This is a genomic window from Nocardioides eburneus, assembly GCF_040838215.1.
Lineage (GTDB): Bacteria > Actinomycetota > Actinomycetes > Propionibacteriales > Nocardioidaceae > Nocardioides > Nocardioides eburneus.
The window spans coordinates 1-56755 of record NZ_JBFPJR010000015.1 but is presented as its reverse complement, the minus strand read 5'-3'; the positions used below and the strand labels follow the sequence as shown (position 1 = coordinate 56755).

The 56755-nt window shown below is 69.8% G+C and carries 52 protein-coding genes and 1 pseudogene (1 of these 53 cut by a window edge); 32 read left to right on the top strand and 21 right to left on the bottom strand.

What is annotated here, in order from left to right:
- Together mobF and AB3X52_RS10420 are read left to right on the top strand one after the other, a co-directional pair.
- A protein-coding gene (gene mobF / locus AB3X52_RS10425; protein ID WP_367993972.1) for a MobF family relaxase crosses the window boundary here: on the top strand, positions 1-2183 show its 3' portion. Its footprint begins 1441 nt before the window's first position; 2183 of the gene's 3624 nt are visible here — the last part of the coding sequence; its start codon lies beyond the left edge, outside the window; it ends in the stop codon at positions 2181-2183.
- Positions 2184-2302: 119 nt separating this feature from the next.
- A complete protein-coding gene (locus AB3X52_RS10420; protein WP_367993970.1) occupies positions 2303-2842 on the top strand; it encodes a DUF2637 domain-containing protein in 540 nt (179 codons plus the stop codon).
- A 523-nt stretch (positions 2843-3365) separates the two neighbouring features.
- On the opposite strand, the gene AB3X52_RS10415 is transcribed toward AB3X52_RS10420, so the two are convergent.
- From AB3X52_RS10415 to AB3X52_RS10400, 4 genes are read right to left on the bottom strand one after another with little or no spacing between them, the layout of a single operon-like run.
- Positions 3366-4958, bottom strand: a complete 1593-nt coding sequence (locus AB3X52_RS10415; RefSeq protein WP_367993968.1) for an FAD-binding oxidoreductase — start codon at positions 4956-4958, stop codon at positions 3366-3368.
- Between the two features lie 46 nt (positions 4959-5004).
- Positions 5005-6033, bottom strand: coding sequence for a dihydrodipicolinate synthase family protein (locus AB3X52_RS10410; protein WP_367993966.1), 1029 nt, complete (start codon positions 6031-6033; stop codon positions 5005-5007).
- Positions 6034-6062: 29 nt separating this feature from the next.
- Positions 6063-7559: an NAD-dependent succinate-semialdehyde dehydrogenase gene (locus AB3X52_RS10405; protein ID WP_437440546.1), complete on the bottom strand. Its 1497-nt coding sequence runs from the start codon at positions 7557-7559 to the stop codon at positions 6063-6065.
- A gap of 8 nt (positions 7560-7567) precedes the next feature.
- Complete coding sequence (locus tag AB3X52_RS10400; protein ID WP_367993964.1) at positions 7568-8548, bottom strand: ornithine cyclodeaminase family protein; 981 nt, start codon at positions 8546-8548, stop codon at positions 7568-7570.
- 144 nt (positions 8549-8692) lie between these two features.
- On the opposite strand from AB3X52_RS10400, the gene AB3X52_RS10395 reads away from it, so the two are divergent.
- From AB3X52_RS10395 to AB3X52_RS19405, 4 genes are all read left to right on the top strand, one after another.
- Entirely contained in the window at positions 8693-9400 is a 708-nt protein-coding gene (locus tag AB3X52_RS10395; protein ID WP_367993962.1) for a GntR family transcriptional regulator, read from the top strand.
- A 289-nt stretch (positions 9401-9689) separates the two neighbouring features.
- A complete protein-coding gene (locus tag AB3X52_RS10390; RefSeq protein ID WP_367993960.1) occupies positions 9690-9923 on the top strand; it encodes a PIN domain-containing protein in 234 nt (77 codons plus the stop codon).
- A 353-nt stretch (positions 9924-10276) separates the two neighbouring features.
- Complete coding sequence (locus AB3X52_RS10385; protein ID WP_367993958.1) at positions 10277-10624, top strand: helix-turn-helix domain-containing protein; 348 nt, start codon at positions 10277-10279, stop codon at positions 10622-10624.
- 325 nt (positions 10625-10949) lie between these two features.
- Positions 10950-11297: a site-specific integrase gene (locus AB3X52_RS19405; protein WP_437440545.1), complete on the top strand. Its 348-nt coding sequence runs from the start codon at positions 10950-10952 to the stop codon at positions 11295-11297.
- 47 nt (positions 11298-11344) lie between these two features.
- On the opposite strand, the gene AB3X52_RS10375 is transcribed toward AB3X52_RS19405, so the two are convergent.
- From AB3X52_RS10375 to AB3X52_RS10365, 3 genes are all read right to left on the bottom strand, one after another.
- Positions 11345-12484 (bottom strand): Rieske 2Fe-2S domain-containing protein, encoded by a 1140-nt coding sequence (locus tag AB3X52_RS10375; RefSeq protein WP_367993954.1) that lies wholly within the window; start codon positions 12482-12484, stop codon positions 11345-11347.
- A 14-nt stretch (positions 12485-12498) separates the two neighbouring features.
- The gene (locus AB3X52_RS10370) at positions 12499-13470 is read right to left on the bottom strand and encodes a PDR/VanB family oxidoreductase (protein WP_367993952.1); all 972 of its coding nucleotides are present in this window, start codon (positions 13468-13470) and stop codon (positions 12499-12501) included.
- A gap of 92 nt (positions 13471-13562) precedes the next feature.
- The gene (locus AB3X52_RS10365) at positions 13563-14267 is read right to left on the bottom strand and encodes a GntR family transcriptional regulator (protein ID WP_367993950.1); all 705 of its coding nucleotides are present in this window, start codon (positions 14265-14267) and stop codon (positions 13563-13565) included.
- Between the two features lie 179 nt (positions 14268-14446).
- Between AB3X52_RS10365 and AB3X52_RS10360 the strand changes: the two genes are divergently transcribed.
- The 16 genes from AB3X52_RS10360 to AB3X52_RS10285 all read left to right on the top strand — a co-directional run bounded on the left by AB3X52_RS10360 (position 14447) and on the right by AB3X52_RS10285 (position 30751).
- Positions 14447-15211: an ATP-binding cassette domain-containing protein gene (locus AB3X52_RS10360; RefSeq protein ID WP_367993948.1), complete on the top strand. Its 765-nt coding sequence runs from the start codon at positions 14447-14449 to the stop codon at positions 15209-15211.
- Entirely contained in the window at positions 15208-16278 is a 1071-nt protein-coding gene (locus AB3X52_RS10355; protein ID WP_367993947.1) for an ABC transporter permease, read from the top strand. The genes AB3X52_RS10360 and AB3X52_RS10355 overlap by 4 nt, the downstream gene beginning before the upstream one ends.
- 98 nt (positions 16279-16376) lie before the next feature.
- Complete coding sequence (locus AB3X52_RS10350; protein ID WP_367993945.1) at positions 16377-17387, top strand: sugar ABC transporter substrate-binding protein; 1011 nt, start codon at positions 16377-16379, stop codon at positions 17385-17387.
- Positions 17388-17533: 146 nt separating this feature from the next.
- Complete coding sequence (locus tag AB3X52_RS10345) at positions 17534-18205, top strand: GntR family transcriptional regulator (RefSeq protein WP_367993943.1); 672 nt, start codon at positions 17534-17536, stop codon at positions 18203-18205.
- 84 nt (positions 18206-18289) lie between these two features.
- A complete protein-coding gene (locus tag AB3X52_RS10340; RefSeq protein WP_367993942.1) occupies positions 18290-19528 on the top strand; it encodes an ROK family transcriptional regulator in 1239 nt (412 codons plus the stop codon).
- A gap of 165 nt (positions 19529-19693) precedes the next feature.
- The gene (locus tag AB3X52_RS10335; RefSeq protein WP_367993940.1) at positions 19694-20974 is read left to right on the top strand and encodes an MFS transporter; all 1281 of its coding nucleotides are present in this window, start codon (positions 19694-19696) and stop codon (positions 20972-20974) included.
- Positions 20975-21137: 163 nt separating this feature from the next.
- A complete protein-coding gene (locus tag AB3X52_RS10330; protein WP_367993938.1) occupies positions 21138-21608 on the top strand; it encodes a C-glycoside deglycosidase beta subunit domain-containing protein in 471 nt (156 codons plus the stop codon).
- Positions 21605-22729: a sugar phosphate isomerase/epimerase family protein gene (locus AB3X52_RS10325; protein ID WP_367993936.1), complete on the top strand. Its 1125-nt coding sequence runs from the start codon at positions 21605-21607 to the stop codon at positions 22727-22729. Before AB3X52_RS10330 ends, AB3X52_RS10325 begins: the two co-directional genes overlap by 4 nt.
- Entirely contained in the window at positions 22726-23940 is a 1215-nt protein-coding gene (locus AB3X52_RS10320) for a lactonase family protein (RefSeq protein WP_367993934.1), read from the top strand. The genes AB3X52_RS10325 and AB3X52_RS10320 overlap by 4 nt, the downstream gene beginning before the upstream one ends.
- A gap of 11 nt (positions 23941-23951) precedes the next feature.
- Complete coding sequence (locus tag AB3X52_RS10315) at positions 23952-25064, top strand: Gfo/Idh/MocA family protein (protein ID WP_367993932.1); 1113 nt, start codon at positions 23952-23954, stop codon at positions 25062-25064.
- Positions 25061-26083: a sugar phosphate isomerase/epimerase family protein gene (locus tag AB3X52_RS10310; protein WP_367993930.1), complete on the top strand. Its 1023-nt coding sequence runs from the start codon at positions 25061-25063 to the stop codon at positions 26081-26083. Before AB3X52_RS10315 ends, AB3X52_RS10310 begins: the two co-directional genes overlap by 4 nt.
- Positions 26084-26147: 64 nt before the next feature.
- Positions 26148-27818: a GMC oxidoreductase gene (locus AB3X52_RS10305; protein ID WP_367993929.1), complete on the top strand. Its 1671-nt coding sequence runs from the start codon at positions 26148-26150 to the stop codon at positions 27816-27818.
- Between the two features lie 582 nt (positions 27819-28400).
- Positions 28401-28694, top strand: a complete 294-nt coding sequence (locus AB3X52_RS10300; RefSeq protein ID WP_367993927.1) for a type II toxin-antitoxin system TacA family antitoxin — start codon at positions 28401-28403, stop codon at positions 28692-28694.
- Positions 28691-29209, top strand: a complete 519-nt coding sequence (locus AB3X52_RS10295; RefSeq protein WP_367993925.1) for a GNAT family N-acetyltransferase — start codon at positions 28691-28693, stop codon at positions 29207-29209. Before AB3X52_RS10300 ends, AB3X52_RS10295 begins: the two co-directional genes overlap by 4 nt.
- A gap of 276 nt (positions 29210-29485) precedes the next feature.
- Complete coding sequence (locus AB3X52_RS10290) at positions 29486-30001, top strand: DUF1990 domain-containing protein (RefSeq protein ID WP_367993923.1); 516 nt, start codon at positions 29486-29488, stop codon at positions 29999-30001.
- Positions 30002-30139: 138 nt separating this feature from the next.
- Positions 30140-30751: a pyridoxamine 5'-phosphate oxidase family protein gene (locus AB3X52_RS10285; RefSeq protein ID WP_367993921.1), complete on the top strand. Its 612-nt coding sequence runs from the start codon at positions 30140-30142 to the stop codon at positions 30749-30751.
- A gap of 141 nt (positions 30752-30892) precedes the next feature.
- Here the strand turns inward: AB3X52_RS10285 and AB3X52_RS10280 are convergent.
- A pseudogene (locus AB3X52_RS10280) lies at positions 30893-31772 on the bottom strand (IS110 family RNA-guided transposase); the annotation flags it as partial.
- Positions 31773-31916: 144 nt separating this feature from the next.
- On the bottom strand, positions 31917-32843 hold the full coding sequence (locus AB3X52_RS10275; protein ID WP_367993919.1) for a LysR family transcriptional regulator: 927 nt from the start codon (positions 32841-32843) through the stop codon (positions 31917-31919).
- 138 nt (positions 32844-32981) lie between these two features.
- Between AB3X52_RS10275 and AB3X52_RS10270 the strand changes: the two genes are divergently transcribed.
- Positions 32982-33416 carry a CBU_0592 family membrane protein gene (locus AB3X52_RS10270; protein ID WP_367993918.1) on the top strand — a complete coding sequence of 145 codons (435 nt, stop codon included), beginning with the start codon at positions 32982-32984 and terminating at the stop codon, positions 33414-33416.
- A gap of 150 nt (positions 33417-33566) precedes the next feature.
- Here AB3X52_RS10270 and AB3X52_RS10265 read toward each other — a convergent pair whose 3' ends face one another.
- Positions 33567-33857 carry a YiaA/YiaB family inner membrane protein gene (locus AB3X52_RS10265; protein ID WP_367993916.1) on the bottom strand — a complete coding sequence of 97 codons (291 nt, stop codon included), beginning with the start codon at positions 33855-33857 and terminating at the stop codon, positions 33567-33569.
- A gap of 94 nt (positions 33858-33951) precedes the next feature.
- On the opposite strand from AB3X52_RS10265, the gene macS reads away from it, so the two are divergent.
- On the top strand, positions 33952-35154 hold the full coding sequence (macS, locus tag AB3X52_RS10260; RefSeq protein ID WP_367993915.1) for a MacS family sensor histidine kinase: 1203 nt from the start codon (positions 33952-33954) through the stop codon (positions 35152-35154).
- On the top strand, positions 35151-35819 hold the full coding sequence (locus AB3X52_RS10255) for a response regulator (protein ID WP_367993913.1): 669 nt from the start codon (positions 35151-35153) through the stop codon (positions 35817-35819). The genes macS and AB3X52_RS10255 overlap by 4 nt, the downstream gene beginning before the upstream one ends.
- Positions 35820-35858: 39 nt before the next feature.
- On the opposite strand, the gene AB3X52_RS10250 is transcribed toward AB3X52_RS10255, so the two are convergent.
- Entirely contained in the window at positions 35859-36350 is a 492-nt protein-coding gene (locus AB3X52_RS10250; protein ID WP_367993911.1) for a MarR family winged helix-turn-helix transcriptional regulator, read from the bottom strand.
- Positions 36351-36571: 221 nt separating this feature from the next.
- On the opposite strand from AB3X52_RS10250, the gene AB3X52_RS10245 reads away from it, so the two are divergent.
- Positions 36572-36928 carry a DUF488 domain-containing protein gene (locus tag AB3X52_RS10245; RefSeq protein WP_367993909.1) on the top strand — a complete coding sequence of 119 codons (357 nt, stop codon included), beginning with the start codon at positions 36572-36574 and terminating at the stop codon, positions 36926-36928.
- 81 nt (positions 36929-37009) lie between these two features.
- On the opposite strand, the gene AB3X52_RS10240 is transcribed toward AB3X52_RS10245, so the two are convergent.
- The 3 genes from AB3X52_RS10240 to AB3X52_RS10230 are packed head-to-tail and all read right to left on the bottom strand — an operon-like array spanning position 37010 to position 39826.
- Positions 37010-37987, bottom strand: a complete 978-nt coding sequence (locus AB3X52_RS10240) for an aldo/keto reductase (RefSeq protein ID WP_367993907.1) — start codon at positions 37985-37987, stop codon at positions 37010-37012.
- Complete coding sequence (locus tag AB3X52_RS10235) at positions 37980-38150, bottom strand: hypothetical protein (protein ID WP_367993906.1); 171 nt, start codon at positions 38148-38150, stop codon at positions 37980-37982. The genes AB3X52_RS10240 and AB3X52_RS10235 overlap by 8 nt, the downstream gene beginning before the upstream one ends.
- Entirely contained in the window at positions 38147-39826 is a 1680-nt protein-coding gene (locus AB3X52_RS10230; RefSeq protein WP_367993904.1) for a nitrite/sulfite reductase, read from the bottom strand. Before AB3X52_RS10230 ends, AB3X52_RS10235 begins: the two co-directional genes overlap by 4 nt.
- Before the next feature lie 178 nt (positions 39827-40004).
- Here AB3X52_RS10230 and AB3X52_RS10225 point away from each other — a divergent pair, with 178 nt between their 5' ends.
- On the top strand, positions 40005-40538 hold the full coding sequence (locus AB3X52_RS10225; RefSeq protein WP_367993903.1) for a glutathione peroxidase: 534 nt from the start codon (positions 40005-40007) through the stop codon (positions 40536-40538).
- 30 nt (positions 40539-40568) lie between these two features.
- Here the strand turns inward: AB3X52_RS10225 and gnd are convergent, their stop codons facing one another.
- The 6 genes from gnd to AB3X52_RS10195 form a co-directional block, all read right to left on the bottom strand.
- Positions 40569-42050 (bottom strand): NADP-dependent phosphogluconate dehydrogenase, encoded by a 1482-nt coding sequence (gnd, locus tag AB3X52_RS10220; protein WP_367993901.1) that lies wholly within the window; start codon positions 42048-42050, stop codon positions 40569-40571.
- Between the two features lie 51 nt (positions 42051-42101).
- Positions 42102-43916 carry a CocE/NonD family hydrolase gene (locus AB3X52_RS10215; RefSeq protein WP_367993899.1) on the bottom strand — a complete coding sequence of 605 codons (1815 nt, stop codon included), beginning with the start codon at positions 43914-43916 and terminating at the stop codon, positions 42102-42104.
- Positions 43917-44031: 115 nt separating this feature from the next.
- The gene (gene catC, locus AB3X52_RS10210; protein ID WP_367993897.1) at positions 44032-44313 is read right to left on the bottom strand and encodes a muconolactone Delta-isomerase; all 282 of its coding nucleotides are present in this window, start codon (positions 44311-44313) and stop codon (positions 44032-44034) included.
- Positions 44314-44316: 3 nt separating this feature from the next.
- The gene (gene catA, locus AB3X52_RS10205; protein WP_367993895.1) at positions 44317-45192 is read right to left on the bottom strand and encodes a catechol 1,2-dioxygenase; all 876 of its coding nucleotides are present in this window, start codon (positions 45190-45192) and stop codon (positions 44317-44319) included.
- Between the two features lie 91 nt (positions 45193-45283).
- A complete protein-coding gene (locus AB3X52_RS10200) occupies positions 45284-46387 on the bottom strand; it encodes a mandelate racemase/muconate lactonizing enzyme family protein (RefSeq protein WP_367993893.1) in 1104 nt (367 codons plus the stop codon).
- Positions 46384-47328 (bottom strand): LysR substrate-binding domain-containing protein, encoded by a 945-nt coding sequence (locus AB3X52_RS10195; protein ID WP_367993891.1) that lies wholly within the window; start codon positions 47326-47328, stop codon positions 46384-46386. The genes AB3X52_RS10200 and AB3X52_RS10195 overlap by 4 nt, the downstream gene beginning before the upstream one ends.
- A gap of 225 nt (positions 47329-47553) precedes the next feature.
- On the opposite strand from AB3X52_RS10195, the gene benA reads away from it, so the two are divergent.
- The 5 genes from benA to AB3X52_RS10170 all read left to right on the top strand — a co-directional run bounded on the left by benA (position 47554) and on the right by AB3X52_RS10170 (position 56312).
- A complete protein-coding gene (gene benA, locus AB3X52_RS10190) occupies positions 47554-48993 on the top strand; it encodes a benzoate 1,2-dioxygenase large subunit (protein ID WP_367993889.1) in 1440 nt (479 codons plus the stop codon).
- Between the two features lies 1 nt (position 48994).
- Positions 48995-49543 carry a benzoate 1,2-dioxygenase small subunit gene (benB, locus tag AB3X52_RS10185; RefSeq protein WP_437440544.1) on the top strand — a complete coding sequence of 183 codons (549 nt, stop codon included), beginning with the start codon at positions 48995-48997 and terminating at the stop codon, positions 49541-49543.
- 9 nt (positions 49544-49552) lie between these two features.
- Positions 49553-52348: a benzoate 1,2-dioxygenase electron transfer component BenC gene (gene benC, locus AB3X52_RS10180; RefSeq protein WP_367993887.1), complete on the top strand. Its 2796-nt coding sequence runs from the start codon at positions 49553-49555 to the stop codon at positions 52346-52348.
- A gap of 68 nt (positions 52349-52416) precedes the next feature.
- Entirely contained in the window at positions 52417-55074 is a 2658-nt protein-coding gene (locus AB3X52_RS10175) for a LuxR C-terminal-related transcriptional regulator (protein WP_367993885.1), read from the top strand.
- On the top strand, positions 55074-56312 hold the full coding sequence (locus AB3X52_RS10170) for a benzoate/H(+) symporter BenE family transporter (protein ID WP_367993883.1): 1239 nt from the start codon (positions 55074-55076) through the stop codon (positions 56310-56312). The genes AB3X52_RS10175 and AB3X52_RS10170 overlap by 1 nt, the downstream gene beginning before the upstream one ends.
- A 106-nt stretch (positions 56313-56418) precedes the next feature.
- On the opposite strand, the gene AB3X52_RS10165 is transcribed toward AB3X52_RS10170, so the two are convergent.
- The coding region (locus AB3X52_RS10165; protein ID WP_367993881.1) for a CoA-transferase at positions 56419-56755 on the bottom strand (337 nt) is incomplete at its 5' end.

Sequence of the window (56755 nt, the reverse complement as noted above, 5' to 3'; positions counted from 1 at the left end):
GGCTCGCGACACAACGTGGGCTAAACGCCGACCAGGCCCAGGCCGCGGCCGCGATCGCGTCGCCAACCCCGCTGGTCATCGTCGAGGGCGCGGCGGGTGCAGGAAAAACCACCATGCTCGGCGCCGCCATCGCTGCGGCCGAGGCTCAGGGGCGACCTACGCGGATCGTGACCCCGACGAAGAAAGCCGCCGATGTCGCAGCCGAGGAACTCGGCGTACCGACCGACTCTGTGGCCGCACTGGTCCACGCCTACGGATGGCGCTGGGACAACGACGGCGTCTGGCACCGCCTCAAGCCTGGCGAATCCGACCCGGTGTCCGGTGAAGTCTTTGCCGGCCCACCCGCACCCAGAAGGCTGCGCACGATGGAGCGGATCGTCGTAGACGAAGCAGGCATGCTCGATCAGGACACCGCCACCGCCCTCCTGATTGTCGCGGCCGAGACCGGCGCTCGCATTGCCTTGATCGGTGATCGCGCCCAGCTGCCAGCGGTGGGCCGAGGCGGCGTCCTCGACATCGCGGCTGACCTCGTCACTGCATCTGGACTCGAGATCCATGACCTGACCGGCATCCACCGCTTCGCCGATCCGACCTACGCTTCCTTCACTCTCGACCTGCGCGACGGCCGGCGTGCCGAGCGGCTCTTCGACCGCCTGCAGCAGTTCGGCCTCGTGCGGCTCCACGAGTCGACGGAAGCGATGCATGCGGCGCTGGCAGAGATCGCGCGACCCGGTGACGCCATCACAGTCGGGACCATCGACGAGGCCACAGAGGTCAATGCCGCGATCCGGCAGGCGCGCATCGCCCGTGGCGAGATCCCCGAAGTCACCGCCGCCGTAGGGTCCGATGGCCTGCCGGTCGGGCCAGGCGACCTGGTCATGACCCGTCGCAACGACAACGCGCTGGGGGTCGCCAACCGGCAGACCTGGATCGTCCAGCGGGCCGACGACGACGGTGATCTGTGGGTCCTGCCAGCCAAAGCAGCTGGCCGTCGAGCGAGCAAACACCTCCCCGCCGCCTACGTCGCCGAGCACGTCCACCTTGCCTACGCCTCAACCGCCTACGGCGTCCAGGGTGCGACCAGCGAGGCTGCCCACGCCGTCCTCAACAGCCCGACCAGCGGCGCCTTCGAGAGTGCGGCTCTGGATGCTGCCGGCATCTACGTCGGCCTGACGCGCGGCCGCGAGGCCAACCTGCTCCACGTCGTCGCGGCCGACGTCGAGGATGCGCGCGAGCAGTTCGCTTGCACGATGGAACGGGACCGCGCAGATCGCGGTCTCGCGCACGCGGCCAGGACGGCGCGCGAAGCTGTTGCCGGACTCGTCGCACCTCCGACCATCGATGCCGAGTACGTCGCATCCGAACGCGCCCGACTTGCTGCCGACATCGACCGCGCCAACGCCGACGCCGCCCGCTGGGAGAACGCGCTCGCGGCGATCGCCGCCCTGGACAGCGAGCACCAGCGAAACCGGGCACCCTACGAACGCGCGGTCGCGTCAGCGAAAGCAAGCGAGGAGGCCATTCGTGCCGCGGTTCACGCCGACCTGCTGGAACAGGCTGCCCACGCGGCCGACGCCATCGCAGAGGCTGCGGACCGCATGTATGCGGCCAACGCAGCAGCCCGCAACTCAGGCAGATTCGGACGCCGCGCCGCGGAACGGGCTGCTGAACAGAGGTCGAGCGATCTTGACAGCCTGACCGCTGCGGTCGCCGCTCGCTGGGGAACCGCCTCGACCCCAGGAGCCGACCGCACCCGCTGGGCCCAGCATGCAGCCGATCTGGCCACCAACGATCATCCGAGCGTCCTCGAGGCCTGCCGCGACATGGCAAGTGCGGTCGACAGGCTGGCGCTGATTGACAGCAACCACGAGAACGTGCGAGCAGACACCCGTCGACACCTCCTCGGCAATCGCCGGGCTTCCGACGTCCGGCGCCGCACGGTGCAGCTGCGCGCGCGAGTACAGGACGCCAAGCACCTCCTTCGCAAGCTCGACACCCTGCCGCCCGCAGATGCCGCTCGTGCGCTCCGAACGATGAGCGAGCCCCCAGTGCCCGGCGGAGCCGTCCGCGCCCTGGGGACGTCGCCGGCCGCACGTAAAGGGACGCAGTCGTGCTCAGCGCCCGGCAGCGGGGAACCGCGGAGGCTCTCGGGACAAGCGCATGAGCAGAGTCTGAGCCTCTAGCGAGCGGTCCTCGACGACCCGGATGTGTCCGGGCGAGACGGGCGTGGCCGCGGATCCGGCCTCGTGCTCCTGCTGGCCGGCCGCCGTCGCCGTCGCCACCTCGGCAAGCAGCCCGTCCGGTGAGCTGGTTCGAGCGTGTAGCGTTCGCAGTCACCTGCCTGTGCCTCACAGCAGTCACCTGCGCCACGTTCGTGCTCGCCTTCGACGCGATCCGCGCCGAAGCCATCGCGACCCACGTCGTTTTCCCGGGTGCAGCCTGGAGGGTTCCGATCGCAATCGACGGCGGCGAGCTCGCCGCAGCCGCCTCCCCCTTCATCCGCATCCAGCGCGGAGACCGGCCCCGAGCCGCCGAACTCATCCTGGCCATCGGCCTCATGGCCCCCAGCGCGATCACCAACGATGCCCACGCTGGGTCGGAATGGCTCGCGAAGCTCCTGGCCAGACTCCCACCGTTCGTACAGGTCCTCTCCCTCGAGATCCTGCTCAGCGCGCTCCACGAACGCCAGCACCGCAACGTCAAGGCGCCCGCACCGGCCACCAACCCTACCCCCACCCAGCCGGACCGCCGGGCCGAGGCCATGAGTGCCACGACGGTCTCAACGTCCAAGCCGGAGCCCCGGCCGGCCGTGCCGACGGGCACCTTGCATGCGGCTTCCTGAGCACTGCCGTTGCGGCCGCACCTGGTCTGGCGACAGCGGAGGCGACGACTGCTGCCCCGGCCCCGGCCGCCATCGTCTCAAGCGAGCGGGTGAGTGCACCCCAGCGGCCTGCGGCTCGTACCGCGGACCAGGAACACCCCCAACGGCCCAGCACCGAGGGATCAGCACGTCAACGCGTCACCGACTACGTCAGCGCCCACCTTGCCAACGGTGGATCCCTGGAAGACCGCGAGCTGCGCGGAAACGTGATCAAGGATCTGGCACCGCACCGCCGACCGTCGGGAGGGCGAGCTACGCAAGGAAGCCAAGACCACCAGGGAACCGGGCCAACCGGGTCGGCAACGGTGGCCGCGGTACCCGTGACTGTCTGACCACCTAACCCCGGCCAGATAACAACCCCTGCAGCCGATCAGCGCAACCGCGACCCGGTTCCTCTCCGCGCGTCCGTGATGCAACGCCGCCGGGCACGATCCGGATGACGTCGGCGTGTTGACCGTTTGCGCCAGGGCGTCCTCCACGCCTCTCAAGGGCGCAGCGCCCGGGGCCAGATTCCTTGCTTGCCTGGCGAGAAGATCCCGGCGGGGTCGACGGCGTCCTTGATCTTCTCCACGAACCGGAGGTAGGCGTGGTCGCCGAAGGCGTACTGCTCCTGCGCCAGGTCCATGTAATGCAGGTGCGCGCGGTACTCGCCGTACCCCAGCTTGCCGGCCTCGCGGACCAGGTCCTGCAGGGTGCGGTAGGCCTTCTCGGTGGCGTCCAGGTCGTCGTAGTCGAAGGTGACGCCGGTGACGTGACAGACGCTGCGGGCGTTGCCCACGATGATGTCGGCGGTGTAGTCCAGCCCCGCCGCCTCGAAGAAGGCGCGCATCCAGCGGTGTAGCGCCAGCACCTTCTCACCCTTGAGCGGGGCGACCGGAGCGAAGCTCATGTGGCCGCCGCGGGTTCCGCCGTACCAGCCGCCCATGTCCTTCCAGTCGAGGTTGGGTACGCCGGCGTATACGCGGTGTGACGGGTTCGGCAGGTCCGGCCCTTCCGCGGGGGTGGTGCGGGTGCCGGTCACGCGCGCACCCGGGATCGCCTCGAACGCACTCTGCACCTTGGCGAAGTTGTGGTCGACGACGGGGCCGTCGCCGTACAGCGCCAGGCGTAGGTGCCAGCGACCCAGGTCGAGCTTGCGGGCGATCTCGTCGATGGCCTCGTCGGGGATCGGCTGGGACGAGTCGCCGTCGTAGAACTGCGAGCGCTGCCCCATCGTCGACGCCAGCAGCAGGGTGTTGAGGATGCATGGCACGCCGTCGACTGTCCCGTCCAGGCGCAGCCGGCGCAGGATGTCGACCATCGGCGCGAGATCGTCCTCGCGATAGACGTCGACGTCGACCATCTGGATCGTCTCGTACGCCGGGGAGAGCCAGATGCCGATCTTGGTCACGATGCCGAAGTTGGACTGCATGAACAGCTGGTCCAGTGACGGGCCGAGACTGCGGCGGTAGAGGTTCCAGGTCTCGTTGCCCTCCATCGCGCCCATGTTGGTGCGTAGCAGCGAGCCGTCGCCGGTGACGACCTCCATGCCGCACGCGGCCATGAAGTCCTTGCCGTTCGGCAGGTAGGTCATGCCGTGCTCGAGGGAGTTCCCCGCCAGACTGCCCCAGCCCAGGTCGGGCACCGAGACCATCAGCTTGAGTCCTCGCGCCTGGATCTCCTCGTAGAGCTGCTCGAAGCTCACGCCCGGTTCCAGGAGGGCGTAGCCCATCTCCTCGTCGAGCTCGAGGATCCGGTTCATCCGGCGGAAGTTGACCGTGATGCCGCCGGAGACGCGGGGTGCAGCTCCGCCGTACCCGTTGTTGCGGCCCTGGCCCTGGCTCCACAGTGGAATGCCGTGCTTCGCCGCGATCCGGACGACGTCCTGCACCTGCTCGGTGGTTGTCGGTTGGACGACCGCGCCCGGCCAGAAGGCCTGCCACTGCTCGGGCTGGAACGGATCGCGGAACTCTGACTTCTCCGCCGGCTCGGCCAGCACCGCATCGGCCCCCAGGGCATCGGCCAGCTCCGCCAAGGCGGCTGCGAAGGTGTCGGCGGGGATTTGGGCCACGTCGTCGGGCAGGAACTCAAGCGTCATCGGTCGTCTCCTACGGCTGGTGATTCGTGCGGTGTTCGTCTGGTGATTAGGCGGGGTTGCGCCCGAGGAAGAACTCGCGGAACGGGTCCGTGCTGGGCTCGAAGCCGGAGTCGAGGAGGCCCTTGCGCAGGGCGTTCATCTGCGGCTCGTGGATGCGCTGGGTCGGCATCCGCAGCGGGCCGCCGTTGTAGCCCTGCAGCCAGCCCTGGAACTTCCACAGCTGCCGGTTGATGAAGGCGCCGCCGTTGAGCTGCTGGGCGAGTGCGTTCTTGGCCTTGCGGGCCGGGTGCATTCGCCAGTAGAGGTCGGTTACCTCGTCGAACTTCCCATCTCGCAGCAGCCTCATCGCATGCGGGATCGTGGGCCCCCAGAACTCGTGGTCGCTGGTCGCGGACAGCTGGATCGGGATGAGCTGGCCGAGCGGGAGGAGCTCGCCCTCGATCGGGCAGGAGATCACTACCTCCGCGCCGAAGAGGCGGTGGCACTCGACGATGCCCATGATGCTGGGGAAGCCGCCCTCGGCCTTGATCACCGCGATGTTGGGGCAATCGTCGAGCAGGCGGCGGATCAACCGGGCGGGGATATCGGACGGGTGGATGCGGGTGCTGAAGCCCCAGAGGAACATCGGGAAGAGGATGACCGCGAGATTCGTCGCATCGCAGAGGGTCTTGGTGTAGTCGTAGACCTCCTGCTCGGACTCGGGGTAGAAGTTCGGCGGGTAGGACAGCAGCACCAGCTCCGCGCCGGCAGCCTCGGCGCCTTTGACCGCCTCGATGTTCTGTTCCAGGTTGCCCCAGCTGGCGTGGTGCACCACGACCAGGTCGCCACCGTCTGCGTCGGCCTCGTCGCGGACGATGCGCAAGAACTCGAGGTACTCCGGGATAGTGATGTTCACTTCGGAGACTCCGAGCGTGCCGAGGAAGCCGTGCTCCTTGGCCAGACGTATGTCGTGCCGGATGCCGGCCTCGTTGATGTCGCGCAGGTCGGCGGTGAAGGAAGGGATGGTGCAGTTGACGGCGCCGACGAGGTGCTCGCGGGCCCACTCGCGGGCCTCGGTACGGGTGTAGGTGGGCATGAAGACTCCTTCGAGGTGTTGAGCGGTGGTCAGCGGGCGGCCGACGTGGCGCCGGCGCCTTCCCAGGCGAGGTACTTGAGCTCGAGGTATTCGTCGATGCCGTGCACCGATCCCTCGCGGCCGAGGCCGGACTGCTTGATGCCGCCAAACGGCGCGACCTCATTCGAGATCAGACCGGTGTTGATCCCGACCATGCCCGTCTCCAGTGCGGCCGCGACCCGCCAGGTGCGCTCGGCATCCTTCGTGAAGAGGTACGCCGCCAGGCCGAACTCGGTGTCGTTGGCCCAGGCCACCACCTGGTCCTCGTGGTCGAAGCGCACCAAGGGCAGGACCGGGCCGAAGGTCTCCTCCCGGGTGATGAGCATGCCGGGGGCGACGTCGACAAGCACCGTGGGTTCGAAGAACCGTCCACCCAGCCCGTGGACGGAACCACCCGCCACGACACGCGCGCCGTTCTCTGTCGCGTCGGCAATATGCTCGGCCACCTTCTCGACGGCCGCGCTGTCGATGAGCGGACCGATCTGGACACCGTCCTGTAGTCCGGGACCGACCTTGAGCGCGCCGGTGCGCTCGGCCAACGCGGCGGCGAACTCGTCGTAGATCCGGTCCTGAACGTAGACGCGGTTGGCGCCGATGCACGACTCGCCCGTGTTGCGGAACTTGGCCGTCAGCACGCCCTCCACGGCCGTGGGGACGTCGGCGTCGTCGAACACCAGGACAGGGGCGTTGCCACCCAGCTCCATCGAGGCGTTCTTGACCGTGAGCGCCGCCTCCTGCAGGAGGCGGCGGCCGACCTCGGTGGAGCCGGTGAAGCTGATCTTGCGGACCAGCGGGTTGCCGGTCAGTTCCGGTCCGATCTCGCTGGCTCGTCCGGTCACCACGCTGAGCACGCCCGCCGGCACCCCGGCACGCTCGGCCAGCTCGGCGAGCGCGAGCGCCGTCAGCGGCGTCTGAGAGGCAGGCTTGACGACCATCGTGCACCCTGCGGCGAGGGCGGGGCCGGCCTTGCGGGTGATCATTGCGGCTGGGAAGTTCCACGGCGTGATGGCCACGCAGACGCCGACCGGCTCCTGCAGCACCACGACGCGGTTCGATGCCCTGGGAGAGTCGAAGATCTCGCCGCGGATCCGCTTGGCCTCCTCAGCGAACCACTCCAGGAACGAGGCGGCGTACACGATCTCCGCGCGCGCCTCGGTCAGCGGCTTGCCCTGCTCCAGGACGATAATTCTGGCGAGGTCCTCGGCATGCTCGCTCACCAGGTCGAACCAGCGCCGGAGCACCTGCGAACGCTCGTTGCCTGATCGTGCGCTCCACTCCGGAAGGGCGCGGTGGGCGGCCTCGACCGACGCCCTCACCTGCTCAGGGCTGAGCGAGGGCAGCTTGGCGATGACGTGGCCGGTCGCTGGATCGTCGACGGTGAACGAGCCGGAGCCGCCCTCGGTGATCCACTCGCCGGCGACGTGGGCGCCGTACCGGAGGAGATCGGGTTGGTCGAGCACGCTGAACGGGCTGGCTTCGATGGTCACGGTGTTCCTCACTTCTCGACCGGGTGGATCCCGAGGTCGAGGTCTCGACCTCGTCCTTGTTCTTCGGCACTGCGCGCGCATAGCTCGGCAACGGCAAGGTCCTGCACGGCGGCACCGACCGACTTGTACAGAAGGATCTGTTCGGGTCTCTCTCGGCCGGGTACGGAGCCTCCAATCAGATCCGAAAGGCTCATCGCCCGGGCCGTGATGTCGACCCCTGCCTGCCTGGCAGCGATCAGGTCGCCGGTCTCCTCGAGCACCTCGGGCAGCATGTCGGCGATTAGGAGGTCGGCGCGTGCGATGACCTCAGGGTCGACCTCGCGCTGCTCGGGCAGGGTCGAGCCGATCGAGATCACGGTCATCCCCGGCCGCAACCACGCCCCGAGCAGCGTTGGCGTCTCGTCACGAGAGCGGGCGGCACAGATCACAAGGTCCGCGCCGACGACCGCAGACTCGGCGGACTCCGCGGGCTCGATGGCGAGGTTGAGATCGGCGAGGTCGTCGGTGAAGCGCTGCCGACTCTGCGGGCGCGGGCTGAAGACCCGCACGCCAGCAACGTCGCGTACCGCCGCCACGGCGCGTAAGTGGTTGCGCGCCTCGAAGCCCGAGCCGATCACCGCGACCTGAAGCGGGCAATCCACGGCCAGGACGTCGGCCGCGAGGGCTGAGGTCGCGGCGGTGCGAAAGCCGGTGATCGAGTGCCCGTCGAGCAAGGCCACGAGTTCGGCGGTGCGCTGGTCGAAGAGCGGAATCAGGTAGGACACCCGGCCGTTGCGCGGCGAGGCCGCGATCACCTTGAGGCCCATGAGGTGCTCGCCCGCCGGCACACCGCTGAGCGTGCGCAGCCATCCGTGGTCGCCGCGGGCCATCCGGCGGGCGGGGAACCTCGCCTGGTCGGCATCGGCGGCGTACGCCTCTCGGAGGGCCCCAACGGCGCGGCGCCAGTCGAAGACCGCCCGCACGGCGGCGTCGTCCAGGATCAGGGTCATGGAGTCTCATCTCTGTGATCGGTGACACAACGACGCTATGGATTGGATATTGGATCCACAATGGACGTTCACGGATACCTGGCATCACGATCCGGCCAATTCCCCCTCGACCGGCGAGACGTCCCGCTCCCTAGAGTGGTGCGCATGCCCGGAATCCATCGCCGCGTGGCAGACGAGGTCTTCGACCGCCTCCACGAGCAGATCGCCACCGGCGCCGTGGCTCCCGGCGACCGCCTCGACCCCACCGAGATCGCCGCGTCGTACGGAGTCAGCCGCACCCCGGTACGCGAGGCGATCCTGCGCCTCGACGCCCAGGGTCTGGTGGAACGACTCCCATACCGCGGCGTCGTGGTAACCGGCGTCGACCTAGCCGCGGCCGAGGACGTGGCAGCGATGCGGATCCAGCTCGAGACCCTCGCCGTACAGGCGGCGCTGCCACACCTGACCGAAGAGACACTCGACCGGATGCGCGAGCTCCACGAGGAGCTCCGGTCTCGGGTGGACGGACCCGACGCCCAACAGGCCTTCTCGGGGCTCAACCGCGAGTTCCACATGACGCTCTACCGCCTCGCCGGCTCCCCCACACTGATCCGGCTGCTCACCGACCTGTCGGCGCAAGCAGAGCGGATGAGGCTGCACTTCGACGTACGTCGCGGACGTGCCGACGATGACCACGCTCGGATCCTCGCGGCCCTCGCCGCCGGCGATGCCGAGGAGGCGGTTGCCGCCACCCGGGACCATCTTTTCGGGGCGCTGGTCATGATGATGCCCGCATCCTTTGGGGTGACTCCGGGCTCAACGCTCGACGCGGCGCTGCGGACCAGCGGCTGGGTCCCGGAGACCGCTCGCTGAGTGCGGCCGTGGTCCCGGCCACCCGTTGGAGGCGTGACAACTTGTCCAGACGAGGAAGCTCGACCGATCGTTCGGCGCTACTTTTCGACTCCGGCGAGGTGATCGAAGCTAGTGTCGGCGCATCCGAGTTCCTCACTCGAACCGTGCCGGATCCCGTACCACGAAATTGTCACAGTTCACCGATCAGTGCAGCAGAGCCGGTTCAGCCCGGCGGGTGACGACTGGCGCCGCTTCAGAGGTCGAGGTGCTGTGCCGGTGAGAGGAGGTCCTGGAGGCGGTAACGCTTGCGGTGCCTGACGACCTACCCGACGCTCAAAGTCGCGTCCCGGCTGGTCCGCGCTGTCAAAGAGCAGGGCTACATTGCCTACCGGGCAGGTGCATTGGCCCGGATCGAGCGACGCGATCAGCTGACCGGCCCAGCCTCGCGACTGCGCTGGCCCTCGACCGCCCCTTTTGGACAGCGGACAACGACTTCTTCTTTGCGGGCGTGCCGACCTGGACCAGCGATCGGGTCGAGTTGTAGCCGAAGGCCAAGGTGTGACTCTCTGCCCGCGAATCCGTTCGTCCGGCCATGGCCCCCCGGTGGCCCCCGCGTCGGAGATTCGGGGTTGTCGAGCAAGCGCTGCAACGCGTGGAAGCGCTCGCAGATATGGCACGTGGAAGCAAGGTGCACCTTCGCAATGAGAAGGCCAGGGGTTCGAATCCCCTCAGCTCCACCAAACATGCAGGCCAGTGGGCCAGTCCGGAATCCTCATCGAGGAGTACGGCATGGCAACTCACCACAAACTCACCACTTCACCGTCCCGAGCGACACGCTGGAGCGTGGCCCTCGGCGCGTCTGGGACCGGCTCGGTCCGGCTCGCACACCTGGGTGGCATGGACACCACCGCACCCAGCAGCATCCCGCACCCGAGTCCGGTCGCCGGCGATGACCACGCTACCGACTGCGCCGACGGCACCGACCGGGCCGACCTGGCCAGCCAGCTGGCGGTCCTGACCATCTCCCAGCTTGCCGCTTACCTCGGCGTCAGTCTGAAGTGCTTCTACGACCTGCGCAGCGCCGGTCGCGGCCTCCGAGACTTTCGGGTGGGCCGCGAACTGCGGCTCCGCCGGACCGAGGTCGTGGCATGGCTGGCCGGCCGTGAGCAGGCCGACGCGGTGCGCCACGGCGCCAAGCCCGCCACCGTTGAGGACCCCGACCGGCTAGCCGGGCGCGCTCCGTGAGCGGCGGCCGCCCCCGTACCCCGATCGGCGCCTACGGCGCGATCGCGCTGCGCCCCAGCCGCGCCGGCGCCGGGGTCGTGGCGGAGACCCGCTACCGCGACGTCGACGGCCGCCTGCGCAAGGTCACCGCCACCGACCGCACCGCCCGGCAGGCCACCGCACTGCTCAACCAGCGCTTGGTCGACCGGCGCGGTTACGGCAGCGCCGGCCAGTTGCGGCTGGCCAGCCCGCTCGGCGACCTCGCCGAACTGTGGCTGGCCGATCTGGAGGCTCAGGACATCTCCGAGACCACCAAACAGGGCTACCGCGACACCCTCGGCTCCACGTGCGCCCGACCTTCGAGCACTACACCCTCGGCGAGCTCACCACCGGCCGGGTGGAGCGCGACCTGCGCGACCAGCGCGCCGTCTCCCACTCCCAGGCGAGCCGCGTCCGCACCGTGCTCAACCTGCTGTTCGGGTACGCGCTGCGCCACGACGCCCTCACCCGGCAACCCGGTCGAGGGACCTTTCAGCTCCGCCGACCCAAGGGCACCCCACGCGCCCTGACCCTGGAGCGGATCGCGGCCATCTGCGCGGCCGTCGGCAACTGGTGCACCGGTGACGATCGCGATCCGGATCTCCTCGCGGGTCTCCCAGGTCCTGCACAGCGACCGCGGCAGTCAGTTCCGTAGCCGGAAATTCGTCCACGCGCTCAACCGTCACGCCATGTTGGAAGGACTCAACGCTCACCTGCAACCATCGTGTGCTCGAGTGCGGAGAGCCGGTACATGATGCGGCGGGCCATCAGGCCCGGCTTGTCGGGGGCGAAGCTGAGGTCGATCTGCGGATCTGCATCGTTCTTGACGACGTCCATGATCCACTCCAAGGCCTCGACGTCCTCGGAGTACGCCTGCGAGGAGGCGTCGGTGAGGAAGGTGTCGATCTCCGGGTCGCCGGGCTTGTAGTCGCGGGAGTTGAACCACCAGTAGTGGATGGTCGTGTTCGACTCGGGCGTGAAGCAGTGCGTGATGTTGTAGCGGTAGTTCGTCGGTGCGTCCCCGTCCGGCTCGTGGTCGATGATCTCGGCGAAGGCTACGTGGAGAGCCGGCGAGACGAACCGTGCCTCCGAGGTGCGGTCCACCCGCTTGTGCATGATCCCGGCGGGTACGCCGTAGACGGCGGGCGGGGCAGAGTTGTGCAGATGACGACGGATCACCACCTGGTTGTTCTCCGTCGACGCGCTCAGCCGCGACCTGGCGTACTCCGGCGTGCCGACGGTGTCGGGGTGCAGGAAGGGGAAGTGCGTCTGGTCGATGAGGTTCTCGTGCATCGCGACGTAGTCGGTGTCGATGTGGTAGCGACCCGAGACCGTGCCCCAGCCCTCGTCCGCGAGCCAGCTCGTGTCGGGGATCAGTGCCTCGTCGGCGAGATCGGGCGAGCCCATCCAGATCCAGGTCAGCGGGCCCCGGTCGGTGACCGGGAAGGTCCGGATCGTGACGGTGGAGGGCGTCGTTGACAGGGCCGGCATGTGGGCGCAAATTCCGTCGGGCTCGAACTCCATGCCGTGGTAGCCGCAGATCAGCCGGTCGCCCTCGAGCTTGCCGCGGGCAAGCGGGAAGGAGCGGTGGGGGCAGCGGTTCCGCATTGCCACCGGCTCCCCGGACCTCGTCCGGTACAGCACGACGTCCGTGCCGAGGAGCTTACGGGCGAGCGGAACGCGGCCGATCTCGCTGGCAAGGCCCGCGACGTACCAGCAGTTGCGGATCAACGGCGTGGCGTGAGTCGCGAACTGCCCCGGGTCGTGGGGCTCCATGGCGGCGAAGACGGCGGCGTCGCCGCTCAGGTCCTCGCTGGGCGCGGACGGCAGGGTGTCGGTCATGACGGTGGTCCCTTTCATTCGAGGTCGAGGTCGAGCACGGCGCCCCTGGCGCGCGAGCAGCACAGGGCGACCTGGGTGCACGAGGCCTTCTCGTCGGCGGTGAGATAGCTGTCGCGGTGGTCGATCCCCTCGTGGGCGTCGAGCACGTCGGTCACGCAGAGTCCGCATTCCCCCCGGCGGCAGTCGGACAGCGTGTCTACGCGTGCGCCTTCGAGCGCGTCGAGCATCGTCGTGCCCGCGCCGACCCGGACCACGTGTCCCGATCGCAGACGGATGTCGAAGTCGACGTCGTCGGGCAGGTGGGCGGCGTTGAAGACCTCGAAGCGCACGTGGCGGTCGTCCCAGCCGCGTGCGCGGGCAAGGCCTCGTAGTGCGTCGATCATCGGGCCCGGGCCGCACACGTACGCCACGGTCCCGGCAGGCTGCGCGGCCAGCAGGCCATCGAGGTCGGGCATTCCGCTGTGCACCGCCTCGTGAATGCGCACGCGGTCCCCGCCGAGGCCGCGCGCCTCGGTGGCATAGGCCATCTGGCTGCGCTCGGCGCCGGCGTAGAGCATCGAGAAGGACTGCCTGCGGATGACGAGGGAGCGCAGCATCGGCAGGATCGGCGTGATGCCGATGCCGCCTGCGACGAGCAGGACGTGGGGAAGGTTGCGCGAGAGCCGGAAGGCCCCGATGGGATGCGAGACCCGCAGCGGCGTCCCCTTGCGGAAGTGATCGTGGATGTACGCCGACCCGCGTGAACGGTCCTCGCGCTGCACCGCGATGCGCCAGAACGGCTCGCGTGCGGTGGTGGTCAGGGGACCGACGACGGAGTAGTGGCGCAGGAAGCGCCCGGTGTCGCCGCCGAACCTGAGCTCGAGGTGGCTGCCTGCCTCGGCGAGGGGCAGCGGCTGGCCGTCGGCGGCACCGAGGGTGAACTCGGCGATCCGGTCGCTCAGGTTGCGTCGCTCGAGGACGACGGCGTCGAGATATCGGTCGTGCACGACTACTCCAGTTCAGAGCGCGTCAACGGGTGTGGACGCGAGAAGGTGTTTCAGGCAGGGATCCGGTCGTTCCTAGGTCTTCCAAGGTCTTCCTAGGGCGCTGCGGCCATGCCCTTCGCGGGCCCCGGCATGCCCGGAGCGCGGCTTCCGGCGGCGTCTGACTCGGCGATCGCGCGTAGGACGCTGCCGATGTGGCGGCGCATCGCGGACTCCGCGGCGGCGGGCTCGTGAGCGCAGACCGCGACGATGATGTCCAGGTGCTCAGGCAGCGAGACCCGCGGTCTCCCAGGGATCAGCGACAGCATGAACTGGTGACGCACCATCTGAGCGTTGAGTCGTTCGAGCAGCGCGGTCGCCGTCGCGTTCGCCGCGATCTCCCGCAGCGACGCATGGAGCGCGGCGTTCGATTCCGAATATCGCACGAGCTCGCCGCCCTCGACGGCGTCGGCCATCGCGCGTCCGAGCCGTTGGAGGCCGTCGATCTGCGCCGGTGAGATCCTCTCTGCGGCGCGGGCGGCGATCAATCCCTCGACCGACTGGCGCAGTTCGGTGATCTCGAGCGCCTCTGCCAAGGACAGCTCGCGTACCCGGGCGCCGCGATGGGGCTGCACCTCGACCAGCGACTCCGCCTCCAACTGATGGAGGACGTTGCGGATCACGAACCGGCTGACGGCGTACTCCTCGGCTAGTTCGGCCTCGATCAGGCGCTGTCGGGGGGCGTAGCGGCCTTGGAGGAGTGCGGCTCGTAGTCGCTGGCGAACGTCGTCGGCACGCGCCCGCGTGGATCGCTGCTTCACTCCTCCACCTCCTTCTGCGTGCGCTCCATGCTGTGTGCGTCACGTCACTCTAACCTGTTGCGCAGATCTTTGCGCAAGTCGTTGCGCAAAAATTGTTGATAATATGAGCAAGCGTTTCTTAGTGTCAGGGCTCACATCGGGCTAGTGGCCCACGTCACACGGAACGGAAGGCGCACACCATGCGCAAGGGATCAGCGATCGCGGCCGAGCACGTCGGCAAGCGTTTCGGCCACGTCGAGGCGCTGCGCGACGCCTCCATCAACGTCGACTACGGCGAGGTCGTTGCGCTCTTCGGCGACAACGGTGCCGGCAAGTCGACGTTCCTCCGGGTCCTGCAGGGCATCCATCGGCCCGACAGCGGTCAGGTCACGATCGACGGCAAGCCGGTCGAGATGTCCTCGGTGCGCGATGCCCAAGAGCACGGTGTCGACACCGTCCACCAGGATCTCTCGCTCGCGCCGGACCTCAGCGTCGTCGACAACATGTTCCTTGGCCACGAGCTGATGCGGAGCGGGCCGCTCGGCGCGCTCGGGTTCCTCGACCGCAAGCAGATGGCCGAGCGCACCGATGCCGCGCTTCGCGAGCTCTCGATCGCCCTGCCGTCCCTGAATGTGCCGGTCAGCCAGCTCTCGGGTGGCCAGCGACAGGCCATCGCCGTCGCTCGCGCGGTCATGTGGTCGTCCACCGCCGTGCTGCTGGATGAGCCCACCGCCGCCCTCGGTGCGCGACAGTCGGAGCTGGTGTGCTCCATGATGCGCCGCGTCGCAGATGCAGGCCGCGGCGTTCTGGTCGTCTCCCACGACCTGCCTCGCATCCTCGCCATGGCCGACCGCGTCGTCGTCCTGTGGCGCGGCAGAACCGCCATCGACGCCCCCGCCCGCGACCTGACCGTCCCCGACGTGGTGGCGACGATGGTCGGCTACGCCCAGGAGACCCTCGCATGAACACCGTTGCCAACACCTCGCCCGCGGCCTCGCGCGAGTCGGCAGTCGACACCCGGGCCACCCGTCCGACCCCGTGGTGGCGACAGGCGCTGCTCACCCGAGCGACCGCCATCCTCGCCCTCGACATCGCCCTGTTCGTGCTGTTCACGGCGCTGTCAGACAACGGGGTCTTCGCCTCGAGTGACAACGTGCAGGCCCTGCTGCTGGCAGGCACCGAGGCGCTGCTGCTCGCCGTCGGACTCGCGATGATGCTGGGCGCCGGGATCTTCGACCTCTCGTTGGGGGCGAACCTCGTCCTCTCCTCGGTGGTCGGTGCCCGTGTGATGCTCCACATCTCCACACCCGCCGCCGACGGCACCTACCCCCACGCCGCCGCCGCGGTCCTCGCCGGGCTGCTGGCCTGCGTGGTGACCGGGGCTGTCTTCGGGACCATCAACGGCCTGCTCGTGGCCTACCTCCGCATCAACGCCCTGATCGCGACGCTCGGCACCCTCGGCATCGGCACCGGGATCGGCTACGTCATCAGCAACGGCACCGACCTTTCCGGAGTGCCGACCCAGTTGCAGGAGAATTTCGGCCTGCGCACCATCGGCGTCCTGCCCGTGCCGGCGCTGGTCGCCCTCGTCGTGGCGACGGCGCTCTACGTCTGCATCCGCTACACCCGCTTCGGCATGCGGACGCTGGCCATCGGGTCGTCCTTCAGCGCTGCCGATCGGGTGGGGATCAAGGCGCCCCGCCACCTCCTCAAGCTCGCCATCCTCGGCGGGGCGCTGGCCGGAGTCGCCGGGTTCATCGACCTGTCCCACTTCGGCAGCACCGCGATCCAGGGCCACAGCAACGACGCGCTCAACGCCGTCACCGCGGCCGTGATCGGCGGCACGATGCTCGAGGGCGGCAAGGTCTCCATCATCGGCGCCCTGTGGGGCACCGCGCTCGCCGTGATTCTGCAATCGGGACTGGTCATCGTCGGAGTCTCGTCCTACTACCAGCTCATCGCCGTGGGCGGCGTTCTGATCCTGGCGGTCGCGCTGGACCGGCTGACCTATATCCGCCGGCGCGCGACCTGACACCCGGGCACCGCGCCACCACCACCCTCCCGCCGGCACCTGCTCCGGCGACCGCAGCCCGACGCCCAGGTCCCTGGGTATCAATGGAAGGAACACAGATGAAGCTCAACATTCGCCGTTCGGCGGGGACGCTGGCCGTCGCCTGTTTGGCCCTGGGACTGGCCGCCTGCGGAAGCTCCAGCTCAGGCACCGGCGCCGGTGCCACAGCCGGTGCCGGCAACATCACCATCGCCGGGGTCTACGGCCTCACCGGCGACCCGTTCTGGGCGTCACTTGGGTGCGGCGCGAAGGAGGAGGCGCAGAAGCTGGGCGTCACCTACAAGGACTACTCATCGACCTCGGGCGACGCGTCGGCGTACTCGCAGAGCTTCTCGGCGGCGACACTGGCGAAGCCGGCCGGCATGTTCGTCAACCCGTCGAACCCCGACCAGTTCGTCGCGCAGTACAAGTCGCTGATGACCAAGGGCGTCCCGGTCGTGACGATCAACGGCACCAACCCCGCCGCGCAGTACAAGGTCGTCGGCACCGACACCAAGAACCTCGCCTTCCTCGACCAGCTCAAGAGCCTCGTCCCGACGGGCAGCGGGAAAATCGCCGTCATCAACGGCATCCCGGGTCTCGTCCCGGTCGACTCGCGCCTGAACCCGGTCGTCTCGGCGATCACGTCCGCGAACCCGCAGCTCCAGGCATTGAAGACGACCTACACGTCCTTCGACGTCAACAAGGCGACCCAGGCGGTCTCATCGCTGCTGATCGCGAACCCCGACCTGAAGGTCATCGTGGCAGCCGACGGCCCGGACGGCCAGGCCACGGCTGCAGCCGTAAGGGCAGCCGGCAAGGCGGGCAAGGTCACGGTCATCGCTCTGGACGCCGTGCCGGCCGAGGTTGATGCGCTCAAGCAGGGCCTGATCACCGCGCTGGTCGCCCAGTCGCCCAAGCAGATCGGTGCCGACCAGCTCAAGGCTCTCGTCGACTACATCAAGTCCAACCCGAAGGGCGGCGCCGTCCCCGCCTCGGACGACTTCGTCGGTGTGCCGCAGAGGCTTCTGACCAAGGACAACGTCGGCGACGCCGCCAACGCCGACTACACCTATCAGGCGAGCTGCTGAACCCGTGCGCCTAAGCCCCGGCGCACGGCGCGCCGGGGCCCGGTCGGCGGTTGATAACGTTGGGCGATCGGGCGGCTCGCCTGAGCGTGCCGACCATCGACCTCCGAACCCCTCGACCCGTGAGCAGCGTGAGCACCGTGAGCACCGTGAGTGACGAACTCGACGCCACGCCCGCGGGCGCCGCTGGCCGCGACGTCGCCGCCCAGCATCTCCGCGAGGAGATCGCCTCTGGTCAGCTCCCGCCCGGATTCAGGCTGCTGCCGGCAGAGCTCAACGAGCGGTACGGGGTGACGCGTCACAGCGTAAGACTGGCGTTGGGCGTGCTCGAGCTCGAAGGGCTCGTCGAGCGGATCCCCAATCGCGGCGCCCGGGTGCGACGCGTCTCCGCGGCCGAGGCGATCGAGATCATGGAGTGCGAGCGTGTCCTCGACGGACTCCTGTCGGCGAAGGCCGCCGAGCGTGGCACCGAGCAGCAGGTCGCGGACATCGTCGACAACCTCCGGCGCATGGAGGAGGCCGTCGGTGCCGGGGAGCTCCCGCTTTACTCCGAGCTGATCCAGGTCCACCACGGCCTGGTCCGCGCGGCGTCCGCCCATGCGACCGCCGCCGACCTCGTCCAGCGGCTGATGGGTCAGATCGTGCGGCACCAGTTCCAGCTGTCCCTGCGAATGCGTCGCGCCGAGGAGTCACTCGTCGAGCTGCGGCGCACGGTCCGGGCGATCGAGAGCCGCAACGCGGACGAGGCCGAGATCGCGGCCCGCGACCACCTCGCCGGAGTGATCCGGGCGCTTCGCGACGAGTCCGCACCGACCGCCTGACAGTGTCGACAGTCACTGTCTACTGAAGAGACTGCGCATATGTGCATCCTTCATCGTTCAAGCATTGAAGAATAGGATGCCATCATGGCCGATCCTGACCACCATCCGGTCCCGCCTGCTCGCAGAGCGCGCCGAAACGGCAGCCATGAGCTGGTCGTCGATGCCCTTCGCGCGCACGGGCCGTCCTCCCAGGCGGCGCTGGCCCGGGCCACCGGCCTGTCGCCGGCCACCGTCAACAACGTCGTACGGGTCTTGCAGGAGGAGGGGGTCGCGACCGTCGGGGCGCGCAACGGGCGGCAGTCGGTCGTCACGCTCGCCGGGTACAACGGGGCCGTGGCCTCGGTGCAGGTCAATGTCTCCGGTGTACACGCCACGCTGTTCGACTTCGCCCGCCAGGCGAGGTACGACGAAACGGTGGTCTTCGGTGAGTCCTCCACCGATCAAGGGGGAGATCCATCGATCGTGGTCGACCTGATCGATGCGCTTGTTGGCCGCGCCGGTATCCGCGTGAAGGAGCTCGCCGGCGTCGCGGCGGCGATGCAGGGGCCGGTGTCAACGCAGAACGGCCAGCTCCTGTCCTGGGCGCGGCTGCAGATGCCGCACTGGAAGGACGTATCGGTCGCGGCCGCGCTCAAGGAACGCCTCGGCGTGCCGGTGCTCGCCGAGAACGACGCCAACCTTGCCGCACTCGCTGAGTGGACGTGGGGTGCGGGTCGAGGAAGCTCGCACTTCGTCTATGTCATGTGCTCGGCCAATGTCGGCGGCGGCATCGTGGTCGACGGCAAGCTGCAGCGTGGCGGCGACGGTATGGCCGGGGAGATCGGACACATGGTGCTCGAAAAGGATGGCCCCGTGTGCTTCTGCGGCAGCCGCGGCTGCCTGACCACGTACCTCTCCGAGCGCTCGATCTTGCTGGCGCTCGCTGGTTCGGGCTCGGCGAAGGGCTCCCTCGAGGAGGTGGTCGAGGCCGCCCGGCGGGGTGACGGGGCCTGCGCCCGGGTCCTGTTCGAGGCTGGCCACTATCTCGGCCGCGCGCTGGCGAACACCGCAAAAGTGCTAGCCCCCAACGTCATCGCCATCGGTGGCGCCTTCGGACGCGGCGGCTCGCTGGTCTTCGAGAGCCTTCGATCCTCAGTTGAGCTCAACAGCCTGATCGCGGTCTCGCCCTCGATCAGGATCCGCAACGCCGAACTGTGGGAGGACGGGGTCGTCCTCGGCGGCCTCGCCGGCGTCCTCAGCGCCGAGGGCCGCGGCTTGAGCGAACTGCCCTCTTGGGCGAAGCAGTCCGATCCCACCGCCCACCTTCCCATAAATCATTCGTAATCTGAACGGTCAACGGAACGCTTCTTGACGAATTCGACAGGAAAGGGAGAATCGACTCGTGCTCGTGTGAGCGCGGACACATCTGACTACGTCGAGGAGACCTCAATGCCGAGGACCCATGCGGCTCCTGCCCGCTCGAATCCGAACCGCGCAACGAGGCTCGAGATGACGGCGACCGAGGAGGAGCGCACCTCGGTCTCGTCGGGTCTGTTCCTGCGGCTGACCGCCATGATGCTGCTGGAGTTCGTGGTCTTCGGGTCCTGGTTCGCGACGTTCGGCCTCATCCTGGCGACCCACGGTCTCGCCGGCACCATCGGGCACGCGTACTCGCTGGCCGCGGTCGCCGCCATCGTGTCCCCGATGTTCCTCGGGTCGCTCGGCGATCGCTTCGTGCAGTCGCAGAAGGGTCTCGGTGCCGCCCACCTCGCCGGCGGCGCGACGATGCTGCTGTTGCCGGCAGCGGTCGCCCACCGAGGCGGCGGTCTCACCCTCACACTGATCTTCGTCTACATGCTGTTCTTCCAGCCCACTCTGGGGCTGACGAACCACATCGCCTTCCGACACCTCGGCACGCACCAGCGCCTCTTCCCCTACATCCGGGTCTTCGGCACGCTCGGCTGGTTCATCGCCGGCCAGGCCGTCGGATGGATGGGCCTGTCGGCCTCGCCGAGGCTGTTCTTCGTGACGGCCGGAGTCAGCCTCGCCTTCGGCCTCTACGCCTTCACTCTGCCGCGGACGCAGCCGCCGGCGAAGGGGGTGCGGTTCCAGATCGGCGACGTCGTGGGAGCCAAGGCGTTCACGCTGTTCAGGCATCGCAACTTCGCGGTGCTGATGGTCTGCGCGCTCTTCACTGCCGTCGCCCTCGGCGTCTACAACACCTACGCCTCGCCGTTCCTCGGTGCTCTGGGCGTGCACGATGTGGCCAGCGTGCTCTCGCTCGGCCAGGCCTCCGAGGTCGCGTTCATCGTCACCATCCCCTGGGTGCTGCGCTACATCGGCATCAAGTGGGCCCTGTTCTCCGGCATGGTGATGTGGTCGGTGCGGCTGGCTCTGTTCATCGTGGCCGCCGGTACGCACGACTGGGTTGCGATCCTCGCCATCGCGCTCCAGGGGATCTGCAACGACTTCTTCCTCGTGCTGGCCGCCATGTACATCGGCACGGTTGCGCCGGTGCGCCTCTCGGCACAAGCCCAGGGCATGCTCATCCTGATCACCTCGGGGATCGGCCAGTTCATCGGTGCGGAGCTCTCGGGCCGCCTGTACGACGCCACGGTGGCCAAGCACCCGGCAAGCGACCTCGGCCAGTGGACTGCGTTGTGGATCCTGCCGGTCGTCTCCGGGCTGGTCGCGGCCGTGATCTGGGCGGCCTTCTTCCGGCATGGTCGTAGCGCCGAGGTCGTGCGCTACCACGACGACGCCTCCGCTGAACTGGTGGTCGGAGGATGACCGGAGCCCTTGCCTTCTGCATCCGAGGCCGCAGCCAGCGGCTCGGCCTGCGAGAGCTGCGCGGTCCGACCGCCTGAACCGGCGCACGTCCCCGGACAGCGCCTGCGCTCAGACGCGCCCGGCACCTACCGGGCGACCGCTCAACACTTCGAAGGACAGATCTATGTTCGACAACTTCCTCATCCGACCGGACAGCCTGCGCAACGAGGTGCAAGACGGCGAGGTCATCGGCTTCACACTCGCCGTCCGACACGCCAACTACCGCGGTTGCTACCTCTCCTTGCACAACGGCTACTTCCTCGAGGTGGACGGGACGACGTACCCGCGCTCCAGCCAGACGTTCGAGGTCAACGGTCGCGAACCTCGCTCGTTCGAGGCACTCCGCACCGCCGTTTGGGAGCACTGGGACTACGACGACGAAGGTCTGCTGCACGTGGCAGCCCCAGGAGGGCTTGCCCCCGGGGAGCACATCGTCCGACTGCAGCAGTCCGTCCTGGCCGCATACGGCTATCTGCCCACCGACGAGGAGTGGGTGACGAACCCTCCGGAGCCAGGCACCGGCGCCGGCTCCGACAAGACCCCACAGATCGTGAGCTACCGGCTCACGCTGACCGAACCCGAGATGAGCCGATGACCATGAAGCGCGGAGTATCGCTCTACAGCTACCAGCAGAGCCAGTTCTTCAAGGAGCTCGATCTCGAGGCACAGATCCGCGAGGTCGGCCAGAACCTCGGCGGCGCTACAGGCATCGAGCTCATCGACGAGATGTCGTTGCACTACCCCGATCCGGGTCCGGAGTTCCTCGCCCGGTGGCACCACTGGATGGATGAGTACGGCACCCGGCCGGTGGCAATGGATGTCGGCATGGACGTCTTGCAGTTCCGGGACCACGTCATGACGCACCGCGAGTGTGCCGACCGCCTCATCCACGACATCCGGCTCGCGAAGTCGCTTGGATTCGGCATCGTTCGCACCCTCTCAGTGGTGCCGATCGACATCATGGAGATGGCTCTCCCCATCGCCGAGGAGCTCGACATCAGGCTCGGCAAGGAGATCCACCAACCGATGAGGCTGGAAGGACAGCAGGTCGCCGAGATCATCGAGCTCGCCGACCGCACGGGCAGCAGCCACCTCGGCATCGTGCCCGACCTGGGCATCTTCCAATTCAAGCTCTCCCAGGCGCAGCTCGCCTGGTTCGGGCGCCGCGGCGCCCAGCAGAGCGCCCAGGACGCCTCCGTCGAACTGGCCCTCGGCATCCGCGACGGCAGCGCACCCTTTGATCACACCGGTCTGTTCGCCCACACCGCGGGCAACCTGCGCTCCGACTTCGCCCGCTACCTCTCCTCCGGCACAGCGCCGGCCGACGAACTGAGCGCGTTCGAAGGCGTCAAGACATGGACCGACGAGCGGGTCGATGCCCCCGGAGCTATCGACTACACCGTCGTAGCCGAAGCGTTGATGTTCTCCCACACGTCCGCGGACAGGCTGCGCGAGCTGGCGCCGTACGTCACCCACGTGCACGGCAAGTTCAACCACATGTCCGAGGTGCCCGGCCGGCCGGGTCAGTACCACGACGACGCGATCGACTACCCCGCGGCGATCGGTGCACTCAAGGCCGGTGGGTTCGACGGCTACGTCAATTCCGAGTACGAGGGTCAGCGCTACTGGCAGGACCGCACTGTCGACGACCTGCAGTCCGAGGTCGAGCAGGTGCGCCGTCACCAGGAGATGTTGACGAGGTTGATCGCGGCATGACCACCTCTCAGACGGATGCAGCCGACTCCATGCGCTTGGTCGCGTACGTCGGCAGCTACGCGCACGGCCCCGGCGCGGGCCCCGGCGGCATCGACCTCGTCGACATCACCGCCGACGGCACCACAATGACGCACCGTGCGCACTGTCCGGCACCGGAGCAGGCCGGCTATCTGGTCTACTCGGCCCAGCACCACACCCTCTACGCCGTCGACGAACGCAAGACCGACGGGCGTGGTCCGGTCGGCCCCGCCGCCGCAGTGCACGCGTTCAAAGTGGACCCTGAGGACGGGGCGCTCAACCCGCTCAACAGCCTCGTCGCCCCCGGTCCCTTCCCGACGTACCTCTGCGTCGCGCAGGACGGCAGGGCGCTGGTCAGCGCCAATCACGGGAGCTTCGACCATGTCGAACGCATCGTCAAGCACGACGACGGCTGGGGCGTCGAGTACGTCTACGACGACTCCAGCCTCATCCTCTTCGACCTCGAGGCCGACGGCCGGCTGGGTCGGATCGTCGACGTGCACGTCTTCTCCGAGGGCGGCACCGACCCCAACAGCTCGCCACAGGCTGCCGGCCACGGGCAGGCCAGCGGCCACGCCCATTGTGCGGTCATCGACCCAACCGGCCGGTACGTCGTGGTGTGCGACAAAGCCGCCGACCGCATCACCGTGTTCACACTCGGCCCGACACTGCGGGAGGTCAGCCGGGTGCAGTTCCCGCCCCAGACAGGCCCCCGTCACCTGGCGTTCGACCCGACCTCGAGCAGGGCCTACGCCACCTGCGAGTTCTCCTCCACGCTCGTCTCGCTGCACTTCGATGCCGAGACCGGTTCCTTCGCTCGGATCGCCCAGGTTCCTACGATCGCGGCCGACTACGCCGGACCCAACGAGCCCGCCGACCTCCGCGTGCACCCGTCCGGACGGTGGGTCTATGTCAACAACCGCGGCGAGGACAGCCTCGCCTGGTTCCGCGTGGGTCCCGATGGCGGGCTGGCGCGGGTGGGCCACACACCGCTGGTTCACTCGCTGCACCCGGGAGTCGCGGCACGCAGCTTCACCCTCGCCCCCGACGGTCGGTTCCTGCTCATAGCTGACCGGCCGGCGAACGTCGTCCGCTCCTATGCCATCGACGAGTCCACCGGCGACCTCAGCGTGCTCGCTGCCATCAAGGTCGCCGATCCGGCGTTCGTCGCGCTCGTGGAGCTGGCCTCGTGAACGGCGCTCGCATGCCCCTGCGAGTGGCGATCATCGGATCGGGCATGATCGCGGCGGCCCATCTGCGCGCCGCGAGGGATGCGGGTGCGACCGTCGCCGGGATTCTCGGGTCCAGCGCCGAGCGCTCGGCCCAGGCAGCGGACGAGTGGGGGATCGCAACCGGCTATCCCGGTCTGGAGGCTCTTCTCGCAGACCGACCGGATGTGGTGCACATCTGCACCCCGAACTGGACGCATGCCGACTACGCCGAGGCGCTGGCCGCGGCGGGCGTCCACCTGGTCGTCGAGAAGCCGGTGGCGGCTACCGTGCCGGACGCCGAGCGCGTCGTCGCGGCCGTCGAGCGCGCCGGGGTCGTCGCGGCCGTGCCGTACGTCTACCGCTACCACCCGCTGGTGCGGGAGATTCGGGCGCGACGGCTGGCGGGGGAGTTCGGCGACATCGCACTGGTCCACGGTTCCTACCTGCAGGACTGGGTCCTCTCGCCCGACGCCTCGACCTGGCGCATCGACCCGTCATTGGGAGGCGCCTCACGCGCCTTCGCCGACATCGGATCGCACTGGTGCGACCTGGCCGAGTTCGTCTCGGGGGAGACCTTGACCAACGTCATGGCGACCACCACGATCACCTATCCCACCCGACCGGCCGGTTCCACACCGTCCTTCGGTGGCACCTCCGCGGGAGTGGACCGCGTTCCGGTACAGACCGAGGACATCGCGGTGGCGACGTTCCGCACCGCTCGAGGGATCAGCGCCAACACCGTCATCTCGCAGGTCTCCGCCGGCCGAAAGAACCGGCTCTGGCTGGAGATCGACGGCACGCTCCGATCTGCGGTCTTCGACCAGGAGCGACCGGAGTCGGTCTGGCTCGGCACTCAGGACGGCGCGATGGAGCTCCGCCGCGGCGAGGGCAGCGTCGCTCCCGACCAAGCGCGCTTGAACCGCACGCCTCCCGGCCACCCGCAGGGGTGGACCGACGCCTTCGCGGCCTTCGTCGCGGACACCTACGACGCCGTACGCGGCGCGCAGCCTGAAGGCCTTCCGACGGTTGTCGATGGACTGCGCTCGGTGCGCATCGTCGACGCCGTCCTCGAGTCCGCGCGCAGCGGAGAATGGAGGATCCTGTGACCACCACGAGTGAGTCGACCCACCCCGTCACCTTGTTCACCGGACAGTGGGCCGACCTGCCGTTCGAGGAGGTCGCGCGGCTGGCGGCTGGCTGGGGCTACGACGGGCTGGAGATCGCCGCCTCGGGCGATCACCTCGACCTCGAGCGGGCCGACGTCGACGACGCCTACGTGGCCTCGCGGTTGGAGATCCTCGATCGGCACGGCCTGCAGGTACACGCCATCTCCAACCATCTGACCGGGCAGGCGGTCTGCGACGACCCGATCGACTTCCGCCACCAAGCCATCGTGCGCCCCTCGACCTGGGGCGACGGCGACCCGGAGGGGGTGCGCCAGCGCGCCGCCGAGGACATGAAGCGCTCGGCCCGGGTGGCGCGCAGGCTCGGGGTGGATGTCGTCGTGGGGTTCACCGGCTCGAAGATCTGGCCCTACGTCGCCCAGTTCCCGCCGGTCCCGGCCTCGGTGATCGAGGCCGGCTACGAGGACTTCGCGACCCGGTGGAACCCGATCTTGGACGTCTTCGACGAGCAGGGCGTCCGCTTCGCCCACGAGGTGCACCCCAGCGAGATCGCCTACGACTACTGGTCCAGCGTGCGCACCCTCGAGGCGATCGACCGCCGCGAGGCGTTCGGCTTCAACTGGGACCCCTCCCACATGATGTGGCAGCACATCGACCCGGTCGGGTTCATCTGGGACTTCCAGGACCGGATCTACCACGTCGATTGCAAGGACACCCGGCTCCGCCCGGCCAACGGGCGGGCAGGCGTCCTCGGATCGCACCTGCCCTGGGGTGACCCGCGTCGCGGCTGGGACTTCGTCTCCACCGGACACGGCGACGTTCCGTGGGAGGACGCCTTCCGTGCCCTGGATGCGATCGGCTACAAGGGGCCCATCTCGATCGAGTGGGAGGACGCCGGCATGGACCGACTCCACGGCGCCGCCGAGGCCCTCGACCACATCCGCTCGCTGCTGTGGAAGCTGCCCCAGGCCAACTTCGACGCCGCCTTCAGCAACCAGTGAGTGCACCCATGGAGCCACTCACCTACCCCTGCCTCACCTGCGACACCACGAACGGAACACTGCAATGACCGACATCTCTCAGAAGCGGTACGACGCGCTTGTCATCGGCTCCGGCGCCACCGGCAGCATCGCCGTCAAGGAACTGACGGAACGGGGCCTGGACGTCCTGCTCCTCGAGGCCGGCCGCGACATCTCCGACGCCGACTTCGAACCGCTTCCGCCCACACCGCCGGCGGCGATGAGCATCAGCCTCGGCGGCCGGGTCCGAGCCAGCCTCAAGGGTCAGTACGTCCAGGCCCGGCGCGCGATGTACCAGGCGCAGAAGGACAAGTTCCTGGTCAACGACCTCGAACACCCTTACGCCACCGAGGGCGGCGACTTCCTCTGGATCCGAGGCCAAGTGCTCGGTGGGCGCCTGCACTCCTACGGTCGCGTTCTGTTGCGTGCCTCAGACCATGAGTTCAAGGCCGCCAGCCACGACGGCCACGGGGTCGACTGGCCCATCTCGTACGCCGACGTCGAGCCGTACTACGACCGCATCGAGCAGTTCCTCGGCATCTACGGCAACGCGGACGGCGTCGAGAACCTGCCCGACGGCAGGTATCGCGGCCCGTCGCTCCTGACCGAGGCCGAGGAGCAGTTCAAGAAGACGGTCGAGGGACGATGGGCCGACCGGCGGGTGGTGGGCTGGCGCTACGCCGCCCCGAACCTCCACCGCGTCCCGCTCGGCATCGTCGCCGCCCGCCAGACCGGTCGCCTCACGACGCGCACCGATGCCATCGTCTCGAGGGTCACGATCGATCGTGCCACCGGGCGTGCCGACGGAGCAGTCTTCATCGACCGGCACACGAAGCGCGAGGAGCGCGTGTACGCCGACGCCGTCATGGTCTGCGCCTCGCCGATCGAGTCGATCCGGCTGCTTCTCAACTCCGCCACCGACGGTCATCCCGACGGCCTGGCCAACTCGTCGGGGCTACTCGGCCGCTACTTCATGGACCAGACCCCCAGCTTGCTCTTCGGTGACGACCCGGACCACCCCGGCTTCGAGGTAGTCGACCCTGCGCCGGCGGACCCTTACTATCCGCCGGTCGGTGGCGTCTACGTGCCCCGGTTCGAGAACGTCGACGGCGTCACGAACCCCGGCTTCGCCCGCGGCTGGGCGGTACAGGGCACGATCGGCCGGCTGCCGGTGCCCGACGGGCACCCGGGCGTCGTCGGCCTGATGGGCTTCGGCGAGATGCTGCCTTACTACGACAACCGGGTGAGCCTGCACTCACGGCGCAAGGACCGCTGGGGGATCCCGATTCCGCGCATCCGCCTCTCGATCACCGACAACGAGCGCGCGTTGATGCGTGCCCAGGTCACGGGGCTGCGCGAGATGGCAGAGGCCGCCGGAACGAAGGTCAGCTTCGTCGGCTCTGCACTGGGTCTGGACTCGAAGAAGGTGTGGCCCAATGCCGATCCGATCAGCCGGGCGATCTTCATTCTCGGCTTCAAGAAGAGCATGGCCATGGGTGCCGCGATTCACGAGTGCGGCGGCGCCCGCATGGGCAGCGACCCGGCGACGTCGGTGCTCGACGAACACAACCGGGCATGGGACGTGCCAAACCTGTATGTGACTGACGCGAGTAGCTACGTCTCCAATGGTGCGGTCGGTCCGACGCTGACGATCATGGCGCTCACCGCCCGAGCGGCCGAGCACCTGGCCGAGAGCCAGGCCCGCAGTGGCGCCTGACACCTCGCGTCGATCGAATTGCCCACTTCACCCGAGCCAGGTCCCCGCCGGCGCGCCCCAGCACTCCACGGGACGCTTACCCGCACCATGATGACGCCGCGTTGCGGGCCGAGCGAGGTGCTCTGAAGGGTCAGGGCCCGGCCGTCACCATAAACTCGGCACTTCACCGTTCCCCAGACCCCTCCAGAACGGTCGAGACAGCGGTAACCTGAGGGCTGAATCTGTTCGCGGTTCTGGACATCTGCCCAGGTCGGAGCACACTTCGGTCGAGTGAGGGCCAGTCGGGTCGAGACTATCTGGCATCCCTCAAGGCCCCTGGAATTTTGAGAAGGCCAGGGGTTCGAATCCCCTCAGCTCCACCGAGTGAAGCCCCTGGGTGACTTGCGGAAACGCAACGGTCACCCGGGGGCTTCGTCGTTCTCGGCTGCGCCTCTCATTCTCGTGGCCCTCGGATCTTGAGGGCCGGCCGTCGCCGTCGGCTGGGTCGTCGGCCCTCATTGAGGTGAGCACGGTTCGCCGAGAGACACTTGGGGCGGTGGCATATCTTCCGTACAATCGCCGTACGACTTCAGGAGGTGTTGTATGGCGACGGCAACGAAGGCTCGCGCGAAGGGCAAGAGCGAGCGGATCGAGGCGCGCGCGACGGCGCACGAGGCTGCGGTGATCGCCCGTGCGGCTGAGCTGAGCAACTCGACGGTGTCGTCGTTCGTGGTCGGGGCGGCGGTGGCGAAGGCCGAGACGGTGGTGGCGCGTGCTGGGCACACGCTGATGCCGGCGGAGCAGTTCAACGCGATGATTGCGGCCCTGGACGATGCGACCCCGATCGATGAGATCGTCGCGCTGGCGAAGCGGCCGCGCCGGATCACGCGTCGGTGAGCGCCCGGGAGCCGGAGTTCCTCACCGAATTGCTCGGCCCGACCCATGAGCTCGACGCGTTCGACAGTGGCGAGGCGGAGACCGACGAGTGGCTCCGCGGCCATGCGCTGCGGACCCAGCAACAGGGAAGCGCGCGAACACGGATTCTGAGGTCCCCTGACAGCCAGCGAATCCTCGGCTTCTATGCGGTTGCGCCGCACGACACCCATCGCGAGGACCTGCCTGGGAGTGCGGCCGGTGGACTCACGACCGTGCCGGGCTATCTGCTCGCGCAGCTGGCTGTCGACCGCTCCCTGCAGGGCCAGGGCGTCGGGGCGGAGTTGCTGCTGGATGCGATGGAGACCATCGTGATCGCGGCTGAGGCGGCGGGTGGCCGGCTGATGGTCGTTGACGCCCTCCGTGGGGAGGTGCTGGCCTTCTACGAGCGGTTCGGGTTCATCCGGATCGGGACGACGCTGCGCCTATACATGAAGATCTCTCGGATCCGTGCCGCCTTGGAAGCCGCCGGCCGGTGACGGGGGGCAAGACGCGTGGCCCCCTGGTGGCCCCCGCGCCCAAGATCCGGGTCCGGCGATGCAATCGCTTCAACGCCGGTTAAGTGCACGTAAGCGTGGCGCGCGGAGCACGATGCGCCTTCGCAATGAGAAGGCCAGGGGTTCGAATCCCCTCAGCTCCACCAAAGGTTCGTTTCGAACCACCGCGGAGGCGGGCCACAACGGCCCGCCTCCGTCTGTTTCTGGGGGGCTCGCGGTTAGTGGCGCGGATCGATCGGCGACAGCCACAATGGGGCGATGGCGTCCGACCTGAACTACGACGTGGTCGGTGGCACGCAGGTTGCCTCTCCGCTCTGGTCCGCTCGTCCAGTCGGCTATCGGCGTCACGAACGGACCGTTGACGTTGGCAGCGACGACCGATGGGAGTCACTGTCGGAGGCGGTCCTCGGTTGGGCGGTGAAGACGCGTAGCGGCTTCGCTGTGAAGCCCCAGAATGGCGAATCGCCGGCGGTGCGGCCGGGGGCGGAGTTCGTATTGGTCGCGCACCTCGGCGTCGCGTCTGTCGTCGAGCCGGTGCGCGTGATCGAGGTCGTGACAACCGACGGGCGTTGTGGCTTCTCGTACGGAACTCGCAGCGGGCACCCTGTACGCGGCGAGGAGGCGTTCGTGATCCATCGCTCTGCGGGCCGGGTCTTCTTGACGCTGAGGTCGCTTACTCGCGCCGGCGACGGCTTTTGGCGCGCGGCCTATCCGGCGGCCCTGGTCGCGCAGCGGTGGTACCGCTGGCGGTACCTCCGCGCCTTGCGTAGGTAAGCGAGCGCTGCCCTTCGGTCGCGGCGCGTCACGGCACGCGAGGATTGACGCGCCGTCCTCGCTCGACGGTCCTCTGCGCCTGTATGGCCGGCCACGACGAGGTCTCCGTCTCGCGCGGCCTGGACGACGATGCACCGGATGACCGGGAGGACGCTGTCGTTGCTTGTTGTCGTTCCAGCAGACTGGCACTTCAGCTGGGAGGTGGCGCTGATGCGTTGGGTTGACTTCGAAGCGGCCGCACCGAGGCTTGCCGCTCTGGGGAGGGAGAGGCTGCTCGCACCAGGCGTGGTTCTGGTCGGCACGATCCGCCGCGACGGTAGTCCGAGGATCAGCCCGGTCGAGCCGTTCGTGCTCGACGGTGAGTTATGGCTCTCGATGCTGTGGGGCTCGCACAAGGCGGGAGACCTGGCCCGCGACCACCGGGTTCTGGTGCACAGCATCGTCACGAACCGCGACGGCAGGGCCGGGGAGTTCAAGGTGCGCGGGCAATGCCGCGCAGAAGAAGACCGCGGCGTGCAGGAACGCTACGCGGAGGCGGTGTCAGCTGCCCTTGGGTGGCAGCCAGACCTCGGGAGGGTTCACTTGTTCGCGGTCGACATCCAGTCCGTTTCCTATCTGCGCTACGACGACGCCACGGGTGACCAGTTCACCGTGCTGTGGCCGCGAGGCCGCGAGTATGTGCGAAGAGGTACCGGTGGCACCAGCCTCGGTCCACCCGAGCCGGCGGACTTGGGGCTGCTTGCGCCATAGCGCCCCGAGCGTGCAGCCGCGAAGGCGCGACCAACGGCTCCGGCCGCGGGAGCGCACGCGGACGGTCGGAGACGTGTTGTGGGCAGGTTCAAGGGGCCGGGGAACGCCGTCTGGTGAATGGGGGTGTCCCTATGGGGTTCGTCAAGCCGCGAATGGTGATCGGGTCTCGTAGAGGGTGCCGTTGCGGAGCATGGCGTGGAGTACGTCGACGCGGCGGCGCGCCAGGCAGATGAGCGCAGCGTTGTGCTTCTTCCCGGCGGCGCGTTTGCGGTCGTAGTAGGCCCGGCTGGTCGGGTCAGACAGCGCCGCGAAGGCGGCGAGGAAGAACGCTCGTTTGAGCTGTTTGTTCCCGGCCCGGCTGGGGTGCTCGCCTCGGATCGAGGACCCCGATCGACGGGTCACTGGCGCCAGCCCGGCGTAGGCGGCCAGATGGCCAGAGGTGGGGAAGGCTGACCCGTCGCCGACCTCGAGCAGGATGCGGGCTCCGGTCCTGACGCCGATACCGGGCATCGAGGTCAGGACCTTGGCAAGAGGGTGCGCATCGAGCATCTCCTCGATCTGCTGTGCGGCTTGGCGGCGTTGCGCGAGCAGGCCGCACAGTTGGGTGGCGAGCTGCGGCAGCACCAACTCGGCGGCACGGCTGCCGGGCACGTTGACCGACTGTTCGGTCAACGCCCGCGCCACGTCCTCGACGAGCCGCTCGTAGCTGCGCGGGGCTCGTGGCTTGGTGACCGCGCTCAGTTGACGCCGGCTGGCCTTCGCCAAGCCTTGAGGTCCGCCGAAGCGGGAGCAACTTGAGCACCGCCGGGTGCTGGATCCGGGGTCCCAGCACCCGCTCCAACCCTGGGTTGACCTGCGTCAACAAGCCGCGGATCCGGTTGCCGACCCGGGTGACTTCGCCGGCCAAGTCGTCGTCGAACCCGACGATCACCTCCAAGTCGGCCAGGGCCTCATCGTCGGTGTCGACCCGACGCAGCGCGTGTGGCATCGACCGGGCCGCCTCGGCGATGACGTAGGCATCGCCGGTGTGCGCCGGAGGGGCGAAGGGGCCGGGGAACGCCGTCTGGTGAATGGGAGGGCAGGTCAGTGACCATCAGGCGGGTTGGGACGGCTACGTGCGAAAGGCGGGACCGTGCGGGTGCCCTCGGGAGACGGCGCTCGCCGGTCAGCCCGTGATGGCGTCGCCGAGGAGCTCGGTGGCGGCTTCGTGGACGAGCGCCGCGACGGTCGAGACGGCTTCGGAGCCGGCCTCGCTGTGCTCCCGGTAGCGGAGCACGATCCGGCGGGTCCCGAGCCCGGGGACGTCGACCGCCTCGACCCCCTCCGGCAGCTCTCGCGGGATCGCGAGGGCGGGCAGCAGCGTGATGCCCTCGCCGGCGGCGATGAGCGCGAGCGCGGTCTGGTTGTCCTGGAACCGGTGGACGGGCGCGCCGGTGCTGCCGAGCATGCGGCGCACGCGCCTCACCGCCTGCCGGCTCGCCGACGCCGCGTCGACACCGAGCCAGCGGAGGCGATGGCGGCTGAGATCGGTGGGGTCGGAGGAGAGCAGCGTGCCCGTGGGGACGACGAGCTTCCACGGCTCGTCCAGGAGCGGCAGTTCGCGCAGCCCGCGGGGGAGCAGGCGGACCGGCTCTCCGGTGTCGAACTCGAGCACGGCGACGTCGATCTCGTCGGACCGTAGCGCTCGCACGAGGAGGTCGCGATCGTCCTCGACGAGGTCGAGGTGGAGCAGGGGATAGAGCTCGCGCCACTGGGCGAGGCGCGGCACGACCACCTTCATCAGGAAGCTCTGGAACGACCCGATGCGGACGGTTCCGGTCGGGTCCTCGTCCTCGCTGGCGAGCCGGTTCTGAGCGAGATCGAGCGCGCGCTCGATGGACTCGGCCGCCTCCACGAGCGTCCGGCCCGCCGGGGTGAGGACCGCGCCGCGGGGCGTCCGGGAGACCAGGCTCTGACCGGTCTCCACCTCGAGACGGGCAAGCTGCTGGGACACCGCGGAGGGCGTCACGGAGAGTTCGTCGGCGGCCGCCAGGACACCGCCCGTTCGCGCGATGGCCAGCAGGAAGAGAAGCCGGCGAGGGTCGATCTTCACATTCAGGGATGCTAAAGGCGGAGTAGAGCGAAGTGCAATTGATCTTAAGCGATGGGAAGCCTCACCATTGACCTCGTCGCCGGCTCGGAACGGCGCTTCTGTCTTTGTGGGCGTTTGAGTCTTGTGAGTGAGGAACCCTTGGTCGCGGCAGCTCTCGGCTGGCTCGGGACGATCGGCACGTTCGTGGCCTACTTGCTGTTGGTGCGGGGGCGCATCAACGCTGCGTCGACCTCGTACGCCGCCATGAACGTCGGCGGCAGCATGCTCGCCGGCACGGCCAGCTGCTACTACCACGCCTGGCCGAGCGTGGCCTCCAACATCGTGTGGGGCGCTGTCGGTGTCCACACCCTGCTCGTGGCGCTGAGCCGGCGGGCGTCGCTCTTGCGCGCCCGCCGCCGCGCCGCACGGGCGGCAGCGAACGGGGTGCACCGCCGTGCGATCCTGCGGGTCCGTCGCCGACCGCTGGCGGCGACGGCCCCGGGTCCGAGCTGTCCGCAGCCGCGACGCGAGCGGACCGGTCCCGGGAGCGCTGCTCGTCGGCGTACGCGCCAGGCAGCCGACCTCGTGCGCTGAAGAGACGGCCAGCCGTTCTCCCGCACGCTGCACTCGTGAGCGCGGACGGTGGCCGCCTCATGGACGACGTCAGAGCCCCTCCGATCAGGCGATCGGAGGGGCTCTGTTCGTGGGATGTCTTGGTCAGCGAGGACATCGTGGAGGCGGAGGTCAGGCCACCTCCTGCCAGGGGTTGTGCTCGGCGAGGATCCGGTCGACGCGGGCCTGGTCGAGGCGGGCCGCCAAGTACTGCGTCTCCTGGGCGTCGCGCACGCACTTGGCGAGCGTGAAGGACGACGTCGTCAAGAAGACGGTCGCGAGGGCGAGGAACGCCTTGGGCCACGGGTCGCCCGGCAGGTAGCAGATGGCGACGAGGGTCGTGAGCAGGGCGAGACCGAACGAGATGGCCGCCTGGACGAAGAATGCGGTGGTGTTCTTGGAGGTGGGCGTGTGAGATTCCATGCCGACCATCTCAGCGGTCGTGAGGCCAGCCGGGCATCGGTACGGATACTCAGTTCCGGGCCGACGTGCGCCGGAGGATGCGACACTGCGGCCTGTGATCTCGTGGATCCCGTCGACCGGGTCGGCGCAGGGGACGCCGTCGGCGGCCGCGGACGCCGTGGAGAGCCGGCTGTTCCGCGCCCTCGCCGTGCTGCGCCTCGTGGTCCTGGCGAACACGGTCGCGCTGAGCATCCATCGTGCCGACACGTTCGACCGACCGGTGGTCGGCGTGCTCGGCGTCGCCGCGATGATCGTGTGGACGGGCGTCGCCGTGTGGGCGTACGCCGAGCCGCGGCGTCGTAGGTTCCCGCTCCTCGCCGCCGACCTGGCGCTCGCCGTCGGCCTGCTGCTCCTGTCGCCGGTCGCGAAGGGTGCCGACTTCACCGCGAGCCTGCCCGGGTTCTGGATCCTCGGCGCGCTCTTCGCCTGGGCGATCCACGAACGCACGGTCGGCGGGCTGGTCGCCGGCGCCCTGCTGGCGGCCGTCGACCTCGTCCAGCGACAGCACGTCGGAGATTCCGACTATGGCAACGCCTTCCTGCTGGTGATCGGTGGGCCAATCGTCGGGTTCATGTGTGGATCGCTGCAGTCGATGGCTGCCGAACGGGACGCCGCCGAACGAGCCGCCGCGGCGGCGGCCGAGCGTGCCCGCCTGGCCCGCGTCGTTCACGACGGCGTCCTGCAGGTCCTCGCGCTGGTCGCCCGTCGCGGTCGCGAGCAGGGCGGCGAGGCCGCCGCCCTCGGTGAGCTGGCCGCCCGGCACGAGCGCGAGCTGCGAGGCCTGATCCGTGCGGACGGCGACGCCACCACGGCGCCGCAGGGCGTCACGGTCGACCTGGTCTCCGAGCTGACCGCGTTGGAGCGGGGGACCGTCACGGTCTCGACCCCAGGACGCGTGGTGAGGCTTCCGGCGCCGACCGTGCACGAGCTGGTCGCCGCCGTCCGGGCCTGCCTCGACAACGTCCGGCGCCATGTCGGCGAGGACGCTCCGGCGTTCGTGCTCCTCCAGGCGTTCCCCGACCGCGTCGAGGTATCGGTGCGCGACGACGGTCCGGGGATCCCGGCGGGTCGGCTCGCGGAGGCCGCCGCCGAGGGGAGGCTCGGCGTCGCCGAGTCGATCCGGGGACGGGTCGCGGCTCTCGGCGGCCGCGCCGAGCTGGTGACCGGCTCCTTCGGCACCGAGTGGGAGCTCGTCGTCCCGCGGACCGACCTGCGTCCGGTCGAGGGGCGGAGCGGCGGACGGAGGAGAGAGGCATGAGCCAGACGGAGCCGGCGTCGCCGGTCCGGGTCATGGTCGTCGACGACCATCCCCTGTGGCGAGACGCGGTCGAGCGTGACCTGACCGAGGCCGGGCTCGACGTGGTCGCGGTTGCCGGCAACGGCCGCGAGGCGCTGGCGCGGTTCCCGGCCGCGCGCCCGCAGGTCGTCGTCCTGGACCTGCAGATCCCGGAACCTGACGGGGTGCAGGTCACCGCGGAGGTCGTACGCCGCGACCCCTCCGCCCGGGTGCTGGTCCTCTCGGCGTCGGGTGAGCACGCCGACGTGCTGGCGGCCGTGAAGGCCGGGGCGACGGGCTACCTGGTGAAGTCCGCCTCGCGGGAGGAGCTGCTGAGCGCCGTACGACGTGTCGCGCAGGGGGAGCCGGTCTTCACGCCGGGGCTCGCCGGGCTGGTGCTGGGGGAGTTCCAGCGCAGGTCCGACTCGGAGAGGTCGCGACCGGGCGAGCCGCGGCTGACCGAGCGGGAGACCGAGATCCTGAAGATGGTCGCGAAAGGGCTGTCCTACCGTCAGATCGCGGAGCGGCTCGTGCTGTCGCACCGCACGGTGCAGAACCACGTGCAGAACACGCTGGGCAAGCTGCAGATGCACAACCGGGTCGAGCTCACCCGCTACGTGCTGGAGAACGGTCTGGATGCCGAGTAGCCCGCTCATGCGCCCGTCGCCGGGCAACGCGCCAGGCGGTCAGAGAGGCACGGGACGGTAGGGGTCGTCGGCGTACTCGCCGCCGAGCTGGCGATGGAGGCTGTGCAATCCGGCGGTCGTGGCGGCGCGCTCGTCCGGGTCGAGCCGGTCGAGGATGCGGGCGAGCTCGGCGCGCCGGCGGGTGACGACCTCGGTGACCAGGGTGCGGCCCTTGGTGGTGAGCTCGAGCGTGACGATGCTGCGGTTCGACGGATCGGTGCCGCGAGAGAGGTGGCCGGAGGCGTTGAGCCGGTCGGCGAGCCGGGTCACGGTCGAGCCCACGACGCCCAGGGCCTGCGCGCACTGGGTCGACGTCGACCGACCGTGCTCCTGGAGCGCGAGGAGTAGGCGGAACTGCGGGAGCGACATCTCGAGGCCCTCCACACTCCGGAGCGCCACGCCGACGAGGTCACGGGTGGCGACCTCGAAGGCGAGAAGCTCCGCCATGGTCGTCGAGCCGTCTGCGGTGGTGTCCTGCGGGTCCGTCGACATGCACCAAGTATTGCAGAGCGCAAGGGCTGTTCCGGCCGCGTCGCAGGTCGCGGCCGCGACTTGCTCACGGCAAGCCTTGCGATCGGCAAGCACGAGGGCGAGACTCGGGAGTGGAGCGGATCCAGGGCGGAGGCGACGCAGATGTGCCAGGTGGGTGCTGAGCTCCGTCGCGTGCGGCGCGACCCAGGTCGCCGTACGGCGCTGCCCGACGAGGAGCAACGATGACCCGCGTCGCGCGCGTCTACGACGCACCCGCCCCCGGTGACGGAACCCGCGTCCTCGTCGACCGGCTCTGGCCCCGCGGCGTCCGCAAGGACGATCCGCGGATCGACCGGTGGTGGCAGGAGCTCGCGCCGTCGACGGAGCTGCGAACCTGGTTCAATCACCGTGCGGACCGGTTCGAGGAGTTCACGGCGCGCTATGAGGAGGAGCTGGCGGCCGAGTCGATCCGGGACCTCCTGGCCGAGGCTCGCAAGATCGACCGTGGCGACGGTCTGACCCTGCTCACCGCGACCAAGGACACGACCGTCTCTCACGTGACCGTCCTGGCCGACGTCATCGACCGGTGGCACCGCTGATCGAGCGGGGGCCGTCTCGCCGGTGGAGGCGGGCGTGCCGCGAAGGGGTGTGCGGCACGCCCGCGTCTGTGGGGTCGCCGCTCAGCGGGAGCGGGGCCGGGTCGCGAAGGTCGTGTACGACGCCGCCGTGTGCGGCATCGCGGCCAGTTCGCGCAGGTCGGCGGCCGTAGGGGTCCACGCGAGTGCCGTGCTGTTGGCGACGACCTGCTCGGGGCTGCTCGCCCCGGCGATGATCGAGGCCACCTCGGGCTGCGCGGCGAGATAGCCGATCGCCAGGGTGGCGGGCGTGATCGACCGAGCGCGGGCGAACGCCTCCAGGCGCTCCAGCACCGTCCGATCCGTCTCTGCGTGGGCGTGCGCGGGGGAGGCGGCCGGGTGGCCGTCGTACGCGCTGCGGACCTGCTTCGTGCCGGCGCCGAGGCGACCGGAAGCGAGCGGGAAGTAGGGGAGCAGGCCGATGTCGCGCTGGCGGCAGGTAGGGACGAGCTCCGTCTCGGCGCTGCGGTTGTAGAGTGAGTATTCGTCCTGGACCGTCACGAAGCGCCGTGAGCCGCGCATGGCCGCGATGTCGTCGGCCGTCGCGACCTCGTCGGCCGTGAGGTTCGAGGAGCCGATCGCCCGGACCCAGCCCTCGTCGACGAGCTCCGCCATGGCGGCGATCGTCTCGGGGAGCGGCGTGACGCGGTCCGGGGTGTGCAGCTGGTAGAGATCGAGGTAGTCGGTCCCGAGCCGGCGCAGGCTCGCCGCGAGAGCGCGGCGCAGGTAGCGCTTCGACGCGCGCGCGTGCTCAGGGCCGTTGCTGCCGTTCATGGACATGCCGAACTTCGTCGCGACGACGACCTGCTCGCGTCGCCCGGCGATCGCCCGGCCGAGGCACTCCTCGCTGGCGCCGAGGCCGTAGGCGTCCGCGGTGTCGAAGAACGCCACCCCGCGGTCCAGGGCAGCGTCGACGATCCGGGTGGCCTGCTGCGCATCCACGCGGGAGCCGAAGGCCCGGCAGCCGACACCGACCCGGGGGAGGGTCACGTCGGTCTCGCCCAGTCGTCGCCGCTCAGCCACGGCCTCTCCAGCGGGCGCTCGCCGGCGGGTGGCCCACGGCGACCAGGGTGACCGTGAACGTCCGCAGGCAGGAGCGGCAGCTCCAGTCGATGTCGTCCTCGGTCGGCACCAGGTCCGTGTCGCCGCAGTATGGGCAGTGCACGAACTCCAGGTCGGGGCTCATCGCAGCTCGGCCTCGTCCACGCGGCGCGCCCAGGAGGCGAAGCTGTCGTCGGGCAGTCGCTGGTCGGCGTACCGGCGAAGCACGCGCTCGAGGTAGTCGGGCAGCTCCGCGGCGGTGGAGCGCAGCCCGCGGACCTTGCGACCGAACCCCACCTCGGCGGTGAGGCTGCCGCCGAGGGTGATCTGGAAGCCCTCGACCGGCTCGCCCTCGTCCGTGGTCACGATCTGGCCGCGCAGGCCGATGTCGCCGGTCTGGATCCGGGCACAGGAGTTGGGGCAGCCGTTGATGTTGATCGTCACCGGGAGGTCCCAGCCGGGAAGACGGCGCTCGAGCTCCTCGATCACGGTCGCGGCGCGGCCCTTGGTGTCGACGATGGCGAGCTTGCAGAACTCGATGCCCGAGCACGCCATGACCTGGCGGCGGAACCCGCTCGGTCGGGACGGCAGGCCGAGGGCGTCCAGCCTCGTCGCGAGCGCCTCGACCCGGTCACCGGGGACGTCGAGGACGATGAGCTTCTGCTCGATGGTGGTGGCGACCCGGCCCGAGCCGTGCTGCTCGGCGGCGTCGGCCACCTGCTGCAGCAGGGTCCCGGACATCCGGCCGGTCCGCGGAGCGAGTCCGAGGTAGTAGCGCCCGTCCTTCTGCCGGTGGATGCCGACGTGGTCGCGGTAGGGCGAGGTGGGCGGCTGCGGTGCGACGCCGTCGGGCAGCGGCTCCTTGAGGTACTCGGTCTCGAGGACCTCCCGGAACCGCTGCGGACCCCAATCGGCCATGAGGAACTTCAGCCGCGCCTTGCCGCGCGAACGCCGGTAGCCGTAGTCGCGGAAGATCGACGTCACGCCGACCCAGACGTCGGCGACCCGGTCGGCGGCCACGAACACGCCGACGCGCCGGCCGAACATCGGGTTGGTCGACAGCCCGCCGCCGACCCAGAGGTCGAAGCCGGGCTCGCCGTCGGGGCCCACCACCCCGACGAAGGCGACGTCGTTGATCTCGTGGATGGTGCAGTGCTGCGCGCAGCCCGACACGGCGGTCTTGTATTTGCGCGGCAGGTTGGAGAAACGGGGGTCGCCGACGTACGGCGCCAGGCTCGCCAGGGCCGCGCTGCCGTCGATGACCTCGTCCTCGGCGACCCCGGCGACGGGGCAGCCGAGCATGTTGCGCGGGGTGTCGCCGCACGCCTCGGTCGTGGAGAGGCCGACCGCCTCGAGACGTCCCCAGATGGCCGGCACGTCCTCGATGCGCACCCAGTGGAGCTGGATGTTGTGGCGGTTGGTGATGTCGGCGGTGTCGCGGGCGTACTGCGTGGAGACCTCGCCGATGGTGCGCAGCTGCTCGGTCGTCAGGCTGCCGCCCGGGATCCGCACTCGGAGCATGAAGAACTCGTCCTCGAGCTCCTCGGGGGACAGTGACGCCGTACGGCCGCCCGGGATGCCCTGCCGGCGCTGGGTGTAGAGGCCGTACCAGCGGAAGCGCCCGCGCAGGTCGCTCGGGTCGATCGAGGCGAAGCCCTGGTGGGCGTAGCGGTCGAGGACACGCTCCTTGACCCGGAGGCCATCGTCGTCGCGCTTGAACCGCTCGGTGGCGTTGAGCGGTTCGTGATAGCCCAGCGCCCACTGTCCTTCGCTGCGTGGCCGCTTCGGCGCTCGCGCGGGACGGCCCGAAGGCTCGGTCATGGTCGGCTCCCTTCGCCTACGGCTTGCTGTCGACAAGAATTGCACAAGGCAAGAGTTGGTGGTGGAGTGGCCGCGATGCGAGACCGACGGTTGGTGGAATGGTTCCGCGTCACGCCCGGTTGTCGCCGGTGACGGTGTGACCGGCGCCGCCGGTCCCGAGGACGAGAATGAGGAGCCCATGACGAGCGTGCACGACTTCGAGGTCACGGCGGCGGACGGGGCGACGGTCCCGCTGAGCGGCTACGCGGGCAAGGTCCTACTGGTCGTCAATGTCGCGAGCAAGTGCGGCCTCACCCCGCAGTACGAAGGGCTGGAGGCGCTCTACCGCGCGGCCCGGGACCGTGGGCTCGAGGTCCTGGGCTTCCCGTGCAACCAGTTCAAGGGTCAGGAGCCCGGCACCGACGCCGAGATCCAGGAGTTCTGCAAGACGACGTACGACGTCAGCTTCCCGGTCTTCGCGAAGATCGACGTCAATGGGGCCGACGCGGCGCCGCTCTATGACTTCCTGCGCGCCGAGGCTCCGGGCGACTGGGGTCCGCAGTACGGCGTCTGGTACGACCGCCTCTCCGCGGTGACGCCCGCCGTCGAGCCGGGCGACGTGACGTGGAACTTCACGAAGTTCCTCGTCGGTCGGGACGGCGAGGTCATCAAGCGCTACGAGTCGCCCGTGACGCCGGAGGAGATCGAGGCCGACCTCGCGGCGTACCTCTGAGCGCTGCGGGCCCGCCGAGTCGGAGTCCGCTCAGTGAGTCGAGGGCTCGGTCTTGATCTCGCGGCGGTCGTCGGACCACAGCGTGTGGAAGACGCCGTCCTTGTCGATGCGGTGGTAGGTGTGGGCGCCGAAGAAGTCGCGTTGTCCCTGGATGAGCGAGGCCGGCAGGCGTTCGCTGGCGAGCGCGTCGAAGTAGGCGAGCGCTGAGGAGAACCCGGGCGCCGGGACGCCGGAGGCCGCCGCGATGCCGACGATCCGGCGCCAGGCGGCCTCGCCCTCGGCGACGGCGTCCGCGAAGTAGGGGTCCTCGAGCAGGGTCGCGAGGTCGGGATTGGTGGCATAGGCGTCGACGATCCGGTTGAGGAACTGCGCCCGGATGATGCAGCCCGCGCGCCAGATCTTCGCGATGGCGCCGAGGTCGAGCTCCCAGCCGTACTCCGTCGCGCCCGCCACGATCAGGTCGAAGCCCTGCGCATAGGCGACCACCTTGGAGGCGTAGAGAGCCGCGCGTACGTCGTCGGCGAACGTCTCCGGGACCGTCGGCGGCTCGGGGCGGGCGCCGGACGCCCGGCCCAGCACGCTGCGCTGGACCGCGGCGCGCTGCGCCGGCTTGGAGGAGACGGCGCGCGCGAAGACCGCCTCGCCGATGCCGGAGACCGGGATCCCGAGGCCGACGGCGTTCTGCACCGTCCAGACGCCGGTGCCCTTGGACCCGGCCTCGTCACGGATGACGTCGACCAGGGGCTTGCCGGTCTCGGCGTCGGTCTGGGAGAGCACCTCGGCGGTGATCTCGATGAGGTAGGACTGCAGGTCGCCGTCGTTCCAGGCCCGGAAGATCTCGACCAGCTCGTCGACGCTGTGCCCGCCCACCCGGCGGAGGAGGTCGTAGGCCTCCGCGATGAGCTGCATGTCGGCGTACTCGATGCCGTTGTGGACCATCTTCACGAAGTGGCCGGCGCCGTCGGTGCCGACATGGGTGACGCACGGCTCGCCGTCGGGGGCGATCGCGGCGATGCTGCGCAGGATCGGGCCGAGCGTCTCCCAGGCCTCGGCGGAGCCGCCGGGCATGATCGAGGGGCCGCGGAGCGCGCCCTCCTCGCCGCCGGAGATGCCGGTGCCGACGAAGTTCAGACCCTTCTCGCGCAGCTCGCGCTCGCGGCGGATCGTGTCGTGGAAGTTGGCGTTGCCGCCGTCGACGATGATGTCGCCCGGCTCGAAGCGCTCGGCCAGCTGCTCGATCACGGCGTCCGTGCCGCCCCCGGCCTGGACCATGATCACCGCCGTCCGCGGCCTGCTGAGCGAGGCGACGAAGTCGTCGATCGTCTCGGCTGCGAGGAACCCGCCCGAGACCGGCTCGGTGCCGTGCTCCTTGATCAACTCCTCGGTGCGCGCGTAGGTGCGGTTGTAGACCGCGACCGTGTTGCCCTCGCGGGACGCGAGGTTGCGGGCGAGGTTGGAGCCCATCACCGCGAGCCCCACCACGCCGATGTTCGCCTGGTTCTTGGTGGACATGGGGCCAGTCTTGCGCGCCTGTCCAGCCCCCGGTCCGGATCGGCGGCACGCTCAGCGCACCGGAACGACCAGTCGCGAGGGATGGGCGGCGTCGTCGTGGATGGTGACGACGCCGGCGGCGCCGCGGGCGAGCTGCGTGACGTTGGGCAGCAGGTGCGGAGCGTCGTACGACGCCACGGTGATCCGCAGCCGGTGGCCGGCGGCGATCTCGGCGCCGGTGGGGAAGATCTCGGTGTCGACCCGCATCACCTTCCCCGGTGTGACCGCCTGTTCGGCCGCGCGGGTGAAGGGGTGCCACGGCTGGAGGACCTCGCCGTCGCGCCGGACCGACTTCGAGGTGGTCTCGGCGCGGTGGCGCAGCGTCTGCCAGCCGGCGGTGAGACGGGTGACCGAGCCGTCGGGGGCGACGTCCTCGACGGTGACGGCGAGGAGACCGTCGGTGCCGGTGGTGGAGACGTAGAGCCGGGCGTTCATCGGCCCGAGCAGGTGGAGCGGCTTGGTGAGCGGGGCCGTCTGGTAGGACGCGCCGGTCAGGTCGTTGACGCGGTCGTCGTCGACGCAACCTGGGACCTGCGCGATCCCGGCGGTCCACTGCAGGGTGCTGCGCGAGCAGAGGCCCGAGACCGGGACGGGCGGCACGACACCCGCCCCGGCCGCGAGACCGGTCGGTGCGAGCGTGGTGCCGAGTCGCAGCGCCCGGGCCTGGACGTCGTTGCCCAGCCAGCCGCTGTCGGTGCGCCAGGAGTCGGACCCGAGCTCGCGGTAGGTGACCGGCTTGATCGAGGAGAGCTGCTGCCCGTCGTCGCCGCGGACGTAGTGGTCGAACCAGCGCAGCGCGAGCTCGTCGAGGCTGCCGAGACCGCTGCCGGCGAGGTCGGGACCGCTGGCGGCTTGGAGATGCGTCCAGGGCCCGATCAGCAGCCGCGAGGGCACCCCGTTGGCCCGCAGGCGCTGGTAGAGCATCGGCTCGCCACGCTGGAAGATGTCGTACTCCCCGCCGACCACGAAGGTCGGCACGTCCACCTTGTCGACCACGCTGAGCGGTGAGCGCACGCGGTAGAACGGGCCGTCGTACGCCGCATCGTCGCCCGTGAACGCGCCCGTCACCTCTGGGACCTGGAAGCCGAAGGCGCCGCCGGCGTGCTGCAGCAGGGTGAGGAGCGCGGCGTCGGGGGCGGTCGCCGCGGTGGCGGGCGGGACCAGCCCGGTGGCGGTCACCAGGCCGAGCCAGAGCGGGATGAAGCCGGCGTCGATCTGGCCGCCGGAGGCCACCACGTCGCGGTAGACATCGCCCGCCGGGACGATCGGGAAGATCGCCTTGAGGCCCTTCGGATGCTGCGCGGCGGTGAAGAACTGGTTGATCGCCATGTAGGAGGCGCCGTAGAGCCCCAGTCGGCCGTCGCTCCAGGGGCGGGCCCGCGACGTGGCCCAAGTGGCCAGCTCGAGGCCGTCGCGCTGCTCGCGGCTGCCGAACGAGTCCCACTGTCCCTGCGACGAGCCGGTGCCGCGCACGTCTGCCAGCACGTAGACGTAGCCGCGCTCGACCAGGTAGTTGTCACCCGCGAGCACCGAGCCGGTCGCCGCCTTGTTGTAGGGCGTCTGGGTGAGGATCACGGGGAAGCGACCCGTGGCCGGGGTGCCGTCGGCGTTCGCCGGACGGTAGACGTCGACGGCGAGCTTCACCCCGTCCGACATGGTGACCTCGACGTCGCGCTGGACGGCCACACCGTACGTCGCCGGGCGCGCCGTCCAGCGAGGAGAAGCCGTCGTCGCGATGTCGGTCGCAGCGCGGGCGGGCTGGGGGAGGACAAGTGCACCGAGCGGCAGCAGCAGCACGGTCAGGACGAGCGGGGCCAGACGTTTCACGAAAAGGCTCCTGCGTGATCGGGGTCACAGGGCCAACGAGATGCGGCAACTCGGAGTTACGCCGGCGCGCGGACGCGGCCCGGCTCCCGTGGGAGGCGGGCCGCGCCGGTGGGGCTCACGCGTTGATGTCGGACGGATGTGTCGCCAGCGGCGTCACGTGGATGTCCATGTAGGGGAAGAGCGGCAGTCCCGAGAGGATGCGGTGGAGCTCGTCGCCGTCGGCCACGTCGAAGATCGAGAAGTTGGAGTACTCCCCGACGATGCGCCAGATGTGCGGCCACGTGCCCTGTCGCTGCAGCTCCTGGGAGTACGCCTTCTCCTTGGCCACGGTCTCGGCCCGCACACCGGGGTCGAGGTCGTGGGGGATGTGGACGTCCATCCGCACGTGGAAGAGCACGCGTCAGGCCTCCGGGTCCAGGACGAAGCCGTACTCGACGAGCGAGGTGCCGTCGCCCTGCGGCTGCGGGTTGAGCATCAGCTCGGGCTTGACCGCCGAGGCGATGTCGTCCTCGTTGTGGACGTCGCCGGGGAAGTAGAGCTGGGCCGTGAGCAGCTGGTAGCCGGGGGCCGAGACCTTGACGTGGATGTGGGCGGGACGCCAGGCGTGCCAGCCGGCGGCGGCGATCAACTTGCCGCAGGCGCCGTCGGTCGGGATCTGGTACGGCGCCGGCTGGACGGTGTGGATCTCGAAGGAGCCGTCGGCGCCGACCGAGTTCGTGGCGCGCAGGTTCCACTCCGGCAGTCCGGGGGCGAACTGGCTGTAAAAGCCGTCGTCATCGGCGTGCCAGATCTCGACCTTGCCGTCGGGGAGCGGGGCACCGTCGGTGGAGGTGATCGTGCCCTTCCACACGAGCGGGGTGCCCTTCTCACCCTCGCGCATCGGGACGGTGCCGACGCCGTTCTTGTCGGCGACCTCGGGGGCGTCCGGGACGTAATAGGGCCCCTCGATGGTGCCCTTGTTGCCCTTGCGGTCCGCGGTGGCCACCTCCTCGACCACGTGCTCGACCCACACGTCGAGGAAGAGCGGCCACTCGCCGTCCTGCCCGACCTGGATCAGCCACGCCTTGAGGGCGTTGTACTCGTCGTACGTCACCTGCTCCTCGCGGATGGTGTCGTAGAGGGCCTCGAGGACGCGCCGGGCGAGCCGGTCGACGCGCTCCTTCGGGGTGTTCCTGACGGCCTCGTAGGGCGACTTGTCGGTGTGGAAGCGCTCGGTCGCCGAAGCACCGGAGGCGGCGGCGGTCGCGGTCTCGACCGCGGCGTCGGTGGTGGTCATGGTCATCTCCTTGTGGTTCTGCTGATTCCTGGTGCCCGGGGCTCTCGGGATCCCCGGGGAGGTTCTGGGTGATGCGTCGGTCGGGCGTCGGCTAGCCGTCGGTGCGGTAGCGCGCGAGCTTGTCGGGGTCGATCTCGATGCCGATGCCGGCCTGTGGCCGGAGCACGAGCTCGCCGTCCCGGATGTCGAGCGGTTCGGTGAGCAGGTCGTCGCTCATGTCCAAGAAGTTGGACAGCTCTCCGGCGCGCTGCGAGGTGAGCCGGTACGCCGCCCCGAACGCGACCGTGCAGGCGGTGCCGACCTGGCCGTCGATCTGGTTGCCCATGACGACCTCGAGGCCGAGCCCCTCGGCGAGGTGGTGCACCCGCTGGCTCTGGGTGAAGCCGGTGCGCGCGGTCTTGATCGAGATCGCCGTGGCCGAGCCGCCGAGCACCTCGCGGGTGACGTCGGCCGGGGTCGGGACGGACTCGTCGGCGATGAACGGGACGTCGAGCTGGCCGACCAGCCAGCGTCGGCCGAGCACGTCGTCGGCGGGGTTGAGCTCCTCGGCGAAGAGCAGGCCGAGGTCGGCCATCTCGCGCATCGCGCGGAGCGACTCGGAGGCGTTCCAGCCGCGGTTGCCGTCGACGTACAGCTCGACGGCGTCGCCGAACCGCTCCCGCAGCGCGCGGACGACGGCGGTGTCGAGGCTGACGGGGCGTCGGCCGACCTTCACCTTGAAGGTGCGGATGCCGTAGGTGTCGACCATCCGCTCGGCCTCGGCGACCATCGTCGCCGGCTCCTCGAAGCCGAGCATGTGGGAGACGCGCATCCGGTCGGTGTAGCCGCCGAGCAGCTCGCTCACCGGCAGGTCGAGCGTCTTGCCGAGGGCGTCCCACATCGCCATGTCGATGGCCGCCTTGGCGGTCGGGTTGCCGATCGTGCGGCCCAGGCGCGCCTGGACGACCTCGCGCTCGAGGAGGGTCAGGCCGGTGACCTGTGGACCGAAGATCTGGTCGATGACGGCGACGATCCCCGCCTGGGTCTCGCCGTAGGTGAACGGCCGCGGCGGCGCCTCGGCGACGCCCACCACGCCGTCGTCGGTGTGGACCCGGACGAGCACGTGCTCGGCCGTGTGGACCTCACCGCTGGCGAAGCGGAGGGGCTTGACGTAGGGGATGGCGAAGGGGATCGCCTCCACCTTCGTGATCTTCATCGGAGGCCTCGCTCGGGGAAGTCGGTGGGCAGGGCGGCGGCGAGCGCGTGGGGGACGCGGCCGAGGAGGGAGGACGCAGCGAGCACGCCGACGACGGCGTCGACGACCGGGCTGTCGTCGTCGTGGCGGCGGCCCAGGGCGAGCTCGACCGTGCCGGCGTCGAGCAGGTCGCGGAAGACCACGCCCTCGAGGGGGAGGGAGCGTACGCCGGCGGGCACGATCGAGACGCCGAGACCAGCGGCGACCAGGGCGAGGAGCACCGCGGTCCCGGGCGCCTCGTGCTCACGGTGGGGCATGAACCCGGCCGTGCGGCAGCTGCGCAGGACGGCCTCGTTGACCGCCGAGTCGCGCATCCCGTAGACGATGAACGGCTCGCTGCGCAGGTCGGCCATCGAGATGACCGGTTCGGCAACGAGGCGATGGTCGGTCGGCAGGGCCAGCACCAGCGGCTCGACCTCGATGGTCCGCAGGTCGATGCCGTCGCCGGTCAGCGGCGGACGGAGGATCCCGAGGTCGAGCACGCCGTTGCGGAGCCCGTCGCACTGGGCGGGGGTGAGCAGGTCGGCGTGGATCTCCAGGGCGACGCCGGGCAGCTCGCGCTTCACGACCCGCGCGATGTGGGGCAGGTGGGAGAAGGCGGCCGTGCCGGTCAGCCCGAGGCGCAGCAGGCCGTGGCGGCCGGCCGCGATCCGTCGTACGCCTCGGACGCTGTCGTCGACCGCGGCGAGCACGCGGGCCGCCTCCGCCTGGAGGAACTCGCCGGCGGGGGTGAGCGCGACCTGGCGCGTCGTCCGGGTGAAGAGCGTGACGTCGAGCTCGGTCTCGAGCTGGCGGATCGCCTGGGAGAGCGCGGGCTGCGCGATGTGGAGCCGCTCCGCCGCCTGCCCGAAGTGGCAGGTCTCGGCGACGGCCGCGAAATAGCGCAGGTGGCGCAACTCCATGGGGCGTCCTTTCATCCTCCGCGCGACGGTCCGTCGGTGTGACGGTCGCCACGTGACGACTGCCACGCTAGGACCGGTGATCTATCAAGGACAAGGACGCGTTTGCGCATGATTGATAAGCGGTGACGATCAAAGGGTGCCTAGGTCGGGACTAGGTATTGCCCGGGTGTGACGACCGCCACGCAGTGTCAAGGTCGAGGGACCACGACTTGCTGGAGGCAGATCATGACCGCAACCTCGGAGCGCCCCACGACTCCTCGGAGCCTGGGTGGCCCGGCGACGGACACCTTCGACCACCTCGAGACGGTGCTCGCCGATGCCGTCGTCGACGACCGGGAGGCCGGTGTCTTCCGGGCCAACCGTCGGATCTTCACCGACGAGGAGATCTTCGAGCTCGAGATGAAGCACATCTTCGAGGGCAACTGGATCTACCTCGCCCACGAGAGCCAGCTGCCGAAGCCGGGCGACTACTTCACGACGTACATGGGCCGGCAGCCCGTCGTGATCACCCGCGACAAGGACGGCGAGCTTCATCTGCTCATCAACGCCTGCGCCCACCGCGGCGCGATGATCTGCCGCAAGAAGACCGACAACCGTACGACGCTGACCTGTCCCTTCCACGGCTGGACCTTCCGCAACGACGGCACGCTTCTCAAGGTCAAGGACCCTGAGGGCGCGGGCTACCCGGCGACGTTCAACGTCGACGGCTCCCACAACATGACGAAGGTCGAGCGGTTCGCCAGCTACCGCGGGTTCCTCTTCGGAAGCCTCAACCCCGACGTCGTGCCGCTGGAGGAGCACCTCGGCGACACGACGAAGGTGATCGACATGCTCGTCGACCAGTCGCCCGACGGCCTCGAGGTGCTGCGCGGCGCGTCGACGTACACCTATGACGGGAACTGGAAGGTCCAGGCGGAGAACGGCGCTGACGGCTACCACGTGACGGCCACGCACTGGAACTACGCCGCCACGACGTCGCGCCGCAACACCGGTGAGTCGAAGAACGAGACCAAGACCCTCGACGCCGGTCAGTGGGGCAAGTCGGGCGGCGGCTACTGGTCCTACCCGAACGGCCACCTGTGCCTGTGGACCTGGGCCGGCAATCCACAGGACCGACCGCTCTGGGACCGGATGGACGAGCTCAAGGCGACGTTCGGGGATGCCAAGGGGGAGTTCATGGTCAAGGGCTCCCGCAACCTGTGCCTCTACCCGAACGTCTACCTGATGGACCAGTTCTCGACGCAGATCCGGCACTTCCGCCCGATCGCGCCGGACAAGACCGAGGTCACGATCTACTGCATCGCCCCGAAGGGTGAGAGCAAGCAGGCCCGGGCCTGGCGGATCCGGCAGTACGAGGACTTCTTCAACGCCTCCGGCATGGCGACCCCCGACGACTTGGAGGAGTTCCGCTCCTGCCAGCTCACCTTCCGCGCGACCAACGCCCCATGGAACGACATGAGCCGCGGCGCCGAGCACTGGCTCACCGGTCCGGACCCGGTCGCGACGGCGCTCGGCATGGACGGAGTCATCTCCGCCGGCGTCAAGAACGAGGACGAGGGGCTCTACCCCGTCCAGCACGGCTACTGGCTGGAGACGATGCGCGCAGCGGTGGCGAAGGAGGAGGCGGCCTTTCAGAACCGCCACGCGAACGGGACGGAGCGCTGAGATGACCATCGCGCAGAGCACCAGCATGGGTACGCCGTCGGCGGCCGACGCGGGCAGCACGCTGATCACCCAGAACTCGATCGAGCAGTTCCTCTACCGCGAGGCGCGCTACCTCGACGACCGAGAGTTCGAGAATTGGCTCGGCTGCTACGCCGACGACGTCGTCTACTGGATGCCTGCGTGGGACGACACCGACCGGCTCACCGAGGACCCGCAGAGCGAGATCTCGCTGATCTACTACCCCAACAAGGGCGGTCTGGAGGACCGGGTCTTCCGAATCCGGACCGAGCGCTCCTCGGCGACCTCGATCCCGGAGCCCCGGACGTCGCACAACATCAGCAACGTCGAGGTGATCGAGCGGCGCGGCGACGTGGTCGACGTGCGCTTCAACTGGCACACGATGTATTTCCGCTATCACACCGTCGACCCCTACTACGGGACGTCGTTCTACACGATCGACTTCTCCGGCGAGCAGCCGTTGATCCGGCGCAAGACCGTTGTGCTCAAGAACGACTACATCCACCACGTGGTGGACGTCTACCACTTCTGAGGTGGGGTCATGACTGCACTGGAGAGCGAGCCCGGCACCGAGGCGACCACCGGCGCGGACACCCATTCGGTGGCGCTCGCCTTCGAGGACGGGGTCACCCGCTTCATCACCTGTCGCGAGGACCAGACCGTCGCCGACGCGTCGTACCGTCAACGGATCAACATCCCGCTGGACTGTCGCGACGGCGCCTGCGGCACGTGCAAGGCGTTCTGCGAGTCGGGGGACTACGAGCACGGCGTCTATATCGACGACGCGCTGTCGGAGGCGGAGGCGTCGGAGGGCTATGTGCTGCCGTGCCAGCTGCGGCCGCACACCGACCTCGTGCTCCAGATCGCGAGCACGTCGGCGGTCGCGAAGACGCGGGCGGCGACGTACGCCGGCACCGTCGTGGAGCTCGAGCGGGTGTCGCCGACGACGGTCAGGCTCGGGATCGAGATCCCGAACCGCGGAGAGCTGGCGTTCCTGCCGGGGCAGTACGTCAACATCGCCGTCCCCGGGACCGACGTGACGCGCTCCTACTCGTTCAGCAACGCGCCGCACGAGGAGCGGCTGACGTTCCTCGTCAAGCTGACCCCCGGCGGGGCGATGTCGACCTGGCTGACCGAGCGCGCCCGGGTCGGCGACGAGGTGTCGTTCACCGGGCCCAACGGCTCGTTCTTCCTGCGCGAGACCGAGCGGCCGGTCCTGCTGCTCGCCGGGGGCACCGGGCTCGCGCCGATCCTGGCGATGCTGCGGAAGCTGCAGGCGGACGGGTCCGACCGCCGTGCCCACCTCGTCTACGGCGTCAGCACCGACGACGACCTGTGCGGCCTGGAGGACCTCGAGGCGCTCGCCGCGGAGCTGCCGGGCCTCACCTGGGACTACTGCGTCTCCGACCCGGCCAGCTCGGCGCCCCACCGGGGCTACGTGATGAGCCTGATCGAGCGCGAGCATCTGCACGAGGGTGACGTCGCGATCTACCTCTGCGGTCCGCCGCCGATGGTCGAGGCGGTGCGCGGCCACGTCGCCGGCATCGGCGTCGAGCCGACCGGCTTCTACTACGAGAAGTTCGCCCTCGCCGCGGCCCCACCCGCCGAGGAGTCACCCGTTCCCGCCGAGGAGTCGCCTGATCTCGCCGAGAAGTCACCCCTTCCGCGCGAGAGGTCACTCCTTCCGGCCGAGGCGTCGGTGGTTCCGGCCGCGGAGTCGGTCGTCCTCGAGCTCCATGCCGAGGCGCGCGGGATCGCCGGCCAGGAGGTGCTGCCGGCAGCCGACATCGCGCCGTGGGACGGCGCGGTCGCGGTGGGAGACGAGTCCGACGTCGTACGCCGTGTGGCCGGCCAGTTCATCGGCGTGCCGGGCACGAGCGGGGGCGAGCCCGGCACGCTGGAGGCCGGTGAGGAGCTACTTCCGGCCGGGTCTGCCCGGGCGATCGCGGGGCAGCAGGTGTTCGCCTCCCAGCTCGGTGACCTCTCGGCGGGAACGAGTGACCTCTCGCGCGGAACGAGTGACGCCTCGGCGGGAACGGGCGACGTCTCGGCGGTGGCGCCGGACGGCTACCAGATCGGCGAGGAGCACCCCGACGTCCGCTCCAGCGACGCGATCTTCGAGGCCCGGGAGGCGCTGGAGCTGGGCGCCCTGGAGCTGACCATCGGGCGGATGACGTCGCAGCAGTTGGCCGGCTACCGCCTGCTGGCCGAGTCGACCGTGCCGTACGTCGTCGGCGACAGGTTCACGGACGCGGCGGGCTACACCGAGACCAACGCGGCGTTCCACGACTACCTCTTCGCGCAGACCCGCAACGACCACCTGCTCCAGGCCTACCAGGCGTTGGGGGTGAAGGGCCGGATGGAGGAGGTGCTGCGCCATGCGACCTGGTGCCACCCGCTGTGCGCGCAGGACCACCTCGACATCGTCACCGCCTTCGAGGCGGGCGACCGCGAGGCGGCCCGGGCGCTGATCGTCGCGCACGCCGAGCGCTCGAAGGAGACGATGCGGCGGGCGATGTCGGACACGATGGCGGCGAAGCGCCCGCGGTTCGTGACGCCGGGCCGCTTCGACCAGTTGGTGGTCGTCGTGACGGGCGCCGCGCAGGGCATCGGTGCCCAGGTCGCGCGCCGGATCAGCGCCGAGGGCGGGCTGCTCGTGTTGGCCGACCGCTCCGAGCTGGTCACGGAGCTGGCCGACGAGCTCACCGCCCACGGCCCGAAGGCACTCGCCGTGACCGCCGATCTCGAGCACTACGAAGGCGCGACCTCGATCGTCAGCCAGGCGCTCGCTCGCTTCGGCCGCGTCGACGTGCTGGTCAACAACGTGGGCGGCGCGATCAACTTCAAGCCGTTCACCGAGTTCACCGACGCCGAGATCCGCGCCGAGGTCGATCGTTCCCTGATGACCACGCTCTACGCCTGCCGGGCGGTGTTGCCGGGCATGGTCGAGCGCGGCGCGGGCGTGATCGTCAACGTCTCCTCCGCGGCGACGCGCGGCATCCACCGGATCCCCTACTCCGCGGCGAAGGGCGGCATCAACGCCATCACCGCCTCCCTCGCCATGGAGTACGCCGACGCCGGCATCCGCGTGGTCGCGACCGCCCCGGGCGGCACCGAGGCGCCGCCGCGCCGCATCTCGCGCGGCACGCCGGAGCCGCGCACCGAGCAGGAGAAGGCGTGGTTCCAGGCCCACATCGACCAGACCGTCGACTCGGCGCTGCTCCACCGCTACGGCACGCTCGACGAGCAGGCAGCGGCGATCTGCTTCCTGGCGTCCGAGGAGGCCAGCTACATCACCGGCACGGTCCTGCCCGTGGCCGGCGGTGACCTCGGTTGAGCGAGGGATGCGGGCGCTGGAGGGATCGGATGGGAGTCGGACGACGTGACCCTCGTTAGGGTGTGAGGGTGCTCATCCCCATGGCCGGGTGCGTCGGGAGGGACGGCGAGCTGGGCGAGCTGGAGCGACGACTCGCGCAGACCACCGGGTCGGGGGCCGACCTCGTGCTGCTCACCGGCGAGCCCGGCATCGGGAAGAGCGCGCTGCTGCGCCGGCTCGCCGACCGATGCGCCGGTGCGGCGCTCTTCGCGCGGGCCGCGAGCTGGGAGTCGACGACTCCCGGGTCGCTGCTGCGGCAGCTCCTGCAGGCCGACGTATCCGACGACCCGGTGGCGGCCGCGGACCAGCTCGTCGGGCGCCTTCCGTCCCGGCCGGCGCTGGTCGCCGTGGACGATGCCGGGGAGGCCGACCCGGTCTCGCTGCACGCGCTCTCGTCCGCCGTACGACGGCACCGTCACGCCCCGCTGCTGGTCGTGGCGGCCGGCCGCCACCTGCCCTCCGAGCTGGTCCGGCTCGCCTCGGACGAGCTGAGACTCGAGGGCCTGGACGCGGCGGCCACGGCCGAGCTCGCGGCGCTGCGTGGGCGCGTCCTCCACCCGACGATGGCCGGGGTCCTGGCCCGGCACACCGGCGGCAACCCGCGAGACGCCCTCGCTCTGCTCGACGAGGTCCCGGCCGCCGTCTGGTCGCGGCCGGACTCACGCCTGCCCGCCCCGGCGCATGTCCTCGTCGACGTCGCGTCCCGGGTCGCGCGGTGCAGCCCCGAGACGTGCGCGCTCGTGGAGGCGCTCGCCATCCTCGAGGACGGCCATCCGCTCGGCGACGTCGCGCGTCTCGCCGGGCTCGAGGACCCCCTCTCCGCCCTCGACGAGGCCGATCGCGCCGGGCTGCTGGCGCCGTGGTTCGAGCAACACCCGCGACTGCGGGACGCCCTGGTGCGGGCCGCCGTCGTGGACCGCATGGGCGTACGCCGGGCCGCGACGGCGCACCGCAAGGCCGCCGAGGTCGTCACCGATCCGGTGCAACGGCTCGGCCACCTCGTCGCGGCCACCCCGACGCCCGACGGCGCGCTGGCTGACGAGCTCGACCGCCAGGCCCGGGCGCGAGGCGCCGAGGGGGCATGGGCCGAGGCCGCGACGCTGTTCCGCGACGCCAGTCGTCTCACCGCCGACCCGCTGCTGCACGACGAGCGGCTGACCCGCTCGGTCGACGCCCGGATCGCGGCCGGTGACTGCGTCGGCGCGGCCGCCATGGTGCCGGCCGTCGAGAGCCTCCGCGAGACACCGCTGCGCGACGTCACCCTCGCCTACCTCGCGATCCTCCGTGGCCGGGCGGCCGAGGCCGACGTACGGCTGCGCAGGGCGTGGGAGATCGTCAACCTCGAGCGCGACCCGGAGACCGCGGCGCTCATCGCGCAGCGGTTCGTGCTCCACGCGCTCGTGCAGTGTCGCGGCTCCGAGCTGGTCCGCTGGGCGGACAAGGCGATCGAGTTGGGCGGCAGGGAGTCGCACGCCGGCCTCGAGGCGGCCGCCATCCGTGGTCTCGGGATGGCCGGCTCCGGCCGGCGCGCGGAGGCCGTGGCGGCGTACGCCGACGTCGCAGCGCGCGTCCCGCACGGAGCCCAGGCGCAGCGGGTCAGGATGGGCCGCGGCTGGCTGCAGGTGATCGAGGACGACGTCGACGGCGCGCGCACCAGCCTCGAAGCAGCGGTGTCGATGGCCTTCCTCGGCGGGTCGGCGCGGATCTCGCTGTGGGCGCTCGGCTGGCTCGCCCGCGTCCAGTTCCTCACCGGTGACTGGGACACGGCGCTCGCGACCGTCGAGCAGGGCCGCCGACTCGCCGCGGAGAGCGGGATCGTCCTCGCCGATCCGCTGCTCGCCTGGACCGCGACCCAGATCCAGGCGCTGCGCGGAGACTGGACCGAGGCGGTCGCCGCCGTACGCGCGGCGGAGTCGGTCACGCAGGGCTATCCGATGATGCGGGTTCCGACGCTGCTCGCCCGGGCCCAGATCGCCGAGGCGGAGGCGGACTACGCCCGCGTGCGTCGTACGCTCGAGCCTCTCGTCGCGATGGCGCCCGGCACGACCCTCGACGAGCCCGGCTTCTGGCCGTGGGTCGACGTGCTGGCCAACGCGCTCGTCGTCGAGGGTCGGTACGCCGCGGCCGATGCGCTCCTCCAGCCCCACGAGCAGCGGGCGACCGAGCGGGACCACCGCTCGACACGGGCACGCCTCGGCTACGCCCGTGGCCGGCTCCTCGGTGCCACCGGGGACCTTCCGGCCGCCCGGCGGGTCTTCGAGGAGTCGCTCGCACTCCTCGACGGGACCTCGCTGCGCCACGACCTCGCCCGGGTCCACTTCGCCTACGGCCAGACGCTGCGCCGGGCCGGGAAGCGCCGCGAGGCCGACGAGATGCTCACCGCGGCGCGCGAGCTCTATCTCGGCCTCGGCGCGACGACGTACGTCGAACGCTGCGACCGGGAGCTCAAGGCCGGCGGTGTCCACGGGGAACGCGCGGGCCGCGCCCCCGACGCCCTGACACCGCAGGAGGAGCAGGTCGCCGACCTGGTCGCCTCCGGCCTGGCCAACAAGGAGGTCGCCGCGCGGCTCTACGTCTCACCGAAGACCGTGCAATACCACCTCACCCGGATCTACACGAAGCTCGGCGTCCGCTCCCGGACCGAGCTCGCTGCCCACCGCCAGTCCTCTCTCCCGGAGTCTGATTGATGAGTGTCGACGACCTGACCGCCCGTGAGCTCTCTGACGCGGTGGCGGCTCAGCGCACGCTGCGCGCCGACCTCGGTCGCCACGAGCTGCTCAACGGTCTGATCGGCTTCTTGTTCTCGGCCACCGGCCCGGTCGCGGTGATTCTCGCCGTCGGGCGCTCGGCCGGGCTCGAGCCGAAGGTGGTCGCCTCCTGGGTGGCGGGCGTCTTCGTGCTGAACGGCTTGCTCACGATCGTCACGTCGCTCGTGACGCGTCAGCCACTGGCGTTCTTCTGGACCATCCCCGGCACGGTGGTGGTCGGGCAGGCGATGTCCGCGGGCACGACCTGGCCGGAGGTGGTCGGCGGCTTCATCATGGCGGCCGTGCTCATGGTCCTGCTCTCGCTGAGTGGACAGGTGGAGCGGGTCATGCGGCTGCTCCCGATGCCGGTCGTCATGGCGATGGTGGCCGGGGTGTTCCTCCACTTCGGTACCGACCTCGTGGAGGCCATCAACCACGACGTCGCGCTCGCGGGGGCGATGGTCGGCGCCTTCGTCGCGGTCAGCGCTCTGCCCACCCTGGCCCGGTGGGTGCCGCCGGTGCTGGCGGCGCTGGTGGTCGGCGTCGTCGTCGTCCTCGGCCGGGGCTCGCCGGTCCATGCCTCCGGGCGCTGGCTGGTCGAGCCGGCCTGGCAGGCGCCGGTCTTCCACGTGCCGGTGTTCGTCGAGCTCGCGGTCCCGCTCGTCATCACCGTCATCGTGGTGCAGAACGGCCAGGGCATGGCGGTCCTGCAGGCCGCCGGCCACCGGCCGCCGATGGACCGCATCACCTTCGCCTGTGGCGTGGCCTCGCTCGTCGCCGCTCCGCTCGGTGCCGCCTCGACCTGCCTGGCCGGTCCGACCAACGCGCTGGTCACGGCGTCGGGGGACCGGCGACGGCATTACGCCGCCGCGGTGACCTGTGGTGCGTTGGCCATCTCGTTCGGGCTCTTCGCCCCAGGAATGGTCCGGATCATCACCACGATGCCTGGCGCTTTCGTCGCCGCCCTCGGCGGCCTCGCCATGCTCAAGGCGCTCCAGGGCGCCTTCCTCACCGGCTTCTCCGGACCGTTCGCGACCGGCGCACTCGTCACGTTCCTCGTCACTGTCTCGGACGTCACCGTGCTCCACATCGGCTCGGCGTTCTGGGGTCTCGTGGCCGGTGTCGTCGCGTGCGCCCTGCTCGACGCCGAGAAGCTGGTCGAGCGGCGCCCGGCGTGAACGCCGAGAGGTCACCCGGCCGGAGCCGGGTGACCTCTCGAACTCAATGACTGACGTCTCGCGTGGAAGCGGTGACTTCTCGCGGAATCAGTGACCTCTCGGCGACTCAGACGGCGGCGGCGGTCTTGTCGATGACCGGGCCGCCGGTCGCGGTGGCCACGTCGTCGTACGAGACGCCGGGGGCGAGCTCGACGAGCTCGAAGTGCGTGCCCGCGACATCGAGGACCGCGAGATCGGTGATGACCCGCTTCACGATCCCGCTGCCGGTGAGCGGCAGGGCGCACTCGGTGAGCAGCTTGTGCTCGCCCTTCTTGGTGACGTGCTCCATGAGCACGATGACCCGGCCGGCGCCGGAGACGAGGTCCATCGCGCCGCCCATGCCCTTGACCATGGCGCCCGGGATCATCCAGTTGGCGATGTCGCCGTTGACCGCGACCTGCATC

Excerpts from the sequence above, each read along its gene's own strand:
- AB3X52_RS10415 (WP_367993968.1), bottom strand. The coding sequence starts at position 4,958 with ATGACGCTTGAGTTCCTGCCCGACGACGTGGCCCAAATCCCCGCCGAC.
- AB3X52_RS10410 (WP_367993966.1), bottom strand. The coding sequence starts at position 6,033 with ATGCCCACCTACACCCGTACCGAGGCCCGCGAGTGGGCCCGCGAGCAC.
- AB3X52_RS10400 (WP_367993964.1), bottom strand. The coding sequence starts at position 8,548 with ATGACCCTGATCCTGGACGACGCCGCCGTGCGGGCGGTCTTCGACTGG.
- AB3X52_RS10395 (WP_367993962.1), top strand. The coding sequence starts at position 8,693 with ATGCCCGGAATCCATCGCCGCGTGGCAGACGAGGTCTTCGACCGCCTC.
- AB3X52_RS10385 (WP_367993958.1), top strand. The coding sequence starts at position 10,277 with ATGGACACCACCGCACCCAGCAGCATCCCGCACCCGAGTCCGGTCGCC.
- AB3X52_RS10375 (WP_367993954.1), bottom strand. The coding sequence starts at position 12,484 with ATGACCGACACCCTGCCGTCCGCGCCCAGCGAGGACCTGAGCGGCGAC.
- AB3X52_RS10360 (WP_367993948.1), top strand. The coding sequence starts at position 14,447 with ATGCGCAAGGGATCAGCGATCGCGGCCGAGCACGTCGGCAAGCGTTTC.
- AB3X52_RS10355 (WP_367993947.1), top strand. The coding sequence starts at position 15,208 with ATGAACACCGTTGCCAACACCTCGCCCGCGGCCTCGCGCGAGTCGGCA.
- AB3X52_RS10350 (WP_367993945.1), top strand. The coding sequence starts at position 16,377 with ATGAAGCTCAACATTCGCCGTTCGGCGGGGACGCTGGCCGTCGCCTGT.
- AB3X52_RS10340 (WP_367993942.1), top strand. The coding sequence starts at position 18,290 with ATGGCCGATCCTGACCACCATCCGGTCCCGCCTGCTCGCAGAGCGCGC.
- AB3X52_RS10335 (WP_367993940.1), top strand. The coding sequence starts at position 19,694 with ATGACGGCGACCGAGGAGGAGCGCACCTCGGTCTCGTCGGGTCTGTTC.
- AB3X52_RS10330 (WP_367993938.1), top strand. The coding sequence starts at position 21,138 with ATGTTCGACAACTTCCTCATCCGACCGGACAGCCTGCGCAACGAGGTG.
- AB3X52_RS10325 (WP_367993936.1), top strand. The coding sequence starts at position 21,605 with ATGACCATGAAGCGCGGAGTATCGCTCTACAGCTACCAGCAGAGCCAG.
- AB3X52_RS10320 (WP_367993934.1), top strand. The coding sequence starts at position 22,726 with ATGACCACCTCTCAGACGGATGCAGCCGACTCCATGCGCTTGGTCGCG.
- AB3X52_RS10315 (WP_367993932.1), top strand. The coding sequence starts at position 23,952 with ATGCCCCTGCGAGTGGCGATCATCGGATCGGGCATGATCGCGGCGGCC.
- AB3X52_RS10305 (WP_367993929.1), top strand. The coding sequence starts at position 26,148 with ATGACCGACATCTCTCAGAAGCGGTACGACGCGCTTGTCATCGGCTCC.
- AB3X52_RS10300 (WP_367993927.1), top strand. The coding sequence starts at position 28,401 with ATGGCGACGGCAACGAAGGCTCGCGCGAAGGGCAAGAGCGAGCGGATC.
- AB3X52_RS10290 (WP_367993923.1), top strand. The coding sequence starts at position 29,486 with ATGGCGTCCGACCTGAACTACGACGTGGTCGGTGGCACGCAGGTTGCC.
- AB3X52_RS10285 (WP_367993921.1), top strand. The coding sequence starts at position 30,140 with ATGACCGGGAGGACGCTGTCGTTGCTTGTTGTCGTTCCAGCAGACTGG.
- AB3X52_RS10265 (WP_367993916.1), bottom strand. The coding sequence starts at position 33,857 with ATGGAATCTCACACGCCCACCTCCAAGAACACCACCGCATTCTTCGTC.
- AB3X52_RS10255 (WP_367993913.1), top strand. The coding sequence starts at position 35,151 with ATGAGCCAGACGGAGCCGGCGTCGCCGGTCCGGGTCATGGTCGTCGAC.
- AB3X52_RS10250 (WP_367993911.1), bottom strand. The coding sequence starts at position 36,350 with ATGTCGACGGACCCGCAGGACACCACCGCAGACGGCTCGACGACCATG.
- AB3X52_RS10245 (WP_367993909.1), top strand. The coding sequence starts at position 36,572 with ATGACCCGCGTCGCGCGCGTCTACGACGCACCCGCCCCCGGTGACGGA.
- AB3X52_RS10235 (WP_367993906.1), bottom strand. The coding sequence starts at position 38,150 with ATGAGCCCCGACCTGGAGTTCGTGCACTGCCCATACTGCGGCGACACG.
- AB3X52_RS10230 (WP_367993904.1), bottom strand. The coding sequence starts at position 39,826 with ATGACCGAGCCTTCGGGCCGTCCCGCGCGAGCGCCGAAGCGGCCACGC.
- AB3X52_RS10225 (WP_367993903.1), top strand. The coding sequence starts at position 40,005 with ATGACGAGCGTGCACGACTTCGAGGTCACGGCGGCGGACGGGGCGACG.
- gnd (WP_367993901.1), bottom strand. The coding sequence starts at position 42,050 with ATGTCCACCAAGAACCAGGCGAACATCGGCGTGGTGGGGCTCGCGGTG.
- catA (WP_367993895.1), bottom strand. The coding sequence starts at position 45,192 with ATGACCACCACCGACGCCGCGGTCGAGACCGCGACCGCCGCCGCCTCC.
- AB3X52_RS10200 (WP_367993893.1), bottom strand. The coding sequence starts at position 46,387 with ATGAAGATCACGAAGGTGGAGGCGATCCCCTTCGCCATCCCCTACGTC.
- AB3X52_RS10195 (WP_367993891.1), bottom strand. The coding sequence starts at position 47,328 with ATGGAGTTGCGCCACCTGCGCTATTTCGCGGCCGTCGCCGAGACCTGC.
- benA (WP_367993889.1), top strand. The coding sequence starts at position 47,554 with ATGACCGCAACCTCGGAGCGCCCCACGACTCCTCGGAGCCTGGGTGGC.
- benB (WP_437440544.1), top strand. The coding sequence starts at position 48,995 with ATGACCATCGCGCAGAGCACCAGCATGGGTACGCCGTCGGCGGCCGAC.
- benC (WP_367993887.1), top strand. The coding sequence starts at position 49,553 with ATGACTGCACTGGAGAGCGAGCCCGGCACCGAGGCGACCACCGGCGCG.
- AB3X52_RS10170 (WP_367993883.1), top strand. The coding sequence starts at position 55,074 with ATGAGTGTCGACGACCTGACCGCCCGTGAGCTCTCTGACGCGGTGGCG.